The 56354-nt window shown below is 72.0% G+C and carries 55 protein-coding genes, 1 rRNA gene and 1 riboswitch; of the genes, 31 read left to right on the top strand and 25 right to left on the bottom strand.

Annotated elements, in window-relative coordinates:
- The 3 genes from rrf to ACFQ2V_RS13035 form a co-directional block, all read left to right on the top strand.
- Positions 1–76: ribosomal RNA gene (gene rrf, locus ACFQ2V_RS21265) — 5S ribosomal RNA — on the top strand; the annotation flags it as partial.
- A gap of 80 nt (positions 77–156) precedes the next feature.
- On the top strand, positions 157–543 hold the full coding sequence (locus ACFQ2V_RS13030) for a cupin domain-containing protein (RefSeq protein ID WP_386053166.1): 387 nt from the start codon (positions 157–159) through the stop codon (positions 541–543).
- Positions 540–1715 carry an adenosine deaminase gene (locus ACFQ2V_RS13035; protein ID WP_386053167.1) on the top strand — a complete coding sequence of 392 codons (1176 nt, stop codon included), beginning with the start codon at positions 540–542 and terminating at the stop codon, positions 1713–1715. The genes ACFQ2V_RS13030 and ACFQ2V_RS13035 overlap by 4 nt, the downstream gene beginning before the upstream one ends.
- Before the next feature lie 79 nt (positions 1716–1794).
- Here ACFQ2V_RS13035 and ACFQ2V_RS13040 read toward each other — a convergent pair whose 3' ends face one another.
- From ACFQ2V_RS13040 to deoC, 5 genes are all read right to left on the bottom strand, one after another.
- Positions 1795–2490, bottom strand: coding sequence for an aspartate/glutamate racemase family protein (locus ACFQ2V_RS13040; RefSeq protein WP_386053168.1), 696 nt, complete (start codon positions 2488–2490; stop codon positions 1795–1797).
- Positions 2487–3125 (bottom strand): uridine kinase family protein, encoded by a 639-nt coding sequence (locus ACFQ2V_RS13045; RefSeq protein WP_386053170.1) that lies wholly within the window; start codon positions 3123–3125, stop codon positions 2487–2489. The genes ACFQ2V_RS13040 and ACFQ2V_RS13045 overlap by 4 nt, the downstream gene beginning before the upstream one ends.
- A 34-nt stretch (positions 3126–3159) precedes the next feature.
- Positions 3160–4047, bottom strand: coding sequence for an aldehyde dehydrogenase family protein (locus ACFQ2V_RS13050; protein WP_386053172.1), 888 nt, complete (start codon positions 4045–4047; stop codon positions 3160–3162).
- Positions 4044–5516, bottom strand: coding sequence for an aldehyde dehydrogenase family protein (locus tag ACFQ2V_RS13055; protein WP_386053173.1), 1473 nt, complete (start codon positions 5514–5516; stop codon positions 4044–4046). Before ACFQ2V_RS13055 ends, ACFQ2V_RS13050 begins: the two co-directional genes overlap by 4 nt.
- A gap of 63 nt (positions 5517–5579) precedes the next feature.
- Positions 5580–6566: a deoxyribose-phosphate aldolase gene (gene deoC, locus ACFQ2V_RS13060; protein WP_449343046.1), complete on the bottom strand. Its 987-nt coding sequence runs from the start codon at positions 6564–6566 to the stop codon at positions 5580–5582.
- A 55-nt stretch (positions 6567–6621) separates the two neighbouring features.
- Between deoC and ACFQ2V_RS13065 the strand changes: the two genes are divergently transcribed.
- Positions 6622–7263 (top strand): PH domain-containing protein, encoded by a 642-nt coding sequence (locus ACFQ2V_RS13065; protein ID WP_386053175.1) that lies wholly within the window; start codon positions 6622–6624, stop codon positions 7261–7263.
- A 27-nt stretch (positions 7264–7290) separates the two neighbouring features.
- Here ACFQ2V_RS13065 and ACFQ2V_RS13070 read toward each other — a convergent pair whose 3' ends face one another.
- A complete protein-coding gene (locus tag ACFQ2V_RS13070) occupies positions 7291–8976 on the bottom strand; it encodes a phospho-sugar mutase (RefSeq protein WP_386053176.1) in 1686 nt (561 codons plus the stop codon).
- On the bottom strand, positions 8976–9809 hold the full coding sequence (locus ACFQ2V_RS13075; protein WP_386053178.1) for a purine-nucleoside phosphorylase: 834 nt from the start codon (positions 9807–9809) through the stop codon (positions 8976–8978). Before ACFQ2V_RS13075 ends, ACFQ2V_RS13070 begins: the two co-directional genes overlap by 1 nt.
- 91 nt (positions 9810–9900) lie before the next feature.
- Between ACFQ2V_RS13075 and ACFQ2V_RS13080 the strand changes: the two genes are divergently transcribed.
- On the top strand, positions 9901–11313 hold the full coding sequence (locus ACFQ2V_RS13080) for an NAD(P)H-quinone dehydrogenase (RefSeq protein ID WP_386053179.1): 1413 nt from the start codon (positions 9901–9903) through the stop codon (positions 11311–11313).
- A gap of 58 nt (positions 11314–11371) precedes the next feature.
- Here the strand turns inward: ACFQ2V_RS13080 and ACFQ2V_RS13085 are convergent, their stop codons facing one another.
- Positions 11372–11593: a hypothetical protein gene (locus ACFQ2V_RS13085; RefSeq protein ID WP_386053180.1), complete on the bottom strand. Its 222-nt coding sequence runs from the start codon at positions 11591–11593 to the stop codon at positions 11372–11374.
- Between the two features lie 115 nt (positions 11594–11708).
- Here ACFQ2V_RS13085 and ACFQ2V_RS13090 point away from each other — a divergent pair, with 115 nt between their 5' ends.
- On the top strand, positions 11709–12239 hold the full coding sequence (locus ACFQ2V_RS13090) for an antitoxin (RefSeq protein ID WP_386053182.1): 531 nt from the start codon (positions 11709–11711) through the stop codon (positions 12237–12239).
- Positions 12240–12322: 83 nt separating this feature from the next.
- Here ACFQ2V_RS13090 and ACFQ2V_RS13095 read toward each other — a convergent pair whose 3' ends face one another.
- On the bottom strand, positions 12323–14110 hold the full coding sequence (locus tag ACFQ2V_RS13095) for an acetyl/propionyl/methylcrotonyl-CoA carboxylase subunit alpha (protein ID WP_386053183.1): 1788 nt from the start codon (positions 14108–14110) through the stop codon (positions 12323–12325).
- Positions 14111–14228: 118 nt separating this feature from the next.
- On the opposite strand from ACFQ2V_RS13095, the gene ACFQ2V_RS13100 reads away from it, so the two are divergent.
- The 4 genes from ACFQ2V_RS13100 to ACFQ2V_RS13115 are packed head-to-tail and all read left to right on the top strand — an operon-like array spanning position 14229 to position 17167.
- Entirely contained in the window at positions 14229–15071 is an 843-nt protein-coding gene (locus ACFQ2V_RS13100; RefSeq protein ID WP_386053185.1) for an aldo/keto reductase, read from the top strand.
- Between the two features lie 44 nt (positions 15072–15115).
- Complete coding sequence (locus tag ACFQ2V_RS13105; RefSeq protein WP_386053186.1) at positions 15116–15634, top strand: DUF3806 domain-containing protein; 519 nt, start codon at positions 15116–15118, stop codon at positions 15632–15634.
- A gap of 22 nt (positions 15635–15656) precedes the next feature.
- Positions 15657–16517, top strand: a complete 861-nt coding sequence (gene kynA / locus ACFQ2V_RS13110) for a tryptophan 2,3-dioxygenase (RefSeq protein ID WP_386053187.1) — start codon at positions 15657–15659, stop codon at positions 16515–16517.
- Positions 16518–16519: 2 nt separating this feature from the next.
- Complete coding sequence (locus ACFQ2V_RS13115; protein ID WP_386053188.1) at positions 16520–17167, top strand: class I SAM-dependent methyltransferase; 648 nt, start codon at positions 16520–16522, stop codon at positions 17165–17167.
- Positions 17168–17275: 108 nt separating this feature from the next.
- Here ACFQ2V_RS13115 and ACFQ2V_RS13120 read toward each other — a convergent pair whose 3' ends face one another.
- From ACFQ2V_RS13120 to ACFQ2V_RS13130, 3 genes are read right to left on the bottom strand one after another with little or no spacing between them, the layout of a single operon-like run.
- Positions 17276–17731 carry a SufE family protein gene (locus ACFQ2V_RS13120; protein WP_386053190.1) on the bottom strand — a complete coding sequence of 152 codons (456 nt, stop codon included), beginning with the start codon at positions 17729–17731 and terminating at the stop codon, positions 17276–17278.
- A 4-nt stretch (positions 17732–17735) separates the two neighbouring features.
- Positions 17736–18614 (bottom strand): sulfurtransferase, encoded by an 879-nt coding sequence (locus ACFQ2V_RS13125; protein WP_386053191.1) that lies wholly within the window; start codon positions 18612–18614, stop codon positions 17736–17738.
- A gap of 12 nt (positions 18615–18626) precedes the next feature.
- A complete protein-coding gene (locus ACFQ2V_RS13130) occupies positions 18627–19010 on the bottom strand; it encodes a MerR family transcriptional regulator (protein WP_386053193.1) in 384 nt (127 codons plus the stop codon).
- An 86-nt stretch (positions 19011–19096) separates the two neighbouring features.
- Between ACFQ2V_RS13130 and ACFQ2V_RS13135 the strand changes: the two genes are divergently transcribed.
- From ACFQ2V_RS13135 to ACFQ2V_RS13145, 3 genes are read left to right on the top strand one after another with little or no spacing between them, the layout of a single operon-like run.
- A complete protein-coding gene (locus ACFQ2V_RS13135; RefSeq protein WP_386053194.1) occupies positions 19097–20275 on the top strand; it encodes an acyl-CoA dehydrogenase family protein in 1179 nt (392 codons plus the stop codon).
- A complete protein-coding gene (locus tag ACFQ2V_RS13140; RefSeq protein ID WP_386053196.1) occupies positions 20272–21819 on the top strand; it encodes an acyl-CoA carboxylase subunit beta in 1548 nt (515 codons plus the stop codon). The genes ACFQ2V_RS13135 and ACFQ2V_RS13140 overlap by 4 nt, the downstream gene beginning before the upstream one ends.
- Positions 21773–23080, top strand: coding sequence for a hypothetical protein (locus tag ACFQ2V_RS13145; protein ID WP_386053198.1), 1308 nt, complete (start codon positions 21773–21775; stop codon positions 23078–23080). The genes ACFQ2V_RS13140 and ACFQ2V_RS13145 overlap by 47 nt, the downstream gene beginning before the upstream one ends.
- Here the strand turns inward: ACFQ2V_RS13145 and ACFQ2V_RS13150 are convergent.
- The 6 genes from ACFQ2V_RS13150 to ACFQ2V_RS13175 all read right to left on the bottom strand — a co-directional run bounded on the left by ACFQ2V_RS13150 (position 23071) and on the right by ACFQ2V_RS13175 (position 29976).
- Positions 23071–23751, bottom strand: coding sequence for a Maf family protein (locus ACFQ2V_RS13150; protein WP_386053199.1), 681 nt, complete (start codon positions 23749–23751; stop codon positions 23071–23073). The two genes, ACFQ2V_RS13145 and ACFQ2V_RS13150, sit on opposite strands and share 10 nt — an antisense overlap.
- Positions 23752–23850: 99 nt before the next feature.
- Positions 23851–25545, bottom strand: a complete 1695-nt coding sequence (locus ACFQ2V_RS13155; RefSeq protein ID WP_386053200.1) for a DUF885 domain-containing protein — start codon at positions 25543–25545, stop codon at positions 23851–23853.
- Between the two features lie 69 nt (positions 25546–25614).
- Positions 25615–27339, bottom strand: a complete 1725-nt coding sequence (locus ACFQ2V_RS13160; RefSeq protein WP_386053201.1) for a protein kinase domain-containing protein — start codon at positions 27337–27339, stop codon at positions 25615–25617.
- A 106-nt stretch (positions 27340–27445) separates the two neighbouring features.
- A complete protein-coding gene (locus ACFQ2V_RS13165) occupies positions 27446–27970 on the bottom strand; it encodes a hypothetical protein (RefSeq protein WP_386053202.1) in 525 nt (174 codons plus the stop codon).
- A gap of 114 nt (positions 27971–28084) precedes the next feature.
- The gene (locus ACFQ2V_RS13170; RefSeq protein ID WP_386053203.1) at positions 28085–28327 is read right to left on the bottom strand and encodes an acyl-CoA carboxylase subunit epsilon; all 243 of its coding nucleotides are present in this window, start codon (positions 28325–28327) and stop codon (positions 28085–28087) included.
- On the bottom strand, positions 28324–29976 hold the full coding sequence (locus ACFQ2V_RS13175; RefSeq protein ID WP_386053204.1) for an acyl-CoA carboxylase subunit beta: 1653 nt from the start codon (positions 29974–29976) through the stop codon (positions 28324–28326). The genes ACFQ2V_RS13170 and ACFQ2V_RS13175 overlap by 4 nt, the downstream gene beginning before the upstream one ends.
- A gap of 24 nt (positions 29977–30000) precedes the next feature.
- Between ACFQ2V_RS13175 and ACFQ2V_RS13180 the strand changes: the two genes are divergently transcribed.
- From ACFQ2V_RS13180 to purE, 8 genes are all read left to right on the top strand, one after another.
- Positions 30001–30909 (top strand): biotin--[acetyl-CoA-carboxylase] ligase, encoded by a 909-nt coding sequence (locus ACFQ2V_RS13180; protein WP_386053205.1) that lies wholly within the window; start codon positions 30001–30003, stop codon positions 30907–30909.
- Between the two features lie 7 nt (positions 30910–30916).
- Positions 30917–32074: an adenylate/guanylate cyclase domain-containing protein gene (locus ACFQ2V_RS13185; RefSeq protein ID WP_386053206.1), complete on the top strand. Its 1158-nt coding sequence runs from the start codon at positions 30917–30919 to the stop codon at positions 32072–32074.
- 19 nt (positions 32075–32093) lie between these two features.
- Entirely contained in the window at positions 32094–32939 is an 846-nt protein-coding gene (locus ACFQ2V_RS13190; protein WP_386053207.1) for an enoyl-CoA hydratase/isomerase family protein, read from the top strand.
- A gap of 210 nt (positions 32940–33149) precedes the next feature.
- Complete coding sequence (locus tag ACFQ2V_RS13195; RefSeq protein ID WP_045192804.1) at positions 33150–33827, top strand: response regulator transcription factor; 678 nt, start codon at positions 33150–33152, stop codon at positions 33825–33827.
- 2 nt (positions 33828–33829) lie between these two features.
- Complete coding sequence (locus tag ACFQ2V_RS13200) at positions 33830–34858, top strand: sensor histidine kinase (RefSeq protein ID WP_386053210.1); 1029 nt, start codon at positions 33830–33832, stop codon at positions 34856–34858.
- Between the two features lie 102 nt (positions 34859–34960).
- Positions 34961–35608, top strand: a complete 648-nt coding sequence (locus tag ACFQ2V_RS13205) for a GtrA family protein (protein WP_386053211.1) — start codon at positions 34961–34963, stop codon at positions 35606–35608.
- Between the two features lie 21 nt (positions 35609–35629).
- A complete protein-coding gene (locus ACFQ2V_RS13210) occupies positions 35630–36835 on the top strand; it encodes a 5-(carboxyamino)imidazole ribonucleotide synthase (protein ID WP_386053213.1) in 1206 nt (401 codons plus the stop codon).
- Complete coding sequence (gene purE, locus ACFQ2V_RS13215) at positions 36832–37392, top strand: 5-(carboxyamino)imidazole ribonucleotide mutase (RefSeq protein WP_386053214.1); 561 nt, start codon at positions 36832–36834, stop codon at positions 37390–37392. The genes ACFQ2V_RS13210 and purE overlap by 4 nt, the downstream gene beginning before the upstream one ends.
- Before the next feature lie 27 nt (positions 37393–37419).
- Here the strand turns inward: purE and ACFQ2V_RS13220 are convergent, their stop codons facing one another.
- Positions 37420–38103: an alpha/beta fold hydrolase gene (locus tag ACFQ2V_RS13220; protein WP_386053216.1), complete on the bottom strand. Its 684-nt coding sequence runs from the start codon at positions 38101–38103 to the stop codon at positions 37420–37422.
- A gap of 15 nt (positions 38104–38118) precedes the next feature.
- Entirely contained in the window at positions 38119–38583 is a 465-nt protein-coding gene (locus ACFQ2V_RS13225) for a CoA-binding protein (protein WP_386053218.1), read from the bottom strand.
- Between the two features lie 75 nt (positions 38584–38658).
- On the opposite strand from ACFQ2V_RS13225, the gene ACFQ2V_RS13230 reads away from it, so the two are divergent.
- Positions 38659–39678: an LLM class F420-dependent oxidoreductase gene (locus ACFQ2V_RS13230; RefSeq protein ID WP_386053219.1), complete on the top strand. Its 1020-nt coding sequence runs from the start codon at positions 38659–38661 to the stop codon at positions 39676–39678.
- A gap of 56 nt (positions 39679–39734) precedes the next feature.
- Here ACFQ2V_RS13230 and ACFQ2V_RS13235 read toward each other — a convergent pair whose 3' ends face one another.
- The 3 genes from ACFQ2V_RS13235 to ACFQ2V_RS13245 are packed head-to-tail and all read right to left on the bottom strand — an operon-like array spanning position 39735 to position 42327.
- The gene (locus ACFQ2V_RS13235) at positions 39735–40526 is read right to left on the bottom strand and encodes an SDR family oxidoreductase (RefSeq protein ID WP_386053221.1); all 792 of its coding nucleotides are present in this window, start codon (positions 40524–40526) and stop codon (positions 39735–39737) included.
- Positions 40523–41302, bottom strand: coding sequence for an acylneuraminate cytidylyltransferase family protein (locus tag ACFQ2V_RS13240; RefSeq protein ID WP_386053223.1), 780 nt, complete (start codon positions 41300–41302; stop codon positions 40523–40525). Before ACFQ2V_RS13240 ends, ACFQ2V_RS13235 begins: the two co-directional genes overlap by 4 nt.
- The gene (locus ACFQ2V_RS13245; protein WP_386053225.1) at positions 41299–42327 is read right to left on the bottom strand and encodes a Gfo/Idh/MocA family oxidoreductase; all 1029 of its coding nucleotides are present in this window, start codon (positions 42325–42327) and stop codon (positions 41299–41301) included. Before ACFQ2V_RS13245 ends, ACFQ2V_RS13240 begins: the two co-directional genes overlap by 4 nt.
- A gap of 44 nt (positions 42328–42371) precedes the next feature.
- Here ACFQ2V_RS13245 and ACFQ2V_RS13250 point away from each other — a divergent pair, with 44 nt between their 5' ends.
- From ACFQ2V_RS13250 to ACFQ2V_RS13290, 9 genes are all read left to right on the top strand, one after another.
- Positions 42372–43787, top strand: a complete 1416-nt coding sequence (locus tag ACFQ2V_RS13250; protein ID WP_386053226.1) for a lipopolysaccharide biosynthesis protein — start codon at positions 42372–42374, stop codon at positions 43785–43787.
- A gap of 57 nt (positions 43788–43844) precedes the next feature.
- A complete protein-coding gene (locus tag ACFQ2V_RS13255; RefSeq protein WP_386053228.1) occupies positions 43845–45287 on the top strand; it encodes a hypothetical protein in 1443 nt (480 codons plus the stop codon).
- The gene (locus ACFQ2V_RS13260; protein WP_386053229.1) at positions 45284–45946 is read left to right on the top strand and encodes a NeuD/PglB/VioB family sugar acetyltransferase; all 663 of its coding nucleotides are present in this window, start codon (positions 45284–45286) and stop codon (positions 45944–45946) included. The genes ACFQ2V_RS13255 and ACFQ2V_RS13260 overlap by 4 nt, the downstream gene beginning before the upstream one ends.
- The gene (locus ACFQ2V_RS13265; protein ID WP_386053230.1) at positions 45943–47001 is read left to right on the top strand and encodes an N-acetylneuraminate synthase family protein; all 1059 of its coding nucleotides are present in this window, start codon (positions 45943–45945) and stop codon (positions 46999–47001) included. Before ACFQ2V_RS13260 ends, ACFQ2V_RS13265 begins: the two co-directional genes overlap by 4 nt.
- Positions 47002–47012: 11 nt before the next feature.
- Positions 47013–48215, top strand: a complete 1203-nt coding sequence (gene neuC / locus ACFQ2V_RS13270; RefSeq protein ID WP_386053231.1) for a UDP-N-acetylglucosamine 2-epimerase — start codon at positions 47013–47015, stop codon at positions 48213–48215.
- Positions 48212–49267: a nucleotidyltransferase family protein gene (locus ACFQ2V_RS13275; RefSeq protein ID WP_386053232.1), complete on the top strand. Its 1056-nt coding sequence runs from the start codon at positions 48212–48214 to the stop codon at positions 49265–49267. Before neuC ends, ACFQ2V_RS13275 begins: the two co-directional genes overlap by 4 nt.
- A gap of 100 nt (positions 49268–49367) precedes the next feature.
- Positions 49368–50456 carry an SDR family NAD(P)-dependent oxidoreductase gene (locus ACFQ2V_RS13280; protein WP_386053233.1) on the top strand — a complete coding sequence of 363 codons (1089 nt, stop codon included), beginning with the start codon at positions 49368–49370 and terminating at the stop codon, positions 50454–50456.
- A complete protein-coding gene (locus ACFQ2V_RS13285; RefSeq protein WP_386053234.1) occupies positions 50453–51625 on the top strand; it encodes a DegT/DnrJ/EryC1/StrS family aminotransferase in 1173 nt (390 codons plus the stop codon). The genes ACFQ2V_RS13280 and ACFQ2V_RS13285 overlap by 4 nt, the downstream gene beginning before the upstream one ends.
- Positions 51626–51667: 42 nt before the next feature.
- Positions 51668–53554, top strand: coding sequence for a Na+/H+ antiporter (locus ACFQ2V_RS13290; protein WP_386053235.1), 1887 nt, complete (start codon positions 51668–51670; stop codon positions 53552–53554).
- A 19-nt stretch (positions 53555–53573) separates the two neighbouring features.
- On the opposite strand, the gene ACFQ2V_RS13295 is transcribed toward ACFQ2V_RS13290, so the two are convergent.
- Both ACFQ2V_RS13295 and ACFQ2V_RS13300 read right to left on the bottom strand, forming a co-directional pair.
- On the bottom strand, positions 53574–54617 hold the full coding sequence (locus ACFQ2V_RS13295) for a S66 family peptidase (protein ID WP_386053236.1): 1044 nt from the start codon (positions 54615–54617) through the stop codon (positions 53574–53576).
- 53 nt (positions 54618–54670) lie between these two features.
- Positions 54671–55987, bottom strand: a complete 1317-nt coding sequence (locus ACFQ2V_RS13300; protein WP_386053237.1) for a bifunctional o-acetylhomoserine/o-acetylserine sulfhydrylase — start codon at positions 55985–55987, stop codon at positions 54671–54673.
- Between the two features lie 88 nt (positions 55988–56075).
- Positions 56076–56195, bottom strand: a riboswitch (SAM riboswitch).
- Positions 56196–56354 lie beyond the last annotated feature (159 nt).

Consider the following 56354-nt stretch of genomic DNA (forward strand, 5'->3'; position numbering starts at 1 on the left):
GAACCCGGAAGCTAAGCCCTTCAGCGCCGATGGTACTGCACTGGTGACGGTGTGGGAGAGTAGGACGCAGCCGGACAATCATTCAGACAACCCCGCCGGGTAACCGGCGGGGTTGTCGCATTTCCCGGGGTTTTCCGCGTCCACTAGGGTTGCCTCGTGCCTGAACTCATCCCCTCCCCGACGCGTATCCCCGTTCCCGGCGGCAAGGTCATCGACGAGCACGTCGGTGCCGTCAACACTCCCGCCGCCGGCCTTCAGTCCTCTGTCTCCGTCGCCCGCATGGTGGCCCCGGCCGGCTGGTCCGAGCCCTTCCAGACGCCCGAGTTCGACGAGATCACGCTCGTGCTCGCCGGCACGGTGCTCGTCGACCACGACGGCGGCACCATCGAGGTCGGCGCCGGCCAGTCGGTGCTGACCCGGGGCGGCGAGCGCATCCGCTACTCGTGCGGCCCCGAGGGTGCCGAGTACGTCGCGGTGTGCCTGCCGGCCTTCAGCCCCGACACCGTCCACCGCGACGAGGAGTCGGCAGGGGACGCGCAGTGACCAACGGTGTGCACGACGGCATCGACGAGCTGGTACGCGCTCCCAAGGTCCTGCTGCACGACCACCTCGACGGTGGCCTGCGTCCCCAGACGGTGCTCGAGCTGGCGCAGGACTGCGGCTACGACGGCCTGCCGGAGACCACGGGGCCCGCTCTCGGCACCTGGTTCCGTGAGAGCGCCGACTCTGGTTCGCTGCCGCGCTACCTCGAGACGTTCGACCACACCCTCGCCGTCATGCAGACCCGTGAGGGCTTGTTCCGGGTGGCGAGCGAGTGCGCCCAGGACCTCGCCGCCGACGGCGTCGTCTATGCGGAGAGCCGCTACGCGCCCGAGCAGCACCTCGCCCGGGGCCTGACCCTCGAGGGCGTGGTGGAGGCCGTGAACGCCGGTCTGCGCGACGGTGAGGCCAAGGCCGCCGAGGCGGGTCACCCGATCCGGGTCACGGCGCTGCTCACGGCCATGCGGCATGCCGCCAAGTCGACCGAGATCGCAGAGCTCGCGATCCGCTACCGCGACGAGGGCGTGTCCGGCTTCGACATCGCGGGCGCCGAGGCCGGCTACCCGCCCACTCGTCACCTCGACGCCTTCGAGTACCTCCAGCGCGAGAACTTCCACTTCACCATCCACGCCGGGGAGGCCTTCGGGCTGCCCTCCATCTGGCAGGCCATCCAGTGGTGCGGGGCCGACCGTCTCGGTCACGGCGTGCGCATCGTCGACGACATCACCATCGACGGCTCGCCCTTCGCCGAGTGGGTCGAGGGCAACAAGGACGACCCCGGGGCGCTGACCGCGCTCGAGCTCGACCGCGTACGCCTGGGGCGGCTGGCGGCATACGTGCGCGACAAGCGCATCCCCCTCGAGATGTGCCCCAGCAGCAACCTGCAGACCTCGGCGGCGCCCTCCATCGCCCTGCACCCGATCACGCTGCTGCGCCGGCTGCGCTTCCGCGTCACGCTCAACACCGACAACCGGCTCATGAGTGGCACGACGATGAGCCGTGAGGCCGCGCTGCTGCGCGACGAGGCGGGGTGGACGCTCGAGGACCTGCGCTGGCTGACGATCAACGCGATGAAGTCGGCCTTCATCCCGTTCGACGAGCGGCTGGCGCTCATCGACGGGGTCATCAAGCCCGGCTACGCGGAGCTCGGCTACGAGGTGCCGCCGATCGGCTGACCAGCCACCGGAGTCGGGGGAGGCGCGTCGTGCCCATGGGTGGGCGCGTCCCCTCGGGACCGGGCGTCGTGGGCGGACGTCAGTCGGCCGCGAGGGCGGCCGAGACCGCCGCCTCGACGTGCAGACGGGTCGTCGGGAAGACCGGCACCGCGGAGTCCGACTGGTCGACGAGGAGCTCGATCTCGGTGCAGCCGAGGATGATGCCCTCGGCGCCGGCGGCCACGAGCTTGCCGATGACCTGGCGGTAGGCCTGGCGCGACTCCTCGCTGACGATCCCGAGGCACAGCTCCTCGTAGATGACGCGGTGCACGAGAGCCCGGTCGTCTGCCTGGGGCACGAGGACGGTGAGCCCGTGGCCGGCGAGCCGCTCGCGCAGGAACGGCTGCTCCATGGTGTACGCGGTCGCGAGGAGGCCCACGCGCGACAGCCCCTCGGTGCGCACCGCGGCGGCGGTGACGTCACCGATGTGGAGCAGGGGGATCGACACGGCACGCTCGACGGCGTCGGCCACCTTGTGCATCGTGTTGGTGCAGATGAGCAGCAGCTCGGCACCACCCGCCTCGAGCCCCGCGGCAGCAGTCGCCAGCAGCTCGCCGGCCTCGTCCCAGCGGCCCTCGGCCTGCAGCCGCTCGACCTCGGCGAAGTCGACCGAGTGCAACAGCAACCGGGCGGAGGCCAGTCCACCGACGCGTTCGCGCACGAGCTCGTTCGCCAGACGGTAGTACTCGGCGCTCGACTCCCAGCTCATGCCGCCGAGCATGCCGACGAGCCTCATCGGCCCGCACCCGTCCCGAGGAGGGCGGCGAGCTCGGCCTCGGCCTCCCGCGGGTGGACGCAGCGCGCGCCGTCGGAGCGTGCCTGCGCGACCACGGAGGGCTCGTCGCGCCACAGGGTGAGGCCGCGACGCACGAGGATGTGCGGTGGCTTGCGCCGCTCGGAGAGGTCTCGCACGAAGCGCCGCACGGCCGTCAGCGTGCGGTTCTGGCGCACGCAGAGAGCGTCGGCGAGCAGTCCCTCGGCCTCCAACGGCGCCACGAGGCGCCCGGCGAAGAGACCCTCGGCCAGGACGTGGTCGTGCGGGCGGGCGGTGACCGTGTGGCGTCCGGTCACCGCCGAGGCGCCGATGTCGTACACCGGCACCTCGACGGTCCCGTCGTCGACGAGCGAGCGCAGGGCCGCGACGGCTGCCGCGGCGTCCCACGAGTCGGGGTGGTCCCAGTCTGCGATGCCGAGCGGGGAGCGGGGCAGCGCGGGGTCGCTCCCGTCGCGGTAGAAGTCGTCCAGACGCACCACCGGCCAGCCGTGGGCGGCGTTGAGCCGCGCCGAGAGACGGCTCTTGCCAGACCCGCTCGGACCGGTCAGGAGGATGACGCGTCGCCGGTCGCCGGACTCGTCGTCGACCGGGGGCACCTGTCGTCCTCCCTGCTCGCTCCGCATCCGCGGCTCAGAGACCCTTGGGGTGCCAGACGGTCTTCGTCTCGACGAACGCGCGGATGCGCCCGAGACCGGGGTCGGCGTTCCAGTCGGGCTCGACCGGCCGACCGTCGACCACGGTCGGCCGGTAGACGCGCTTGAGGTTGCCGGCGGCCTCGGCCTCGAGCGCGGCCCAGTCGACACCCTCGGCCCCGGCGACGCCGGTCAGGTCGATCGCGTTGACGTCGCGGTGTGCGGCCAGCCAGGACGCGACCTCGGCCGTGCGGGCGGTGATGATGTTGACGACCCCGCCGGGAACGTCGGACGTGGCGAGCACCTCGCCGAGCGTGACGGCCGGGAGCGGGCGGTCGGCGGACGTCACGACGACCGCCGTGTTGCCCGACGCGATGACCGGCGCGATGACCGACACGAGGCCGAGCAGTGAGGAGCCTTGCGGCGCAAGTACACCCACGACGCCGGTCGGCTCGGGCGCGGACACGTTGAAGAAGGGGCCGGCGACCGGGTTGAGGCTGCCGAGCACCTGGGCGATCTTGTCGGTCCACCCGGCATACCAGACGACCCGGTCGATCGCAGCGTCGACGGCGGCGCCGGCGGCGCGCGTCGAGAGCCCTTCGCCGGCGGCGACCTCCTCGAGGAACTGGGCGCGTCGGCCCTCGAGGACCTCCGCCACGCGGTAGAGCACCTGGCCGCGGTTGTAGGGCGTCGCGCCGGACCAGCCCGCCAGCGCCGAGCGCGCCGCCACGACGGCGTCGCGGACGTCCTTGCGCGAGCCCATCGAGGCGTTGGCGAGGAACTCGCCCGTGGCAGAGACGATCTCGTAGGAGCGGCCCGACTCGCTGCGCGGGAACTTGCCGCCGATGTAGAGCTTGTAGGTCTTGCGCACGTCGAGGCGGCTCATCGGGCGGCTCCCGTCAGGGTCGCAGGGGCGGTGGTGACATAGGCCTCGAGGCCGTGGCGGCCTCCTTCGCGGCCGTAGCCCGACTCCTTGTAGCCGCCGAACGGCGACGTCGGGTCGAAGCGGTTGAAGGTGTTGGCCCAGACGACACCGGCCTTGAGCTGGTCGGCCATCCAGAGGATGCGCGAGCCCTTCTCGGTCCAGACGCCGGCCGAGAGGCCGTATGCCGTGTTGTTGGCCTTGGCGACCGCCTCCTGGGGCGTGCGGAACGTCAGCACCGACAGGACGGGACCGAAGATCTCCTCGGTGGCGACGCGGTGCGTCTGCGAGACGCCCGTGAGCACGGTCGGCGGGAACCAGAATCCCTTTGCGGGCAAAGAGCATTCGGGGCTCCAGCGCTCAGCGCCCTCGGCGACGCCGGCCTCCACGAGCGCGGTGATGCGGTCGAGCTGGGCCTTGCTGTTGATGGCGCCGAGGTCGCTGTTCTTGTCCATCGGGTCGCCGACGCGGAGCGTGCCGAGGCGACGCTTGAGCTTCGCGATGACCTGGTCGTGGACGTTCTCCTGCACGAGCAGGCGCGAGCCGGCGCAGCACACCTGACCCTGGTTGAAGAAGATGCCGTTGACGATGCCCTCGACGGCCTGGTCGACGGGGGCGTCGTCGAAGACGATGTTGGCGGCCTTGCCGCCGAGCTCGAGGGTCGCCTTCTTCGACGTGCCCGCGATCGAGCGCGCGATCATCTTGCCCACCTCGGTCGAGCCGGTGAAGGCGACCTTGTCGACGTCGGGGTGCTCGACGAGCGCCTGACCGGTGCGGCCGTCACCCGTGATGATGTTGACGACACCCGCGGGCAGGTCGGCCTGCTGGCACACCTCGGCGAAGAGCAGCGCCGAGAGCGGCGTCGTCTCGGCGGGCTTGAGCACCACCGTGTTTCCCGTCGCGAGGGCCGGCGCGATCTTCCACGCGAGCATGAGCAGCGGGAAGTTCCAGGGGATGACCTGCCCGACGACGCCGTGCGGGCGAGGGGTCTCGGCCCCGGAGGCGGACAGGCCGGCATACTCGAGCTTGTCGGCCCAGCCGGCGTGGTAGAAGAAGTGCGCGGCGGCGATCGGCACGTCGACGTCGCGGGTCTCCTTGATGGGCTTGCCGTTGTCGAGGGTCTCGAGGACGGCGAACTCGCGGGCACGCTCCTGCAGGATGCGGGCGATGCGGAAGAGGTACTTGCCGCGCTCGGCGCCGGACATCCTGCCCCACACGCCCTCGTAGGCACGACGGGCGGCGGCGACGGCCTTGTCGACGTCCTTCGGACCGGCCTGGCTGACCTCGGCCAGCACCGTCTCGTCGGCCGGGTTGATCGTCGCGAAGGTGGCCTTGGGGCGGGTGAAGGCGCCGTCGATGAAGAGTCCGTAGGACTTCTCGATCGTGACGATGGCGCGCGACTCGGGCGCCGGGGCGTACTCGAACGTGGGCATCAGGGTGTCTTTCGTGAGCTCAGTCTGTGCAGTCAAGGGCGGTCAGCGTGACGTCGTGGACCATCAGTCGATCGTCACGTAGTCGGCACCCGAGTAGGCGCCGGTCGCGAGCTTCTGACGCTGGAGGATGAGGTCGTTGAGCAGGCTCGAGGCACCGAACCGGAACCACTGCGGGGTCATCCAGTCGTCGCCGGCGATCTCGCTGACCATGACGAGGTACTTGATGGCGTCCTTGGTGGTCTTGATGCCACCGGCGGGCTTGACGCCGACCTGGACGCCCGTGAGCTCGCGCCAGTCACGGACGGCCTCGAGCATGATGAGCGTGACGGGCAGGGTCGCGGCCGGCTGCACCTTGCCGGTGGACGTCTTGATGAAGTCGCCACCCGCGAGCATCGAGAGGTAGGAGGCCCGGCGCACGTTGTCGTAGGTGACGAGCTCGCCGGTCTCCATGATCACCTTGAGGTGCGCGTCGCCGCAGGCCTGCTTGACCTCGGCGATCTGGTTGAAGACGGTGAGGTAGTCACCGGAGAGGAACGCGCCGCGGTCGATCACCATGTCGATCTCGTCGGCGCCGGCATCGACGGCGTCACGCGTGTCGGCGAGCTTGACGGGCAGGCTGGCGCGTCCCGACGGGAACGCCGTCGCGACCGCTGCGACGTGGATGCCGCTGTCGCCGAGGGCCGCCTTCGCCGTCGCGACCATGTCGCCGTAGACGCAGATGGCGGCCGGACGCGGCGTCGTGGGGTCGAGGGCGTCGGGCACGAGCGCCTTCGCGCACAGCGACCGGACCTTGCCGACGGTGTCGGCGCCCTCGAGCGTGGTCAGGTCGATCATCCCGATCGCGGTGTCGATGGCCCAGGCCTTGCTGGTGGTCTTGACCGACCGGGTGCCGAGGGACGCCGCGCGGCCCTCGCAGCCGACCTGGTCGACGCCGGGCAGGCCGTGGAGCCACGAGGTGAGGGCATGGTTCGTCAGGCGCGACACCCCGAGGACGTCACGCGCCTGCGCGGTGAGTTCCTGCGCGGAGCGCGTCGTGGTGCTAACAGTCACCACGGGAGTCTATCCACCATTCGAGACGGGCCGTGACGCGTGAGAGAGTGCCACCGTGAGTCCCGATCCGCAGCACTCCGGGCCCCCGCGGCCGACGCCGGGCACCGGCAGCCCCGAGGCCCGAACCCTCCGGCCGGGCTCGTCCGTCGCTGTCGGTGTGGTCGCGGCCCTGGCCGCTCTCGCACTGCTCGTGCCCGCCCTGCTGACGCCGCCGCGCAGCTGGTCGCTCATCTCGGCCATCGTGCTGGTGCTGGTGCTCGTGTGGCTCTTCGTCGTGCGTCCGTGCGTCGTCATCCACGCCGACGGCGTGCGCATCGTGAACCCCATGCGCACGGCCGAGCTCACGTGGCCGGTGATCACCGAGGTGCGGTCGCGCTGGGCGCTCGAGCTCGTCGCCGGGGGCACCCGCTACACGGCATGGGGCGTACCAGCCGACCCGGGCCGTCCCCGGTACGGCCGCGGCCTGCTGACCGTCGGGGCGAACCAGGTGCGCGGACGCGGCACGTCCGAGCTGCCGACGAAGTCCAAGGTCCAGGCCCAGGTCGTCGCTGCGGAGGTCGAGGAGCGCATCGCGGCCGACCGCCGGCGCAAGGACGGCCGCACCCCCCGCATCGCGACCCGCGCGTGGGACCCCGTCCCGGTCGGGCTCCTGCTGGCCGCGATCGCCTTCTTCGTCATCGCGACGTTCATCGCCTGAACCCCCGGCGCCGGTCTCGCGGCGGCGTCAGAGCGACGTCAGCCGCTCCATGTCGGCTCGTACGGATGCCAGCCGGGTCTCGGCGACGGCCCTTGACTCGCCCAGGCCAGCGGCATCGGCCACCGGCTCGATGACCTCGAGGTAGACCTTGACCTTCGGCTCGGTACCGCTGGGGCGCACGATGATGCGGGACCGGTCGGCCAGGTGGAAACGCAGGCCCTCGGTCGGCGGCAGGCCGCCGTCGCCACGGGCGAGGTCGTCGGTGCGGGCCACCTCGATGCCGGCCACCGCGGCCGGCGGTTCGTCGCGCAATCGGCCCAGGAGGGTCTCGGTCTGGGCGAGGTCGGAGACCCGCACCGAGAAGGAGTCGGTGGCGTGCACGCCGTGCTCGACGGCGAGGTCGTCGAGCAGGTCGGTGAGGGTGCGACCCTCGGCCTTGAGGGTCGCGGCGAGCTCGGCCAGCAGCAGTGCCGCGCTGATGCCGTCCTTGTCGCGCACGAGGCTGGGCGCGACGCAGTAGCCGAGGGCCTCCTCGTAGCCGAACCGCAGCCGGCGCACGCGCGAGATCCACTTGAAGCCCGTGAGGGTCTCCTCGTGCGCGAGCTTGGCGCCCCTGGCGATCGAGGCGAGCAGCCGCGAGGAGACGATGGAGTTGGCGAAGACGTCACGGCGTGACACCCCGCGGCGCACCACGTGGGCGCCGAGCAGCGCCCCGACCTCGTCGCCCCGCAGCATGCGCCAGTCGCCGAGCGCCGGGTCGAGCACCGCGGCGGCGCACCGGTCGGCGTCGGGGTCGCTCGCGATGACGAGGTCGCAGCCGACGGCACGAGCCCGCGAGAGGGCCAGGTCGATGGCGCCCTTCTCCTCGGGGTTGGGAAAGGCGACGGTCGGGAAGTCGGGGTCGGGCACGGCCTGCTCGTCGACGGCGACGGGTGCTGCGAAACCTGCCTTGACGAAGGCGGCGTGCACGGTGCCGTGGCCGACGCCGTGCAGGCTCGTGTGGACGACGCTGAGGTCGCGCGGCGAGTCGGGGTCGACCACCGTGGCGACGGCGTCGATGTAGTCCTCGAGCAGGTTGTCGCCGAGCGTCTCCCAGCCCTCGGCCACGCGGGGGACCTCGGCGACCCGTTCGACGCGGCCGATGTGGGCCGCGATGTCTGCGTCGGCCGGCGGGACGATCTGGCTGCCGTCGCCGAGGTACACCTTGTAGCCGTTGTCCTGTGGTGGGTTGTGGCTCGCGGTGACCATGACGCCCGCATCGGCGCCGAGGTGGCGGATGGCGAAGGCGAGGACGGGCGTCGGCAGCGGCTGCGGCAGTAGCAGCGCGCGCCCACCGGCCGCGACGACGACGGCCGCGGTGTCGCGGGCGAAGACGTCGGAGTTGTAGCGCGCGTCGTAGCCGATGACGACCGTCGGGTGTTCGCCCGCCGCCCCGTCGCTCTTGAGGTATGCCGTCAGGCCGGCCGCTGCACGGATGACCACGCTGCGGTTCATCCGTTTCGGGCCCGCCCCGAGCGCTCCGCGCAGCCCTGCCGTGCCGAACTCGAGCAGGCCGGACATGCGGTCGGTGAGGTCGGCCACGGCCGCGCCGTCGCCGTCGGTGGCGCGCGTCAGGAGGGTGTCGAGCTCGGCCCGGGTCGTCGGGTCGGGGTCGTCGTCGCGCCAGGCCCGCGCGGCGGCATACACGGTCTCGGTGGTGCCCACGGTGGTCATCACAGGCGCCCCACGACGGCCGCGAGCAGGCGCCCGCACCGTTCGGCGGCGAGCTGGCCGGCCTCGAGCACCTCGTCGTGGCTCAGCGGAGAGTCGGAGATGCCGGCCGCGAGGTTCGTGACGAGCGAGATGCCCAGGACGTCGAGCCCGCTCTGGCGGGCGGCGATGGCCTCGAGCGTCGTCGACATGCCGACGAGGTCACCGCCGATGACCTTGGCCATCTGCACCTCGGCAGGTGTCTCGTAGTGCGGCCCGCGGAACTGGACGTAGACGCCCTCGTCGAGGTCGGGGTCGACCTCCCGCGCGATGTCGCGCAGCCGGGGCGTGTAGACGTCGGTGAGGTCGACGAAGTTCGCGCCCTCGATGGGGGAGTGGGCCGTGAGGTTGATGTGGTCGCGGATGAGCACCGGGGTGCCCGGCGCCCACGCGGGGTTGAGGCCGCCGCAACCGTTGGTGAGCACGATGGTCGAGCAGCCGGCGGCCTTCGCCGTGCGCACACCGTGGACGACCGACCGGACGCCGCGACCCTCGTAGAAGTGGGTGCGGGTGCCGAAGACGAGGGCCCGGCGGCCGGTGTCTCCGATCGCCACCGAGCGCATGCTGCCCGAGTGGCCGAGCACGGCGGCCTTGTGGAAGCCGGGCACGTCGGCGTTCTCGACCGTGGCGACCGTCTCGCCGATGAGGTCGGCCGTCTGGCCCCACCCCGAACCGAGCACGAGAGCCACGTCGTGGCTCTCGACGCCCGTGCGCTCGGCGATCACGGCGGCCGCGTCGGCGGCGACCTCGAACGGGTCGGTGGAGGGGTCGTTGAGGTCACGGGGGGAGCTGTTCACGATGTGGACTCTAGCGAGGTCGTCCGCGGCGGCGCACCGGTCCCGCCCGCGGTGCGGAGCCCGGCTTCCGGGCTGTACGGGGGATGGTTGGATGGAGCCCGTGATCACGCGCGAGACATCCGTTGTCATCATCGGGGGTGGCCCGGGCGGCTACGAGGCGGCACTCGTCGCCGCGCAGCTCGGTGCCCGGGTCACGATCGTCGAGCGTGACGGGCTGGGCGGCGCCGCCGTGCTCACGGACTGCGTCCCGAGCAAGGCACTCATCGCCACGGCCGACTACATGTCCGACTTCCAGACCGCCTCGCAGCTCGGCGTGCGGCTCCAGGACGACGACGGCGACGAGGTCTCGGACGCCGTCGCCCAGGCCCGGACCGTCAACGGCCGCATCCTCGAGCTCGCGGCCGCCCAGAGCGCCGACATCCAGGGCAGTCTCGAGCAGGTCGGCGTCACCGTGCTGCGCGGCACGGCCCGCGTCGCCGGGCGTGAGCAGGTCGTCGCCGAGCTCGCCGACGGGACGACGCAGGAGCTGCCCGCGAACGTCGTGCTCGTCGCCACCGGCGCGGCGCCCCGCATCATGGACACGATGCGTCCCGACGGTGAGCGCATCCTCACCTGGCAGCAGATCTACTCGCTCGAGGAGCTGCCGGAGCGGATCATCGTCATCGGGTCCGGCGTCACCGGCGCCGAGCTCGCCCAGGCCTACCTCGGCCTCGGCTCCCAGGTCGTGCTGGTCTCCTCGCGCGACCGCGTGCTGCCCGGTGAGGACGCCGACGCCGCCACCGTCATCGAGGACGTCTTCCGCAAGCGTGGCATGGAGGTCCTCAACAAGTCGCGGGCGGCTTCCGTGGAGCGCACAGCCGACGGTGTGCTGGTCACGCTCGTCGACGGCCGCACCGTCGAGGGCAGCCACGCCCTGCTCGCCGTCGGCTCGGTGCCGAACACGGCCGGCATGGGGCTCGAGGAGGCCGGCGTCGAGCTCAGCCCTTCGGGCCACATCCAGGTCGACCGCGTCTCGCGCACGAGCGTCGGCGGGATCTACGCGGCGGGCGACTGCACGGGGGTCCTGCCCCTCGCCTCCGTCGCCGCCATGCAGGGCCGCATCGCCATGTGGCACGCCCTGGGCGACGCCGTCGCGCCGCTCAACGTGCACGGCGTCGCCGCGAACATCTTCACCGAGCCCGAGATCGCCACCGTGGGCATCGGCCAGGGCGCCGCCGACGAGTCACCCGACGTCGAGTCGGTCATGCTGCCGCTGGCCCGCAACCCGAGGGCCAAGATGCAGGGCATCTCCGACGGGTTCGTCAAGCTCTTCTGCCGCAAGGGTTACGGCACGGTGCTCGGTGGGGTCGTCGTCGCGCCGAAGGCGTCCGAGCTCGTCTTCCCGGTCGCGCTCGCCGTGCAGAACCGGCTGAGCGTCGACCAGGTGTCGAGCACCATCACCGTCTACCCGTCGCTCTCCGGATCGATCGCCGAGGCGGCGCGGCAGCTGCACCAGTCCGACTGAGCCGCAACGGAACAGGGGGCCCGGCCTGTTCGGCCAGAAGGTCGCAGCGGCTGCTCGGTCAGGGCGTGTCGTCGGGGCGCTGCGGGCCGTCCTGCTTCTCGCGCTCGAGCTGGGCCTGACGGTCCTCCTCGGCCCAGCGCTCCTTGCGCCTGCGCGACACGGCCTCGCGCAGCTTCTTCTGGAGCGGGTAGACGACCGCCGCCACGACGATGAGGATGATCAGGTTCGTCACCGAGAAGGCCGGCGGGTTCGAGGTCGCGGTGGCCAGGGTCGCAAGCACATGAGCAGTGTGCCAGAGGCGTAACGTCGAGCCCGTGCCGGCGTCGTCGGCACGTCAGGGGAGCACGCCGTGCCCGTCGGCAGCGCCCTGACCGGTCTGACCGTGGAGGCACGCAGTGAGCGACTGGATCGACAAGGCCAAGGACTTCATCAAGGGCCATCCCGAGCAGGCCGAGCAGGGGCTCGAGAAGGCCGAGGAGCTCATCAACGAGCGCACCGGCGGCAAGTACGCCGACCAGGTCGACAAGGGGGCCGACGCCGTACGCGGGCAGCTGGGTCTGCCGGACGACGACGCCAGTACGCCGCCCCCGACCCCTCCGACGCCCGGGCCGCCGCCCACGCCGGGGCCCGCCCCGACGCCCGAGCCGGGCCCCGCTCCGACGCCCGAGCCCAGCCCGACTCCCGAGCCCGGACCGACGCCCGAGCCGACGCCTGGGCCCGCACCAGCTCCCGGGCCGGTGCCGCCGGTCAACCCGAACGACCCCTCTCCCGTCGACCCGCGGCTCCCCGGCAGCCCCGGTCCGTCGGAGATCCCGCCCGGCGGCAACCCGGCCGGTGAGCAGGACCTGCCGGGTTCTCCCGACCCGAGCGGCACCGGGAACCGGGGCGGTGGCGACATCACCCCGGGAGACCCGCCCAGGGGCTGAGCACGTCGCGGACGTGACGAGGGCCGCCCCACCACGACGGTGGGGCGGCCCTCGACGCGTACGGACCTGCGTGGCCGGTTGGCTCAGCCCTCGACGTCCTTGATCTCGGCGAGGACGGCGCCGGAGGTGACGGTCTCGCCGACCTTGGCGGTGAGGCCGGTGAGGACGCCGTCCTTGTGGGCGGTGATGGGCTGCTCCATCTTCATGGCCTCGAGCACGATGACGAGGTCGCCGGCCGCGACGGTCGAGCCCTCCTCGACGGCGATCTTGACGATGGTGCCCTGCATGGGGGCGGTGAGGGAGTCGCCGGAGGCGGCGCCGCCGGACCTGCCGCCACCGGAGCGCTTGGGAGCCTTCTTCTTCGCGGCGGAGCCGCCACCGCCGCCGAGCGACAGGCCGCCGGGCAGCGAGACCTCGAGCCGTTTGCCACCGACCTCGACGACGACGGTCTGGCGCTCCTCGGGCTCGGCCCCGTCAGCGCTGCCACCGGGCCCGCCGGCATACGGCTGAACGGTGTTGTCCCACTCGGTCTCGATCCAGCGGGTGTGGATCGTGAACGGGGTGCCGTCGGCCGGGGCGAAGGCGGGGTCGGCGACGACGGCGCGGTGGAACGGCACGACGGTCGGCATGCCGTCGATGGTCAGCTCGGCCAGGGCGCGGCGGGAGCGTTCGATGGCCTGCTCGCGGGTGCGGCCCGTGACGATGAGCTTGGCGATCATCGAGTCGAACGCGCCGGCGACGGTGTCGCCCTCGACGATGCCGGCGTCCCAGCGCACACCGGGGCCGTGCGGCACGACCATGGTGGTCACGGTGCCCGGGGCGGGGAGGAAGCCGCGGCCGGCGTCCTCGCCGTTGATGCGGAACTCGATGGAGTGGGCGTGCGGCTCGGGGTCGCCGTAGTCGAGGCTCTCGCCGTTCGCGATGCGGAACTGCTCGCGCACGAGGTCGATGCCGGTGACCTCCTCGGTCACGGGGTGCTCGACCTGCAGGCGGGTGTTGACCTCGAGGAAGCTGATGTCGCCCTGGGGGCCGACGAGGAACTCGCAGGTGCCGGCGCCGACGTAGCCGGCCTCCTTGAGGATGGCCTTGGACGCGCGGAGCAGCTCGGCGTGCTGCTCGTCGGTGAGGAACGGCGCGGGGGCCTCCTCGACGAGCTTCTGGTTGCGCCGCTGCAGGGAGCAGTCGCGAGTCGAGACGACGACGACGTTGCCGTGCTGGTCGGCCAGGCACTGGGTCTCGACGTGCCGCGGGCGATCGAGGAAGCGCTCGACGAAGCACTCGCCGCGGCCGAACGCCGTGACGGCCTCGCGCACGGCCGACTCGTACAGGTCGGGGATCTCCTCCATCGTGCGGGCGACCTTGAGGCCGCGTCCGCCGCCGCCGTAGGCCGCCTTGATCGCCACCGGGAGGCCGTGCTCCTCGGCGAAGGCGACGACCTCGTCGGCGCCGCCGACGGGGTCCTTCGTGCCGGGCACGAGCGGTGCTCCGGCCTTGGTGGCGATGTGGCGGGCCTTGACCTTGTCGCCGAGGGAGTCGATCGCCTCGGGGCCGGGGCCGATCCAGATGAGGCCGGCGTCGAGGACGGCCTGGGCGAACCCGGCGTTCTCGGCGAGGAAGCCGTACCCGGGGTGCACGGCGTCGGCGCCGGACTGCTTGGCTACCTCGAGGAGCTTGTCGACAAGCAGGTAGCTCTCTCCGGGGGTCGAACCACCGAGGGCGTACGCCTCGTCGGCCACCTTGACGTGCAGGGCATCCCGGTCGGGGTCCGCGTAGACCGCCACCGAGGCGATGCCGCTGTCCGCGCACGCCCGCGCGATGCGGACCGCGATCTCACCACGATTTGCGATCAGAACCTTGCTGATGGATGCCATGGCTCGGACTCTATCGGGCTGACGTCACGTCAATTCCGCCTCCAAAGGCGTATTCCCGGCCGTCTCGGAGTGAGGTCCGGCACATCACCGCCGGCACTCTCGACCTAGCGTGGAAGCCATGACCACACACGTATCGGTCCCCGCTGTCAGCCTCGGCCACGCCTCCACCCCGGATCTGGCCATCCCGCAGGTCGGCTTCGGCGTCTGGGAGGTTCCGGACGCCGACGTCGACGCCGCCGTCGGCCGCGCCCTCGACGTCGGCTACCGCCACATCGACACGGCCCGCATCTACGGCAACGAGGAGGGCGTCGGCCGCGTCCTCGCCCGCGACGACGTCGACCGCGACGACGTCTTCGTCACGACGAAGGTCTGGAACGACGACCACCGCAACGTGCCGGCGGCCTTCGACGCCTCGATGGGTCGCCTCGGCATCGACGTCCTCGACCTCTACCTCATCCACTGGCCGGCGCCGCAGCAGGACTCGTACGTCGACGCCTGGCGGGCCATGCTCGAGCTGCAGGAGCACGGCCGGGTCCGTTCGGTCGGTGTCTGCAACTTCCAGCCGGCCCACCTGCAGCGCCTCCTCGACGAGACCGGTGTGCTGCCGTCCGTCAACCAGATCGAGCTCTCCCCGTACCTCCAGCAGGAGGAGCTGCGCGCGTTCCACGCGGAGCACGGGATCGTGACCGAGGCCTGGAGCCCGCTCGCGGCCCGCGCCGGGCTGCTCGAGGACCCGGTCGTCACCGGACTCGCCACCAAGCACGGCGTCACGCCGGGGCAGGTCGCGCTGCGGTGGCACCTGGAGATCGGCAACGTCGTGCTCACCCGGTCCGTCACGCCGGAGCGCATCGACGCGAACCTCGACCTGTTCGGCTTCGCGCTGGACGACGACGACCTTGCCGCCATCCGTGGCCTCGACCGGGGCACGAGGACCGGTCCCGACCCTGACACCTTCGGCTGAGCAGGCCGGGTCCGAGGTCGCTGCCAGACACTAGATTGGCTCGCATGGGACTGTTCTCGCGGAAGGACAAGAGCGACCTCGAGTCGTCCTCGGACCCGGCCCCCGCCGCCGACTCCGACGAGCTCGGCGACCCCGGCGCGTCGGACTTCACCGGGCGCCCGGTCACGGAGCCGCTGGGTGACGCCGAGCGCAGCCGCATCGACGCCGCGCTCGCCCACGCGGCCCAGGCGGGCGTCGACGTCGACGACCTGGGCTCGATCAGCGCCCACTACGACGACGCCTACCGCCGGTGGGCCGCGAGCGCGGGGACCGACGGCGACGGTTCCGACGTCATCGTCGACACCTTCGCCACGGCCATCGGCGAGCACCTCGCGCGCCACAGCGCCCGCGAGTGGGCGGTCGTCACCGACGTCTTCGGCACCGACCTCGGCCTCGTCGCAGCGCGCGCCGACACGGTCGTCGTCCCCCACAACCTCGTCGGCGCCCGGTGGATGCGCGGCGAGACCGGGTGGATCCCGGGCGTCGTCTCGCACCTGGTGAGGATCCGTCCGCGGGCCAGCTGAGGTGCCTCCTAGGATCTCTGGCATGGCCACGGACGAACGGCGCGTCAAGCGCGAGCTCGAAGAGGGCATCGAACGCGACTTCACGCGCAAGATGTCGTACGGCGACTACCTGCGGCTCGACACGCTGCTCAGCTCGCAGCAGCCCCTCAGCGACCCGCCGCAGCACGACGAGCTCCTCTTCATCATCCAGCACCAGACGTCGGAGCTCTGGCTCAAGCTCTTGATCCACGAGCTGCGTTCTGCCCGAAAGCTGCTCGGCGAAGACGAGCTGGCGCCGGCCCTCAAGCGGCTGGCCCGGGTCAAGCACATCCAGCACACCCTCACCGACCAGTGGTCGGTGCTCGCGACCCTGACGCCCAGCGAGTACGCCGAGATCCGCCCGTTCCTCGCGACGAGCTCGGGCTTCCAGTCGGCTCAGTACCGCGAGGTCGAGTTCCTCCTCGGCAACAAGAACGCCGACATGGTCGCCGTCTTCTCGCACGACGAGACCGCCCGCGCCGAGCTCGATGCGCTGCTTCACGAGCCGAGCCTCTACGACGAGTTCCTCGCCTACCTGTCCAGGCGCGGGTACGCCGTGCCCTCCCACCTGCTCGACCGTGACTGGACCCAGCCCTACCGTCTCGACCAGGGCCTCGTCGACGTCTTCGCCGCGGTGTACTCCGAGCCGCACGAGCACTGGGGCGTCTACGAGACGTGTGAGGAGCTGGTCGACCTCGAGGACAACTTCCAGCAGTGGCGGTTCCGTCACCTGCAGGTGGTGCAGCGCACCATCGGGCAGAAGACCGGCACGGGTGGGTCGAGCGGCGTCGACTTCCTGCGCCGGGCCCTCGACCTGACGTTCTTCCCCGAGCTCTACGAGGTGCGGACCAGGGTCGGAGGCTGACCGTGGCGCGGGACTGGGACGAGCGAGCGGATGTGCTTGCGGCGCAAGCGATCTCGCAGGGCGTTCCCACAGCGTGGTTCGACCGGTTGTATGCCGAGGGGTCCTCGGGAGTCGTCGGCATGCCGTGGGACCGGACCGACCCGTCGCCGGTCCTGAGGCAGTGGGCGGAGTCACAGGGGCTCGAAGGACGCGGGCGACGTGGCGTCGTGGTCGGTTGCGGTCTCGGAGCCGATGCCGAGTACCTCGCAGCCCTCGGCTTCGACACGGTGGCCTTCGACGTCGCGCCGACGGCGGTCCGGGTGGCGCAGGACCGGCACCCGGGCAGCGCCGTCGACTACCGCGTGGCCGATCTGCTCGACCTGCCGGAGGAGTGGCTCGGCGCCTTCGACCTCGTCATCGAGGTCTACACCGTCCAGGCGCTGCCCGACCCACCGCGGTCCGATGCGGTGCGCGGCGTGCGCAGTCTCGTCGCGCCGGGCGGCACGCTGTTCGCGGTCGCCTTCCGGTCGGACGGCGAGTCCGACGCCACGACGGGTCCGCCGTTCGCGCTGAGCCGTGGTCGCATGCAGTCGTTCGAGGGTGACGGCCTCGAGGCGGTCGAGGTGACTGCCGTCGAGGACGAGCGGTGGCGAGCCGTGTTCCGCCGGTGAACCGTGGGGCACCTCATCCGGTGGTGCCACGTCGAGGCGCGCCGGGAACGGCGGCCAGCACACGGTGCTCGCCACAGCCACGTCGCTGGGTCGGGGCGGGTCAGGTGGTCAGGCCGCGGTCTTGGCGCGGACCTGGCGCTTGATGCGGCCGAGCATGGCGACCATGCCGCGCATGCGCAGCGGCGAGACCGCCTCGGCAAGACCGAAACGCATCGGCGCGTCGTCGGGAACGGCGAGAACCTCCGCGGCGCTGAGTCCGTCGAGACCCTCGTGCAGGATGCCGGCGAACCCGCGGGTCGTCGGCGCCTCGGCCGGTGCGTCGAAGAAGATGTTGACCACCCGGTCGTCCAGCGACGCGCCGTCCGCCACCTCGACCGTCAGGAACAGGGGCGACTGGCACTCGTCGACGCGCTCGAGCTGGTCGAGGTGACCGGCATACCGCTCGGGCAGGCCGGGCAGCTCGTCGCTGAACTCGAGCAGCAGCTGCAGCTTGAGCTCGTTGCTCGCCGACCGGAAGTCATCGGCGATCTCGGCCAACGACGCGGGCAGGGGCGTGTCGCTCATGGCGTCACCTCTCGATCGGGACGCGCACGGAGTTGCCCCACTCGGTCCACGAGCCGTCGTAGTTGCGCACCGTCTCGAAGCCGAGCAGCTGGGTGAGCACGAACCACGTGTGCGAGGACCGCTCGCCGATGCGGCAGTACGCGACGACGTCGTCGGTGGGGGCAAGGCCCTGCTCGGTCAGGTAGATCGCCTCGAGGTCCTCGCGCGACTTGAACGAACCGTCCTCGTTCGCCGCGCGGGCCCAGGGCACCGACTTCGCGCCGGGGATGTGGCCGCCGCGCATCGCGCCTTCCTGGGGGTAGTCGGGCATGTGGAGCAGCTCGCCGGAGAACTCGCCGGGGGAGCGGACGTCGACGAGGGGCTTGCCGATGTGGGCCAGGACCTCGTCCTTGAACGCGCGGATCGGGGCGTCGTCGCGCTCGGCCACGGGGTAGTCGACTGCCGTGGGCGTCGGAACCTCGCGGGTCAGCTCGCGGCCCTCGGCGATCCACTTCGCGCGGCCGCCGTCGAGGAGCCGGACGTCTGGGTGCCCGAAGAGGCTGAACACCCACAGGGCGTACGCCGCCCACCAGTTGCTCTTGTCGCCGTAGAGCACGATCGTCGTGTCACGCGAGATGCCACGCTTGCCCATCACCTCGGCGAACCGGGCGCCGTCGACGTAGTCGCGGGTGACGGGGTCGTTGAGGTCGACGTGCCAGTCGATCTTGATCGCGCCGGGGATGTGGCCGGTGTCGTAGAGCAGCACGTCCTCGTCGGACTCGAGCACCACGATGCCGTCGGGACCCCCGACGGCGCCGGCGGCGACCTGCTCGGCGAGCCAGTCGGTGGTGACGAGACGCTCGGGGTGGGCGTACGCGGAGATCTTCGTGTCGTCAGCGCTCATGTGCTCATCGTGTCACGCGAGCTTGTCGAGGTCCTCACGGCATCGGCGCTCGAACTCGCCGAGCTCGGCGATGGCGTCCTGGATGTCGCGCAGCCGCTGCTCGAGGTCGGCGCGCCGCTCGTCGATCTGGCCGAGGACGTACTCGAGCTGGGTGCGGCGGCCGCGCGGTGCGTCGAACAGGTCGATGATCGTGCGGATCTCCTCGAGTGGGAAACCGAGGCGCTTGCCGCGCAGGATGAGGCTGAGGCGCGTGCGGTCACGGCGGTGGTAGACGCGCTGCGTGCCCCGCCTCTCGGGGGAGATGAGACCGAGGTCCTCGTAGTGCCGGACCGTGCGATGGGTGACGCCGAACTCGTCAGCCACCTGGGCGATGGTCCACGTCGGCGCACTTGTCATGGCGTCGATCATGCTTTACGTTTACGTCAACGTCAAGCACGCGTCACGAGCGCGTGACGGCCGCGAACCCCTTCAGGAGAACAGCGATGTTCGAGCTCAGCCAGGACCATGAGGACTTCCGCAAGGTCGTCCGCGACTTCGCCGAGAAGGAGGTCGCCCCCCACATCGCCAAGTGGGACGCCGCCGCACACTTCCCGGCAGACCTCGTGCCGAAGATGGGTGAGCTGGGACTCTTCGGGCTCGTCGTACCGGAGGAGTACGGCGGCGCAGGCGACGCGGGCGACTTCACCAGCCTCTGCGTCGCGATCGAGGAGCTCGGACGCGTCGACCAGTCGATCGGCATCACGCTGTCCGCCGGCGTCGGCCTCGGTATCAACCCGATCCTGACCTACGGCAACGAGGAGCAGAAGCAGCGCTTCCTGCCCGACCTCGTCTCGGGGCGCGCTCTCGCCGGCTTCGGCCTCACCGAGCCCGAGGCCGGTTCCGACGCCGCCGCGACGCGCACCCGCGCCACGCGCGAGGGTGACGAGTGGGTGATCAACGGGGCCAAGGCCTTCATCACGAACTCCGGCACCGACATCACGTCCGTCGTCACCGTCACCGCGCGCACCGGCACCAACGACGACGGATCGCCGCAGATCTCGGCCATCATGGTCCCCGCCGGCACGCCCGGCTTCGTCGTCGAGCAGGCCTACCACAAGCTCGGCTGGCACGTCTCCGACACCCACGGCCTCACGTTCGAGGGCTGCCGGGTCCCGGCCGAGAACCTCCTGGGCGCCGAGGGGGAGGGCTTCAAGCAGTTCCTCAAGACCCTCGACGACGGCCGCATCGCCATCTCGGCGCTCGCCGTGGGCTGCGCGCAGGCGTGCCTCGAGCTCGCCACCGACTACGCGAAGACCCGCACCGCGTTCGGCAGGCCGATCGGCGTCAACCAGGGCGTCTCCTTCCAGCTCGCCGACCTCGCCGTCATGGTCGAGGGCGCCCGGCTGCTGACCTACAAGGCCGCCTGGCTCAAGGACGAGCTGCACGCCGGCAAGCGCTCGGTCAAGGAGGTCAAGCAGGCTGCGGCCATCGCCAAGCTCTACTCGACCGAGGCGGCGGTCACCGCGACCCGCATCGCCACCCAGGTCTTCGGCGGCAACGGCTTCATGGAGGAGTTCCCCGTGGCCCGCTTCTACCGCGACGCCAAGATCCTCGAGATCGGCGAGGGGACCTCCGAGGTCCAGCGGATGCTCATCGCCCGCGGCCTGGGGCTGCCCGCATGAGCGACTCCGACCCGAGGGTCGCCGACGTCCGCGCCCGCCTCTCGAAGGCGTACGCCGCGTCCGCGACCGCGCCCGAGAAGGCCCAGGCGAAGCTCGACGCGCAGGGCAAGATCTACGTCCGCGACCGCATCGCGCTGCTCTTCGACGAGGGCTCCTTCGTCGAGGACGGCCGCTACGCCAACGCCCTCCAGCCCGGCCTGCCCGCCGACGGCGTCGTGACCGGCCGCGGCACCGTCGACGGCCGACCGGCGATCGTCATCGCCAACGACCCGACCGTCAAGGCCGGGTCGTGGGGGTCGCGCACCGTCGAGAAGATCGTCCGCGCCACCGAGATGGCGCTGCGCGAGGAGCTGCCGGTCTTCTGGTTCGTCGACTCCGCGGGCGCCCGCATCACCGACCAGGTGGAGATGTTCCCCGGCCGTCGCGGCGCCGGGCGGATCTTCCACAACCAGGTCGCGCTCTCGGGCAAGGTGCCGCAGATCTGCTGCCTCTTCGGGCCCAGCGCTGCGGGCGGCGCCTACATCCCCAGCTTCTGCGACCTCATCATCATGGTCGAGGGCAACGCCTCGATGTACCTCGGCAGCCCGCGCATGGCAGAGATGGTCGTCGGCGAGAAGGTCTCCCTCGAGGAGATGGGCGGCGCGCGCATGCACTGCACCGTCTCGGGCGTCGGTGACCTGCTCGCCCACGACGACGTCGAGGCCATCGAGCTCGCCAAGCTCTACTTCTCCTACGTGCCCGGCACGTGGCGTGACCACCCCCCGACGTATGCCGCGGAGGAGCCGGCGTCGCCGCTGACCCGCGACACGGTGCCCGAGCGCGAGTCGGTGCCCTTCGACATCCACGACGTCATCGACGGTCTCGTCGACGACGACTCCTTCTTCGAGCTCAAGCCGCTATGGGCGGGTGAGCTCGTCATCGGCTTCGGACGGCTCGACGGCCAGTCGATCGGCATCGTCGCCAACAACTCGATGGTCAAGGGTGGGGTGCTCTTCACCGACAGCGCCGACAAGGCCGCCCGGTTCATCTGGCTCTGCGACGCCTTCAACATCCCGCTCGTCTACCTCGCCGACGTACCCGGCTTCATGATCGGCTCGGAGGTCGAACGCGGCGGCATCATCCGCCACGGCGCCAAGATGGTCAGCGCCGTCTCGTCGGCGACGGTGCCGCAGTTCTGCGTCGTCGTGCGCAAGGCGTACGGCGCCGGGCTCTACGCGATGGGCGGCCCCGGCTTCGGACCCGACGCCACGATCGCGCTGCCGACGGCCCGCATCGCCGTGATGGGGCCCGAAGCCGCCGTCAACGCGGTCTACGCGAACAAGATCGCCGAGATCGCCGACGCCGACGAGCAGGCCCGGTTCGTCGCGGACCGCCGGCGCGAGTACGAGGAGGACGTCGACATCGAGCGGCTGGCCGCCGATCTCGTGCTCGACTCCATCATCGAGGCGGATGAGCTGCGCTCGGACCTCGTGCGTCGACTGGCCTATGCTTCCCGGCGTGACCGTCACTTCAGCGAGCGCCGCCGCGCCGTCCCGCCGGTCTGAGCCGCGCCTCGGTCACAGGTTCGAGCACCCCGATCGCCAGACTGAGCTGAGGCAGCCGTTCTGGCGGCGCTTCCCGGTCTGGTTCCCGTTCGCCGTCTTCGGTGTCTCGCGCCTGTTCGTGTGGGTCGCCGCGACGTACCTCTCCAGGTACCAGATCCCGCTGCCCATCGGCACGGCGAACATCCGCATCTTCTACCCGACACCGGCCGACCCCGGCTACAACGCCGTGATGAGCGGCTGGGACGGTCAGTGGTACCGCGTCATCGCCGAGCAGGGCTACCCCGCGGTGCTGCCGCGCGTCGGCTGGGGCGGCATCGACATGAACCCGTGGGCCTTCTTCCCGGTGTTCCCGATGACCGTCGGGCTCCTCATGAAGGTCACCGGCCTGCCGTTCGCCCTCCTCGCGCCGACGCTCTCGACGGTCATCGGGTTCGTCGCGATGTACATGCTCTTCAAGCTCGTCGACCAGGTGGTGGGCCGCTGGGAGGCCATCGTCGCCGTCGTCGCGACGAGCTTCTTCATCGCCTCACCGGCCTTCTCGGCGTCCTACACCGAGTCGACCGCCCTGCTCGGGGTGGTCACCGTGCTGTGGCTGCTGCGCCGTCGACACTACTGGTGGGTGGCAGCCACGCTGCTCGCACTGTCCCTCAGCCGCAACGTCGTCATCGCGATGGTGCCGGTCATCCTGGCCCACGCCGTGGTGCGGTGGCGTCAGGGCGACGAGGGCACCCACCCGAAACGCTTCCGGGTGGCGATGGGCGTCCTGGCGGCATACGCGGGCGCGTTGACCTGGCTGTGGCCGACGATCGTCACGATCGCGACGGACACCCCGAACGCGTACAACGACACGATGCTCGCCTGGAACATCGAGACGAAGATCAAGCTCTACCTGTGGTGGAACCTGCTCTACGACTACTGGGGCGTGCTCGGCCAGGTCGGCGGCGTCGTGGGCGTGGCCGCCTTCGCGTGGTTCATGCTGTCGAGGCACTCGTGGCGGTGGGGTCCGGAGATCTGGGGCTGGGCCGGTGCCTACCCCGCCTACATCATCCTGGTCACGAGCACGACGCCGAGCCGCGTGCGCTACGCGCTCCTCGCGTTCCCGATGACGCTCGTCATCGCGTGGTTCCTCAAGCTGCGGTGGTGGCGGCGCTACCGCTACTGGGTGCTCGCGCTCATCGTCGTCGCGGGCGCGGCCCAGATGTGGTGGTGGACCGAGCACTACCTCGTCATCGAGAACCTCACCGACGACCTCTACCCCTGAGTCCCGCCGGTGTCGGCGGTGCAGCCACCGACGACGTCGAACCACCCGATGCCGGCGTCGCCCAGCAGCTCGCGCAGCAGCGGCAGCGAGAGACCGACGACGTTGTGGTGGTCACCTTCCACGGAGGTGACGAAGGCGCCCCCGAGCCCGTCGATCGTGAACGCGCCGGCGACGGTGAGCGGCTCACCCGTCGCGACGTAGGCGTCGACCTCCTCGTCGGAGAGCTTCGCGAAGTGGACCGTCGTCGAGGCGGTTGCGCCGAGGGTGGCGCCGCCGGGCCCCCGGTCGTCGACGAGCCAGTGGCCCGTGTGCAGCACCCCGGAGCGTCCGCGCATGCGATGCCACCGGCTGACCGCCTCGGCTGCGTCGGCCGGCTTGCCGTGCACCTCACCGTCGAGCTCGAGCACCGAGTCGCAGCCGATCACCACCGCGCCGGCGTCGAGGCCGGACGCGACCGCCTCGGCCTTCGCCCGCGCCAGCAGCAGCGCGATGTCGGCCGGCTCGAGCGGGCCGTAGCGCTCGGTGGCCTCCGCCACGGCCAGGTCCTCGTCGACGTCGCTGATGACGACGGTCGGTTCGATGCCGGCTGCGCGCAGGGTCGTGAGGCGCGCGGGCGAGGCGGAGGCGAGGACGAGGCGGACCGCGGGTGCGTCGGGGAGGGGGGTCGGCATGTCGTCATCGTAGGCGCCGGCCAGGACCCGGGGCGCGACACGTCGACGGGCCCGACCGCGTGGTCGGGGGCCGTCGGTGTCGCGACGAGGGTGCGCCGTTCAGACCTCCTGCAGCACCGCAGCGCGCAGCGTGTCGAGACCGACGCCGCCGATGTCGAGCGCCCGGCGGTGGAAGGCCTTGAGGTCGAACGCGTCGCCCTCGCGCTCGCGCACCTCGTCGCGCAGCTGCAGCCACAGGCGCTCGCCGATCTTGTAGCTCGGGGCCTGCCCCGGCCACCCGAGGTAGCGGTTCAGCTCGAACCGGAGGATCTTCTCGTCCATGAAGCCGTAGCGGGTCAGGTAGGTCCACGCCTTGTCGTAGTCCCACGCCCCGCCCCCGACCTCGTCCGGCGCGGCGAAACCGCAGTGCACACCGATGTCGATGACGACGCGGGCGGCCCGAAGTGACTGTCCTGCAAGCCAGCCCATGCGGTTGCCCGGGTCGTCCATGTAGCCGAGCTCAGCCATCAGGCGCTCGGCGTAGAGGGCCCAACCCTCGCCGTGGCCGGACGTCCAGGCCTCCAGCCGACGCCACTTGTTGAGCAGCGCCGAACGGTAGACGGTCTGGGCGACCTGGAGGTGGTGACCCGGGACGCCCTCGTGGTAGACGGTCGTCAGCTCGTTCCAGGTGCGGAACTCGGTGTTGCCCTTGGGCACCGACCACCACATCCGGCCCGGCCGGCTGAAGTCGTCGCTCGGACCGGTGTAGTAGATGCCGCCCGTCTGGGTGGGGGCGATCATGCACTCGATGGTCTCGACGGGGCCGGGGATGTCGAAGTGGACGTCCTTGAGGTTCTCGATGACCTCGTCGGCGCGCTCCTGCATCCAGGCCTTGAGCGCGTCGGTGCCGTGGAGCTGGTACTTCTCGTCGGCGTCGAGGATCTCCACTCCGCGCTGCACGCTGGCCCCGGGCTCGAGCCCCTCGGCGATCTGGGTCATCTGCGCGTCGAGGCTCGCCACCTCCTGCTGGCCCCAGCGGTAGGTCTCCTCGAGGTCGACGGCGGCGCCGAGGAAGTAGCGCGACTCGAGTCGGTAGCGGTCGATGCCGCAGGCATCGGCCTCGGGCGCGTGCGGCAGCAGCTCCCGCTCCAGCCAGTCGGCCATCTCCCCGTATGCCGCCGCTGCCGCCGCCGCGGCGTCGGCCAGCCGGTCCTTGACCTCACCGTCGAGCGGCGCGTCCCCGACCGAGGCGTCGGCGACGACCTTCGTGAAGTAGCCGTCGTCGGCGACGAGGTCGCGCGACTGCTCGGCGCACGCCTCGACCTGGCGGCGAGGGGACACCTGGCCGCGCTCACGCGCCACGAGGAGCGACTCCTTGTAACCCTCGAGGGCGGCCGGGATCTTGGCCATGCGTGCGCCGAACGTGCGCCAGTGCTCCTCGGTGTCCTGCGGCATGAGGTCGAAGACGTCGCGCACCGCCTGCAGCGGCGACGCGAGGACGTTGAGCGACATCTCGTCGAGGCCGGCGGCATACCTGTCCTCGGAGAGCTGGAGGCGCTCGGTCATGGCGTCGATGGTGACGCGGTCGACGTCGTCGGCCGCCGTCGCGCCGGCGAGCTCGGCGAGGGTGCTCCGGCGCAGCTGCGACGCGGCTGCGTTGCCGGCGGGAGAGAGGTCGTCGAGGTCCTCCTCGGCGCCCGGCACTCCGAGGAAGGTTGCGTTGATGGGGCTGAGGGCGACGGCGGCGTCGAAATAGGTCTCCGCGATGCGGTCCACGTCGGTCCGGGGTCGCGCTGTCTGGGTGTTGGCAGTCACCCGGCGAACGTATTCGAGCGCGGCGGCGCGTGCCAGTGCATTGACGGAGGGCCGCCCGGCGGTCGGGCGTCAGTCGTTCTGGTTGCCGTTGTCGCCGGTCTTGCCCTTGTCGGCCGCCTTGTCGCCTGCAGCCGAGACGACGAGCACGACGACGCCGTCGGCGGTCGGCTGGCCAGCGCTGGGCCACGTGCCGACGACCGTCTCGTTGCCGTCGCCCGGGACGGTCACCCGGGTCACCCGGACGTCCTCCTTCGCGAGGCGCGACATGACCTTCTTCGCGTCGGTGCCGACGAGGTCGCCGGGCACGACGAACGAGGTGTTGCTGTCGGCGGGCGCGTGACCGCGGCTGACCACGAGGGCGACGGTCTGCCCCTTGGTCATCGGCTGGCCTTCCGCGGGGAAGGTCCCGAGGACGGTGTCCTCGGGCTGTGCCGAGCGCACCAGCACCCAGCGCACGTTGACGCCGGACTTGATGAGGGCGTCGACGGCGGCACCCCGCTGGGCGCCGACCACCCCGCTCGGAACGGTGGTGCCGTCGCTGGGCCCGGGGACCGTGCTCGTCGGCGACGGGGTCGCCGCGGCGCTGCTGGCCGAGGCCTTCGGACGAGGGGTCGTCGTTGCGGCGGTGTCGGCGTCGCTGCCCGACCCCGAGAGAAGGACGAAGCCGAGCGTCGCCACGAGGGCGACGACGACGGCGACGAGCACCCAGACGACGAGGCCCGGACCGCCGCGTCGGCTGCCGTCGTGGCGCGACCGACGCGACGCCGTCGCGGCGTCCGCGGACGGCTGCCCGGGCGGGTGCAGCACTCCGGTGGGGGCGGGGTCGCCCGGAGCGACGGCCTGCGTGGCGGTCGCGCCCGTTGCCGCGGAGACGCCGAGCGCCGGCATCCTCGCGGTGTTCGCACCCGCAGCGAGGACGGAGGTCGCCTCACCGGCCGGCAGCGCGCGGGTCGCGGCGTCCGCGCTCACCTCTCGACGGGCGAGGGCCATCGCCATGGCTTCGGCGTCGGCGTAGCGCTCGGACGGCACCTTCGCGGTTGCGCGGACGACGACGTCGTCGAGGTTCGCCGGCAGGTCGTGGACCCTCGAGCTCGGCAGCGGGACCGGCTCGTCGAGGTGGCGCATCGCGATCGCGACCGGGGTGTCGCCCTCGAAGGGCACCGACCCGGTGAGCATCTGGAACAGGAGGATGCCGAGCGAGTAGATGTCGGTGGCCGGGGTCGTGGCCTGGCCCCGCGCCTGCTCCGGGGAGACGTAGGCGGCGGTGCCCATGACCGTGCCGGTGTCGGTGAGGGAGGCCTGCCCGAGCGCCTGGGCGATGCCGAAGTCGGTGACCTTCACCGTGCCGTCGGGGCGGACGATGACGTTGCCGGGCTTGATGTCGCGGTGGACCACGCCGGCGCGGTGCGCGGCGCCGAGCGCCGAGCAGACCTGCTCGGCGATGCGGACGGCGTCGCTCGGGGTGAGGCGCCCGACCTGGCGCAGCAGGCGGGAGAGGTCGGAGCCGTCGACGTGCTCCATGACGATGAAGTGCGACGAGCCGTCGACGCCGTAGTCGTAGACCTGGGCGATGTTCGGGTGCGACAGCGCGGCCGCCGTGGTGGCCTCGCGGCGGAACCTCTCGACGGACTCCGGATAGTGCGCCACGGCGGGCGCGAGCACCTTCACTGCCACGACGCGGCCGAGCCGGCCGTCGGTAGCGAGGTGGACCTCTCCCATGCCGCCGACGGCGATGCGCTCGCGCAAGGTGTAGCGCTCGGCCAGACGGACGGCTGCGGAGGAGTCGACGGACATGGGCAAACAGCCTAAGGGCGGAGGCCTCCGATCACCCAACCGAGCGCCGTGGCGCTCCGCGGCCGCCACCCGTGCGTGGCGGCCGCGGAGACCCGTCAGGACACCGTCAGGACACGAGGGCGTACTTGAAGTAGCGGTCCGCGGTGGACTTCACGGGGGCAGTCACCGTGGAGCGGTAGACCACGACGGTGCTGCACGGGGCGACGATGCGCTTCTTCGTGACGACGAAGCGCTTGGCCGCCTTGTACTGCTGGAGCCGCTTCGTCTCGCCCCTGGGCACGTTGAGGGTGTACGCGAAGGACTGGGTGCCGCTGTAGCCGGCCCCGACGGTGATGCCCAGTGACGTGCTGGCCTTGGCGAAGACGACGCCGGCCTCGGCCGAGACCGTGGCGGTCATCGAGGCCTGCACGTTCCAGGTGCGTCCCTTGGTCAGGGTCACGGAGCCGGGCCCCTTGACGTAGGAGCTGCTGAGGCTGGTGCGCTTCCAGACGGTCGAGACCGAGCTGAACGAGTAGTACACGTTGCCGACCTCGCTGCAGGCAGCGCTGGCCGGTGTCGCGGCGACGACGGCGGTCGCGCCGCTGAGGGCGAGTCCGAGGGCGGCGGCGGACGAGACGAAGCGACGCTTCATGGGAATCTCCCGGGGGTTCGAGGGTGGGTGCTCGAAACCTAGGGACGGCCTGGATCGGCCGGATGAGCGTGGGTACTCAGCTCCGGTGCCGCGGCGGGTGGGCCCCGCCGGCTGTCAACGCGGCAGGGCGCTGGCGCGCCACCCGCCGTGGGCCCGGGAGGGGCCGACGAGGCGCCACGACGGGTCCGACCAGGCCGACCGGCCGTGCTCGGCGGGCGGCTCGCCGCCGTCGCCGAGCGCGGACAGCACCGCGACCAGCGCCGCGAGCTCCTCGGGGGTCGCGGCGCCCGCCACCCGGATGGTGGCGCCGGGCGCGGCGGCCGACGGGTCGTCTCCCACAGTCGTCTCGGTGCTCACAGCGGGATGTTCCCGTGCTTCTTGGGCGGCAGGGTCTCGCGCTTGTTCTGCAGCGCGCGCAGGGCCCGGGTGACGTTCATCCGGGTGTTCGAGGGGGTGATGACGGTGTCGATGTAGCCGCGCTCGGCCGCGATGTACGGGTTGGCGAGGGTCTCCTCGTAGTGCGCGACGAGCTCGGCGCGGCGGGCCTCGACGTCGCCGCCCTCGGCGGCGGTGGCCGCGAGCTCCTTGCGGTAGAGGATGTTGACGGCGCCCTGGGCGCCCATGACGGCGATCTGGCCGGTGGGCCACGCGAGGTTGATGTCGGCGCCGAGGTGCTTGGAGCCCATGACGTCGTAGGCGCCGCCGTAGGCCTTGCGGGTGATCACGGTGATCTTGGGGACAGTGGCCTCGGCGTACGCGTAGATGAGCTTGGCGCCGCGGCGGATGATGCCGTCCCACTCCTGGCTGGTGCCGGGCAGGAAGCCGGGCACGTCGACGAAGGTGAGCACCGGCACGTTGAAGCAGTCGCAGGTGCGCACGAACCGGGCGGCCTTCTCGGAGGCGTCGATGTCGAGACAGCCGGCGAACTGCAGCGGCTGGTTCGCGACGATGCCCACGGACATCCCGTCGATGCGGGCGAAGCCGGTGAGGATGTTCGGCGCGAAGAGCGGCTGCACCTCCAGGAAGTCAGGGCCGTCCTCGCCCCCGTCGACGACGTGCTCGATGACCTGCTTCATGTCGTAGGGCACGTTCGGTGAGTCTGGGATGCACGTGTCGAGCCAGCGGTCGTCGTCGGTGACGGCCAGGACGGACTCGGGGTCGCCGTCGACGGGGTAGGCCGGAGGCTGGTCCATGTTGTTGCTCGGCAGGTAGGACAGCAGCGCCTTGACGTAGTCGATGGCGTCCTGCTCGTCGGTGCCCATGTAGTGGGCGACACCGGACTTGCTGTTGTGGGTCAGGGCGCCGCCGAGCTCCTCGAAGCCGACGTCCTCGCCGGTGACGGTCTTGATGACGTCGGGGCCGGTGATGAACATGTGCGAGGTCTTGTCGACCATGACGGTGAAGTCGGTGATGGCCGGGGAGTAGACCGCGCCGCCGGCGCACGGACCCATGACGAGGCTGATCTGCGGGACGACGCCGGAGGCGAGCACGTTGCGGCGGAAGATCTCGCCGTAGAGGCCGAGGGAGACGACGCCCTCCTGGATGCGGGCGCCGCCGGAGTCGTTGAGGCCGATGACGGGGCATCCGATCTTCATGGCGAAGTCCATGACCTTGACGATCTTCTCGCCGAAGACCTCGCCGAGGGAGCCGCCGAAGACGGTGAAGTCCTGCGCGAAGACGGCGACCTGGCGGCCGTCCACGAGGCCGTAGCCGGTGACGACGCCGTCGCCGTAGGGGCGGTTCTTCTCCTGGCCGAAGTTGTTGCTGCGGTGCCGGGCGTACTTGTCCATCTCGATGAACGTGCCCTCGTCGAGCAGCATCGCGATGCGTTCCCGGGCGGTCTTCTTGCCACGGGCGTGCTGCTTCTCGACGGCACGGTCGGAGCCGGCGTGCGCCACCTCGGCGACCCGGCGCTTGAGGTCGGCGAGCTTGCCCGCGGTGGTGGTCAGGTCGGGTGCGTCTGACGTGCTGGTGGGCTGCTCTGCCACGGCGTGTTCGCTTGCCATGCTGGGCAGCCTAGCCTTGGAAACGTGCGCGATTCGCTCGACTCGGACTCCGTCAGTGCGGCCTTGGTCACGTCCGGCCGCCCGTGGCGCGGTATCGAGTTCCACCCTTCCCTGGGCTCCACCAACACGCGGCTGCGCGAGCTGCTGACCGCTCGGCCCCCCTTGGGAGCGACCGCGCAGGCCGGGGCGGGCGCCGGCACGCCGGGTCCCGGCGACGGCGCGCTCTGGTGGGTGGTGGCCACCGACCACCAGACCGGTGGACGAGGTCGGCTGGGACGCGCCTGGACGGTGCCCGACCGTGCCTCGCTCGCTGTCAGCGTCGCCGTCCCGGTCGCCGACCCGGCCCAGGCCGGGTGGCTGCCGCTGCTCGCCGGTCTCGCCCTGGCCCGAGCCGTGGGCCGGGTGTCCACGAGCGCCGGGCGGGAGATCTCGCCGCGGCTCAAGTGGCCCAACGACGTGCTGGTCGCCGAGGACGGTGACCGCAAGCTCAGCGGCATCCTCTGCGAGCTCGTGACCGTCGGCAGCGCCCCGGTCGTGGTCGTCGGAACCGGTGTCAACGTCGACCAGACCCGCGACGAGCTGCCGGTCGACACGGCGACCTCTCTCGCCCTCGCGGGAGTGCAGGTGCGCCGCGAGGAGCTGCTCGTCACCTACCTCGACCACCTCGTCGCGGTGCTCGCCGAGGCCGGCATCGCCCGGCTCCCCGGGCTCGCAGGGGCCGACCCGGCAGCGGTGCGGACGGCATACCGGGACAGGTGCTCGACGATCGGGATGGCGGTGCGGGTGCACCTGCCGACGGGCGACGCGGCCGTGGGCACCGCCGTGGGAGTCGACGACGACGGGGCGCTCGTCGTGCGCACTGAGGGCGGCACGCGCACGTTCGCCGCCGGAGACGTCGTCCACGTCCGACCCGCTGGTGACGGGCTGGCATGATCGGGCCATGACCGAGCCGGGCACCGAACCGGGTTCCGAACCGGGCGCCGAACCGGGCACCGGGCCCTCGGGGCGGGTGAGCGAGGACTTCACCGAGCAGCTGCTCGGCCGCCCCCTCGAGCTGCGCCGCCGCGACGTCAGCCGTGGCGCCGAGGTCTCGCTGCTCTCGGCCCGCAAGTTCTGGCACGCGCTCGGCTTCCCCGTGGTCGACACCGACGACGAGCTCTTCACCGCGGCCGACCAGCGGGCGCTGGCCGCGGTCGCCGGCATCGTGCGCGACGGGCTGCTCGACGAGCAGGTGGCGCTCGCGATGACGCGGGCGTTCGCGCGGTCGGCCGACCGACTGGCCGGCTGGCAGTCGCAGCTCATCGCCGAGGCGGTCGAGGAGCACATGTCGGCCGCGCTCGCGGAGGAGGGCGACGACGACGAGCACGAGACGCGGTCGGTGCCCAGCGTCGAGACCGCCACCGAGACGGCGCGGCGTCTGGCCGAGCTCACCGACCGGCTCGAGCCGCTCCTCGTCTACGCGTGGCGCCGGCACCTGTCGGCCACCGTGGCGCGCATGCTCGCCGACGCCGACCCCGAGTCCTACGGCATGACGAAGATGCGCTCGGTGGGGTTCGCCGACCTCGTCAGCTTCACCGCCCTGGTGCGGCGGCTGTCGGAGCGCGACCTCGCCCGGCTCGTCTCGCGGTTCGAGGCGCTGTCGGCCGACGTCATCACCGCCCACGGCGGCAGGCTGATCAAGACCGTGGGTGACGAGGTGCTCTTCACGACGGTGGGCGCCGCACCGGCGGCCGCGATCGCCCTCGACCTCGTCGACACGATGACGCAGGACGACGTGCTGCCCGCGGTGCGCTGCGGCATGGCGCGCGGTCCGATCATCTCGAGGCTGGGTGACGTCTTCGGCACCACCGTCAACCGCGCCTCCCGCCTGACCGCAGTCGCACAGGCGGGCACCGTCCTCGTCGACGCGACGATGGCCCGCGAGCTGGCCAGCCTCTCCGGCTTCGAGCTGACCGGCCAGCGACGGCGCATCCTGCGCGGCGTCGGGCCGGTCACGCCGTCGCTGCTGCGCCGCGCCGCGACCACCGGCCGGCGCCAGGCCCCGAGCCCCACCGTCCCCGACCCCAGCCAGCGAGCCGGGTCACGCAGCGACGCGTGACCCCGAAGGAGACCGACGTATGCCGTCAACGCCGTCAGCAGCCGACACCCCACGCCCTGACGGGGCCGGCGACGCCGCCCTGGTGCGCGTGGAGCGCTTCGAGGAGCCGGAGCTCGCCCACGTCGCAGAGATCGTGCTCGACCGGCCGGAGGCCATGAACGCCGTCTCGACCGCCATGGCCAGGGCCATCGCGGCCGCGACCGCGCAGGTCGCAGCCGACGAGTCGGTGCGCTGCGTCGTGCTGACCTCGAGCCACGCCAAGGCCTTCTGCGTCGGCGCGGACCTCAAGGAGCGCAACTCCTTCACGGACGCCGACCTCATGACGCAGCGGCCCGTGGCCCGGGCGGCATACGGCGGGGTGCTCGACCTGCCGGTGCCCGCGATCGCGGCCGTCGACGGTTTCGCCCTCGGGGGCGGCTTCGAGCTGGCCCTCTCGTGCGACCTCGTCGTGGCCGGTGACGCCGCACTCGTCGGGCTGCCCGAGGTCAGCGTCGGCGTCATCCCCGGCGGCGGCGGCACGCAGCTGCTGGTGCGCCGCGTCGGCTGGTCGCGTGCGGCCCGCGCCATCTTCACGGCCGCGCGGCTGCCGGCTCGCGAGGCCCTCGAGCTCGGCGCGGTCGACGAGGTCGTGCCCGCCGGCACGGCCCGTGAGCGCGCGCTCGAGATCGCCCGGACCATCGCCGCGAACTCGCCCGTCGGCCTCCGCAACGCCAAGCGCGCCATGCGCCTCGGCGCCGACGTCGACCTCGCGTCGGGACTCGAGATCGAGGACGGCTGCTGGCGGGCGACCGCCTTCTCCGGCGACCGGCGCGAGGGCGTGGCCGCCTTCGCCGAGAAGCGGCGACCCGTCTGGCCGGGACGCTGAGCCGCACGAGCGCGCCCGTGCCGCGGCCCCGGGTCGAGTCCTCGTCCTCAGTCCTCGTCCTCAGTCCGTGCGCCCGTCCGTGTCCCTGTCCGTCTCCTGTTCGTCCGCTTGTCCGTGTCGCGGGCGCCTCGGGGTGCAAAACGGGCCTTTGTCGATAGGCTCACGTCGGTCGGCGTGCCCCCACGCCGGCAGATCGTTGAGGACGGTGACATGACCCGAGTGCTCCTGGCTGAGGACGACCCAGCCATCTCCGAGCCGCTGGCGCGCGCGCTGCGGCGCGAGGGCTACGACGTCGACGTGCGCGAGGACGGGGCGGCCGCCCTCGACGGAGCCAAGGAGAACCCCGACCTCGTGCTGCTCGACCTCGGGCTGCCGAGGATCGACGGCCTCGAGGTGTGCCGGCGCATACGCGCCGAAGGCCGCACCATCCCGGTCCTCATCCTCACCGCGCGCGCAGACGAGGTCGACACGGTCGTCGGGCTCGACGCCGGCGCCGACGACTACGTCACCAAGCCGTTCCGCCTCGCCGAGCTGCTCGCCCGCGTGCGGGCCCTGCTGCGTCGCACACCGACCGAGGTCGTGGCCTCCGGCGAGCTGGTGCGCATCGACTCCGACGGCCGGCGCGCCTGGTTCAAGGGCGAGGAGCTGCAGCTGACGGCCAAGGAGTTCGACCTGCTGCGCGTGCTCGTGCGCGAGCAGGGCAAGGTCGTCTCGCGCGAGCAGCTCATGCGCGAGATCTGGGACACCGCATGGTTCGGGTCCACGAAGACCCTCGACATGCACATCTCGGTGCTGCGCCGGAAGCTCGGCGACGACGCGACCTCACCGCAGTACATCGCCACGGTCCGCGGCGTCGGCTTCCGTTTCGAGCGACCTCAGGCCGACTGACCGTGAGGCGCATGCTCGACCGGATGGCGCTCGTCGTGGCGGCGGTCTGCGCCGGCGCCTGCGTGCTGCTCGCCACGGCCGTCATCGCCTTCGTCGTCGCGAGCCGTCGCGACGTCGTCACCGACTGGCTCGCCGCCGACCCGTCCGCGGGTGTCGCCCGTTTCGGGGCGGTGATGCTGGTCGTCGGCGCGCTCGCCGGCGTGACGGCATACCTCGTGACGCTCGGCACCCGCGCCCGTGTCGAGCGCTCGTCCCGGGAGCTCGTCGAGCTCGCCACGCGTTTCGCGGCCGGCGAGGCCCGCCTCACCCCCGTGCACTCCGAGATCGACGAGATCGAGCACGTCTCCGGTGTCATGACCCGACGCGCCCACGACATGACGAAGTCCCTCGCCGCCGAGCGCGACTTCGCCGCCGACGCCTCCCACCAGCTGCGCACGCCGCTCACCGCACTGCTCATGCGGCTCGAGGAGATCTCCGAGACCGACGACGCCGACGTGGTCAAGGAGGAGGCCAACATCGCCATCGCGCAGGTCGAGCGCCTCACCCGCGTCGTCGACGACCTGCTCGGCCGCACCCGCGGCTCCGGCGGACCGTCCCCGGCGGTCTCGCTCGACTCGGTCATCGCCGCCCTGCAGCGCGAGTGGCAGCCCGCCTTCGAGCAGGCGCGGCGCTCCGTGCGCGTGCGCGGGGAGCGGGGTCTCTTCGTGCGCTCGACGCCCGTCGCGCTCTCGCAGGTGCTCTCGACGCTGCTCGAGAACTCGCTCGTCCACGGGCGCGGCACGGTCGACGTGCACGCGCGTCGTTCCGGGCCGTCGGTCATCATCGAGGTCAGCGACCAGGGCGACGGCGTGCCCGCCGCGATGGCGCCGCACATCTTCGAGCGCTCGGTCAGCAGCGGCGCCGGGGGGAGCACGGGCCTGGGGCTCGCCCTCGCCCGCGACCTCGCCGAGTCCAACGGCGGTCGCCTCGACCTCGTCCAGGCGCAGCCGGCCCGTTTCGCGCTCTTCCTCTCCGAGGCGGAGACCGACTGACCGTCCGGTCGACGGCCGGTCGGCGCAGGGGTCGAGGGCGTGCTGTGGCGGGTCCGGTCGAAGCCGCCGGGAACGCCCGGTGCTGCGGGGTAGGGTGCCCGCGTGAGGCGCCTGCATGAGTTCCTGTTCGTGCGCCACCGCCACAACTGGGTCCTGCTGCTCCGGTTCGGCGTCGTGGGCGCCTCCGGCGTGCTCGTCAACCTGCTCACACTGATCGTCGTCAAGAAGCTCGGCCCGGGCTTCGACCAGGCGATCGTCGGACTGCCCGCGAGCGACTTCAACGTGCGCTGGTACCACGTCTACTCGACCGTCGCGTTCGTCGTCGCCAACCTCTGGAACTTCCAGCTCAACCGCACCTGGACCTTCCGCACGGCCGCGCACGCCCGCTGGTGGCACGAGTACTGGCCGTTCCTCGCCGTCGGGCTGCTCGGCCAGGTCGTCGGCCTGCTCCTGCTCACGATGCTGATGCACCTCAACTCGCCACTGCACCTGCCCACCTCGGTCTTCGACGACTCGACCGGTTTCCGCACCCGCCTCTACTGGGCGCAGCTCATCGTCATCGCCGTCGTCACGCCGATCTCCTTCGTGCTCAACAAGCTCTGGACCTTCGCCGCCGTGCGCAGCCACCACCCGGATCTCGCCGACCCGAGCCACGCCGAGGCGGTGCTCCATGACGAGGGGGCGGACGCCGAGCTCGGCGCCGGACAGGCAGCCGGCTCCGCGACGGGCCGCCCCGACCGGAGCCTCTGAGGCCCAGTACGCTTGGGCGACGTGAGCAAGCCGAAGCGCGCCCCCGGAGGATTTCCCGTCGTCGGCGTCGTCGGCGGTGGCCAGCTGGCCCGCATGATGCAGGGCCCGGCCGTCGAGCTCGGCATCCAGCTCTCGGTGCTCGCCGAGAGCGACACGGCCGCGGCAGCGCTCGTGGTGCCGAGCTCGCCCGTGGGCGAGCACACCGACCTCGACACGGTGCGCGCCTTCGCCGAGCACTGCGACGTCGTCACCTTCGACCACGAGCACGTGCCGCCGGAGGTGCTCGAGGCGCTCGAGGCCGAGGGCATCGCCATCCATCCCACACGCGCAGCGCTGCGCTTCGCCCAGGACAAGCTGGCCATGCGCGAGCGACTCACCGACCTCGGCATCGCGTGCCCTCGCTGGGCGCGTGCCACGACCGCCGACGAGGTCACCGCCTTCGGTGACGAGGTGGGCTGGCCGATCATCGCCAAGACCCCGCGCGGCGGCTACGACGGCAAGGGGGTGGCCGTCGCGCGCTCGGCCGACGACGTCGCCCAGTGGCTCGCCCGTGTCGGGGAGCCGGGGCCGCTCGCGGACGGACTGCTCCTCGAGGAGAAGGTCGACTTCGTCCGCGAGCTCGCCGTCCTCGTGGCGCGCAGCCCGTCAGGCCAGGCCGCGGCCTGGCCGGTCGTCGAGACGGTCCAGACCGACGGCATCTGCACCGAGGTCCTCGCGCCTGCCCCCACGCTCGACCCCGACCTCGCCTCGGTCGCCACGGAGGCCGCCCTGCGCATCGCCGGTGAGCTCGGCGTCACCGGCGTGCTCGCCGTGGAGATGTTCGAGGTGCGTCCCGGGACGGGCGGGAGGGCGGCATACGTCGTCAACGAGCTCGCGATGCGGCCGCACAACAGCGGTCACTGGACCATGGACGGCGCCGTCACGGGTCAGTTCGAGCAGCACCTGCGTGCGGTCCTCGACCTGCCGCTCGGCGACCCCCGGGCCCGTTCGCCGTGGACCGTCATGGCCAACGTGCTCGGCGGCGACCTGCCCGAGCACGAGGAGCTCTACTCCGCCTACCGCCACATCATGGCCCGCGACCCCGGAGCCAAGGTCCACGTCTACGGCAAGGGGGTGCGCCCCGGCCGCAAGATCGGTCACGTCAACGTCAGCTCGGGCGACCTCGACGACGCACGTGACCGCGCCGGGCACGCCGCCGACTACCTCCGAGGAGTGATCACCGAATGAGCGCGACCGCAGCGACCCCGCCCTCCAACGAGGGCGCCGCGCCCGTCGTCGGCATCGTCATGGGCAGCGACAGCGACTGGCCCGTCATGCGCGAGGCCGCCCGGGCGCTCGAGGAGTTCGGCATCCCCTACGAGGCCGACGTCGTCTCGGCGCACCGGATGCCAGACGAGATGATCGCCTACGGCCAGGGCGCTGCCGCCCGGGGCCTGCGCGTCGTCATCGCCGGGGCCGGGGGAGCTGCGCACCTGCCCGGCATGCTGGCCTCGGTGACGCCGCTGCCCGTCGTGGGCGTGCCGGTGCCCCTGAAGTACCTCGACGGGATGGACTCGCTCCTGTCGATCGTCCAGATGCCCGGGGGTGTCCCCGTCGCCACCGTGTCGATCGGTGGGGCGAGGAACGCGGGGCTGCTCGCGGCGAGGATCGTCGGGACGGGCAGCGACGAGCTCGCGGACGACGTGCGCGAGCGGATGGTGGCCTTCCAGGCCGACCTGCGCGACCAGGCGCACGCCAAGGGCGCGTCGCTGCGCGAGCACGTCTCGCGGGGGCTCGGCGACTGACCGTCGCGGGTGGCCCGGCGCTCGGGGTCAGCGGGGTTCGTCGAGGAACTCGCGTGCGGCGGCCGTGAACGCGTCGGGCTCGTGGGCGTGCACGAGGTGCCCGGCGTCGATGCGCTGGAGCCTGCCGTCCACGACGGAGTCGGCCATCTCCTGCACGTGTGCCGCCGGTATCGGGCTGGACGGCCCTCCCCAGACGACGAGCGTCGGCGCGCAGATCCTCGCCACGCGCTCCGGCCACCGCGGGTCGGGTGCGTCGATCTGCGCGCGCACCTGGGTCACCGCCTCCCAGTCGAAGGCGAGCTCACCCTCGGGCGGCGTCGGCTGGCGCGGATCGCGCGGGTGGGGGACCGGCACGTCCTCGAGGACGAGCCGGCGCACGAGCCCGGGACGGCGGCCCGCGAGGAGCACGGCGACGAGCCCACCGAGCGAGTGGGCGACGAGGTCGACGGGCCGGCCGGCGGGGTCGGCGGCGACGAGCCGTTCGACCGTTGCGACCAGGTCGTCGGCGAGCTCGTCGAGAGCGTAGCTCCCGGGCCACGGGCTCGACCCGTGCCCGCGCAGGTCGACCGCGACGACGAGGCGGTCGGCAGCGAGCGCACCGGCGACGGCGGCCCAGTCGGCGCCCGTCTCACCGGTCGCGTGGACGAGCACGACCGTCGGCGCGTCTCCGGGGCGGCCCCACCGGCGCTCGTGGAGCAGCAGGGCGGCCACGCGTACGTCCGTGGCTCAGTCGGTCACGGCGGATGCGCCGTCGCCGGGCCGGATGCGGGGGTACTCGATCTTCGGGCACGTGTCCATGACGACGGCGAGCCCCGCCTCCTCCGCGCGAGCGGCAGCTGCCTCGTCGATGACCCCGAGCTGGAGCCACACCGCCTCGATGCCGAGCCGCGCACTCTCGGCGATCGCCTCGTCGACGACCGCGCCCACGCGCTGGCTGTTGACGAAGCAGTCGACGACCTTGACGACCGTGCCGTCGGGGATGTCGGCGAGCGACTTGTAGCCCTGTGCACCGTGCACCGTCGCGGCGCTCGGGTGCACCGGGACGAGCCGGATGCCGAGCTCGCGCTGGAGCCACAGCGAGACCCGGTACGCCGTGCGGTCGGGGTTGTCGCCGAGCCCGACGACAGCCCAGGTTGCCGGCGTGTGCAGCAGGTCACGGATGACGTCGGCGTCGTTGTGGTGCGGGCTCATGGCTTCCATCCTCACACGCACGACCTCAGCGATCGCGCCCAGAGGCCACCCAGCCGGGCGTGGTTGGATGGCTGGATGCGATTTGGAATGTTCGTCCCGCAGGGTTGGCGCATGGATCTCGTCGGCATCGAGCCGGCGCAGCAGTGGGAGGCCATGGTCAATCTCGCCAAGCACGCCGACGACGGCGACGTCTTCGAGTCCATCTGGGTCTACGACCACTTCCACACCGTGCCGCAGCCCTCTGACGAGGCGACGCACGAGGCGTGGACGCTCATGGCCGGCTTCGCCGCCGCCACGAGCCGGGTCAGGCTCGGCCAGATGTGCACGTGCATGGCCTACCGCAACCCTGCCTACCTGGCGAAGGTCGCCGCGACCGTCGACGTCATCTCGGGCGGCCGCACCGAGATGGGCATCGGCGCCGGCTGGTACGAGCACGAGTGGCGGGCCTACGGCTACGGCTTCCCCAAGGCCGGTGACCGTCTCGGCATGCTCCGTGAGGGTGTGCAGGTCTTCCGCGACATGTGGACCAAGGGCTCGGCCACGCTCGACGGCACGTACTACCAGGTGGACGGCGCACTCTGCGCGCCGCGGCCCCTGCAGGGCACGAGCCACCCGGGCAGCGCCGACAACGGCATCCCGATGTGGATCGCCGGAGGCGGCGAGAAGGTCACGCTGAAGATCGTGGCGCAGTACGCCGACTACGCGAACATCGACGGCACGCCCCACGGGTTCGACCACAAGAGCAAGATCCTCGAGGGTCACTGCAAGGACGTCGGACGCGACTTCGACTCGATCGTGCGCTCGGCCAACTACAACGTCGTCATCGGCGAGACCGAGGCCGACGTGGAGGACCGCCTCGCCTTCAACGGTGAGCTGCTCCGCCGCGGTGGCGTGCCCGAGAACAAGGTCGCCGAGCACGTCGAGAACCTGCGCAAGCAGCCCGCGGTCGGAACGCCCGAGCAGATCGTCGAGGTGTTCAAGGACATGAAGGCCCGCGGCATGACGTACGCGATCACCTACTTCGGCGAGGCGGCGTACGACCGCTCGGGCATCGAGCTCTTCGAGGAGGAGGTCGCGCCCGAGCTCAAGGGCTGACGCTCGGTTCGATGTATCTGCGCGTCACCGGGGACGCGCAGATACATCGAACGGGGTCACCAGGCGGTCCAGCCGCCGTCGACGGCGACGACCTGCCCCGTGACGTACGCCGACGCGTCGGAGGCGAGCCAGGTGACGACGCCCCGGAAGTCGTCCTCGGTGCCCATCCGACCGAGCGGCGTGAGCCGTTCGTAGCGCTCCACGAACGCATCGTCCTGTCCGCGCGCGATGCCGCCCGGGGCGAACGCGTTGACCCGCACCTCGGGCGCGAGCACCGTCGAGAGGTAGCGGGTCAGCTGGGCGAGCCCGCCCTTGCTCGCCGCGTATGCCGCCGGGTTGCCCATGCGCGTGCCCTCGTAGAGGTTCAGGTTCGGCCCGACGAGGCCGTAGATGCTCGACACGTTGACGACGCTGCCGTGGCCGGTCGCGCGCAGCAGCGGAGCGAGCCGCCGGGTGAGCGAGAAGGGCGCCGTGAGGTTGAGGGCGAGCGCCGTCGCGAAGGCCTCGTCGGTCTGCTCGTCGAACGGGACGGCATACCCGGGCACGCCGGAGGTGCCCGTGAAAGCCGCGTTGTTGACGAGCACGTCGCACGCGCCGAGGTCGGTGACGACGTCGACGACGTACGACAGGCCGTGTGGCTCAAGGAGGTTCGCGCCGAGGGCAACGTGGCCGGAGCCGTGCAGCGCGCTCGCCACCTCGGCGCACGCGGTCTCGTCGAGGTCGACGACGACGACGCGTGCACCCGCCGCCGCCAGCGCGTCGGCCAGGACCCGCCCGAGGGGACCTGCCCCACCGGTGACGACCGCCGTGCGGGTCGAGAGGTCCGTGAGGTGGGTGGTCGGCCTCATCGGACGGCTCCCTCGGTGGTCGTGGCGACGTCGAGCCAGGGCAGCGTGATGAGCCGGGCCCCGATGAGGGCCTCGATGAGGCGGAACTCGTACTCGTCGTCGATCGAGAAGGCCTGGGCCTCGGGGATCTCGAGCCCGGCGTGGGTGCCCTCGTCGAACCACGAGCCCTCGAGGCGGCGCACGAAGTCGGCGCGCCAGAGGTAGAAGTTGCCGTTGATGCGCAGGAACCGGTCGACGTCCTGGCGTCGGGTGACACCGGTGCCGGCGTCGAAGTAGCGGTGCAGGGCGCCGCCTGCTCGGGACGTGTCGGGCCGCACGCCCACCCAGACCGGGTTGAACGTCGGTTCGGAGACGCTGATGACGCCGTCGAGGGCCGCCGTCGTGGCGAGCCGGCGGGCCGCCTCGGCGAGCTGCTCGGGCACCCGGGCCGGGCTGGTCGGGTCGAGGAGCAGCACGGCGTCGTACGCGGCGCCCTCGTCGCGCTCGGCCCACTCGAGGGCGTGCCGCACCACCGGAGCCATCGGGGTGTCGTCGGCCGCGAGCTCGGCCGGGCGCAGGAACGGCGCCTCGCCGCCGTGCTCCCGCACGATGCCGGCGATCTCGGCGGAGTCGGTGGTGACGATGCAGCGGGTCACCTCGGGCGTCAGGGCAGCCGCGCGCACGCTGTGCACGACGAGCGGCAGGCCCCACATGGGCAGGATGTTCTTGCCGGGCAGGCCCTTGGAGCCTCCGCGTGCCGGGATCACGGCCAGGATGCGTGGAGGGGAGTCGGTCACGTGGGCTCCTCGGGAGGGCGCGGTCGGTCGCCGTCGGCCAGGCCGGTGGTGCGTGCCTCGTCGCACAGGCGGACCGCCGCGACGCCGTCGGCAAGGGTTGCGGGGGCGCCGCGCGCGATGCGCTGGTCGGCCGGCGCCGTCGGCAGCAGGTCGAGGGCGGCCCGAGCCTGGGTGCCCATGACGATGTCCCGGTCGAGGTCGAGGTCGAACACCTGGTCGGTGGTGTCCCCCTCGGGGGTGGTGTGCCGCACCGTTGCCCTGACGATGTCCCACTCGAGGCGGCCCCCGGGGGACTGGACGACGACCCCGCGGCTCGTCGGGCGCGTCGTGTAGTCGAGGCGTGCCGTGACGGTGAACGACCGGTCGGTCGACCAGAGCAGGGTCGCGGCCTGGTCGGACTCGATCTCGAGGGGGCCGCTCGTCTCGACGGCCGCCCCGAGGAGGGTCGGCGCGCCGAAGAGGACGCCGGCGTAGTCGATCTCGTGGACGAGGTCGCGGAGGACACCGCCCTCGTCGACGCGCGCCGAGTAGGACTCGCGGTAGTCGCGGTCGGGCCGCCAGTCGGGCAGCCACGACTGCGACCACACGTGGGCGGAGCCGGGTGGGGTGAGGTGGCGCACGAGCCGGTGGAGGTGGCGGAACCCCTCGTGGGCGCGCAGCGGTGCGGCCACCCAGACGAGCGTGTGCCGCAGGTGCGCCGTCAGCGCGGCGGCGTCGGCAGCCGTGGGCGCGACCGGCTTCTCGAGCAGGACCTTCTCGGCGCCGCCGTCGAGGGCCTCGAGCGCGTCGGCGACGTGGCGTGACGTGTCGGTGGCGACGACGACGAGGGCGGCGCCGCGCACGGCATCCGGTCCGCTCGTGTCGTCGAGGAGGCGCGCCCCCGTCGCCTCGTCGACGGCGTCGGCAGCGGCCGGGCCCCGGTCGCGGACGGGCCAGAGCGCGACGTCGGCACCGACCTGGCGGAAGACACGCGCGTGTCGCTGCCCGATCGAGCCGGACCCGCGCACGACGACGCTCGCGCTCACGACGCGCTCACCCGGCCCTCCTTCGCCCTAGTAGGTTTCCCATCGTGGCAGATCATCCCGACTCTCCCGCGCCTGCCGCGTCGCCGGCGGGGGCGCAGGCATCCGCGTCGCTCGGTGCCCATTCGGTGATCTACCTGCTCGGCACGGCCCTCCAGGGCCTGGGCGTGCTGCTGGTGCTGCCGTTCGCCACCCGCCTGCTGGGCGAGGTCGAGTACGGCAAGGTCGCCACCGCGCTCGTGGTCGTCCAGATGATCGGCACCGTGGCGGCTGCCGGACTGCCCCAGGTGATCCTGCGCGAGTACCACCGCGGCGACGACGGGCCGACGGCCGGCCGGGCGCTGGCCGGCACCATGGTGGGTCTCGCCGTGGCCCTCGGTGTCCTCGGGGTCGTGCTCGGGGTCGTGCTCTCAGCCGCCGGTCGCGTCGACCTCGGCCAGTGGTGCCTCGTCGTGGCCGCGAGCGCCGCCCTGACGACGGTGGTGGCCGGCCAGTCGCTCTCGCGGGCCCGGCTGCGCCCGCTGCACTTCCTGCTCCTCGCGATCGCCTCGACCGTGGTGGCGCACCTCTCGGGTCTGCTCGCAGCGCAGGGCGACCGGTCGTCGCGAACGTACCTCACGGCATACGCCACGGCGCTGGTCGTCGCGGCGGTGCTCGCGGTGGTCGTCGGGCGACCGCTGCCGCCGACGGCTGCGCGCGACCGGGTGCGGGCCGGCGTGCTGCTGGCCGCCCCGTTGCTGCCGCAGGCGGTGGCGATGCTGGGCCTGCTCATGGGCGACGTGCTGCTCGCGAACCGGCTGCTCGGCAACGGCGCCGCCGGGAACTACCAGGTGGCGCTGCAGCTCGGGAACATCCCGTTCGTCCTGGCGGTCGCGCTCTTCAACGGCTGGAGCCCGCTCGTGCTCTCGCACCCGCCGGAGCGCCGCTGGGAGTGGACCCGCCGCACCGGCACCGCCCTGCTCGCGGTCGTCGTCGTCGGCGCAGGGCTCGTGGGCGCCACCGGCATCTGGCTCGCCCACGTCGTCGCGGGCGCCGAGTTCGACGTCGGCGGCATCGGGGCGACCGTCGCGGTCCTGAGCCTCGTGGCCGTGCTCTACATGCTCTACCAGGGGTCGGCGCTCGCGGTCCTCGACAGCGAGCACACCGCGCGGCTCGCCCTGGCAGCGCTCACCGGTCTGGCGGTCATGGTCGTCGTCGCCGTGGCACTGCCGTCAGACTCGGGGATCGTCGGCATCGCGGTGGCCAAGGTCGCGGGCTACGTCGTGCTGGCGGCCATCACCATCGTCGCGTCGTGGCGCACCTTCCACTGGCCGGTGGAAGCGTGGCTCGCTGTCGGGGTGGCGCTCGTGGCGACCTTCTTCTCGACCTTCGGTGGCGTGTTCTTCGGCACCGGGGTCGCCGTGATGCTGCTGATCGGTGGGGCGATCATCGCGCCGAGGGTCCTGCACACGCTGCGTCGATAGGATGGACCGCTCGCCCGCCGCAGACCCGACCGAACGACACGCAGGAGACACGTTTTCGTGGTGACACCACTCGTCCACATGGGGTTGGGCTACGACGACCTGCTGGTGCCGGCCCTCGTGCACGCCGGCTTCGAGACGAAGGACCTCGTCCTCGTCGTGCGAACCGACGCCAACCTCGCGTGGGTGCGCCGTCACGCGCCTCGCGCGACGACGGTCAGGCTCCCGTATGCCGCCGCGCGCAAGGCCAACGTCGTCAGTGGCCTCGCGCCGCACGCCGCCCTCAAGCGAGCGTGTGCCGGGGTCGGGCTCGACGTGCTGGACCTCCTTGTCTCCGAGCGTGCGCTGCGCCGCAACCGGGTCGACACGGCCATGAACTTCCTCAACCTCGCGGCGGAGGAGCTCGAGGCGGCGCTGGAGGGGCGCGGGCCGGTGCTCGCCCTCGTCGAGTTCACCGTCACGTCCGAGCTGCTCACGGCCGGCCTCGTCACGCACCACGGCGGCCTCGCGACCTGGCCACGCGGCATACGGCTCCCGTCCGACCGCTTCGGCCTCATCGGCGCGCCGCGAGGCACGACGCTCTGGCGGCGAGAGGTCGAGGACCCGTCCGCCCTCACGGCGGGTCAGACGTTCATCGACACCTGGCGCGCCGAGCACGGCCGGCCGATGGGCTTCGCCCGCAACCTCAAGGTGGAGACGGGGCAGGAGATCTGGCGGCTCGCGAGCGACCGCATCAAGGAGTTCGCCGTCGACCGCGGCGCCAACCTGCAGCTGCCGCGGCCGAGCGACTACGCCCGGCTGCCGTGGCTCAACCCGGTCAAGGCCCGGCTCAACCTCCGCGAGTACCAGTCGCGCCGATGGGACCCCGTGCCGGAGACGTTCGTCTTCCTGCCGCTCCAGGTCCAGCCCGAGTCGAGTGCCGACGTCATGGGGCAGGAGTGGCGCGACCAGGCCTACACCGCACGCGTCCTCGCCGACGCGCTGGCGCCGCTCGGCATCGGCGTCGCCGTCAAGGAGCACGCCCACTTCATGTGGCGGCGCGACCCCGACTACTGGCCGCAGTTCGACGCCCACCCGAACATCGCCTCGATCGACCCGTTCGCCGACTCGCGAGAGCTGATGAAGCAGGCGGTCTTCACCGTCACCGCGACGGGCACCGTCGGCCTCGAGGCCGGCCTGCTCGGCCTACCGGTCGTCACCGGCGCGGACATGCCGTGGAGCGGCCTCGGCAACGTCGCCCGGCTCGACACTCCCGACGACCTGACCCGCTTCGTCGCCGACCGCGGCTGGGAGTCGCTGCGCACAGACCGTGCCGCCATCGACGAGTGGTTCGTGTACGACTACGTCCGCAACTCGTGGGAAGGGCTCGTGCTCGACCCGCCGCGCGTGCCCGCGGTCCTCGAGCCCGACAACATCCGCAAGGTCGGCGGTGCGCTCGGCGAGGCGGCCGCCTCCTTTGGGGCACCGTGCCGGTGTCGCTGCAGCCGGGAGGGCCTGAGGTGACTGACGACTCGCTCGGCTGGGTGGTGCTCGGGGCCGGGGGCCACGCGCGCTCCGTCGTCGACGTGCTCGAGCGGGCCGGCCACACGGTCGTCGCGGTGAGCGGCGCCGAGACGGGTGGCGACCCCTGGCACGTCGACGTGCTCGCGGACGACCGCGAGGCGTTCGAGCTCGTGGCGGCCCGCAGCCTGAGGGCCGTCGTCGCGATCGGTGCGGGCCACGCCCGCAGCACGCTCGTGCGCGAGCTGCTCGACCGCGGCCTCGCCGCGCCGCCCGTCGTCGCATCGACCGCGACCGTGTCGCCGCGGAGCGTGCTCGGGCCGGGCACCGTCGTGCTCGAGCACGCCCACGTCGGGCCCGCCTCACGCGTCGGCGAGGCCGTCATCGTCAACACCGCCGCGGTCGTCGAGCACGACTGCCGCGTCGGTGCCGGAACCCACGTCGCGCCGGGCGCGGTCCTGCTCGGTGGGGCCTCTGTCGGTGGAGGGGTCCTCGTCGGCAGCGGGGCGCGGGTGCTGCCCCGCGTCACGGTCGGTGCCGGCGCGACGATCGGCGCCGGAGCCGTCGTCACCGCGCACGTGGCCGACGGCCAGACCGTCATCGGCGTCCCCGCCGTCACCCGAGGCGTAGGCCGTGCCTCCCGAACCGGAGGCACCTCGTGATCGATCCCCTGAACGCCGTCCACCCCGTCAGCATCGGCGCCGCGTCGGTGCCCGCTCCCGACGACGTCTACGTCATCGCCGAGGCCGGGGTGAACCACAACGGCGACGTCGGGCTGGCCCACCGGCTCGTCGACAGCGCCGCCGCCTCGGGGGCGGACGCCGTGAAGTTCCAGACGTTCTCGCCCGACAAGCTCGTCTCGTCCGCGGCGGCCACGACGCCCTACCAGCGAGACCGCGGCGGCAGCTCCGACCAGCGCAGCCTCCTCGAGGCGCTGACGCTGCCCAAGGAGGCCTGGGTCGAGCTGCGAGACCACGCGTCCGAGGCCGGCACGACGTTCCTCTCGACGCCGTTCGACCTCGACAGCGCCGAGATGCTCGTCGACCTCGGCCTGCCGGCGCTCAAGGTCAGCTCGGGAGAGCTGACGAACCTGCCCTACCTGCGCGAGATGTCGCGGCTCGGGGTCGTGCTGCTCGTCTCGACCGGCATGGGCACCGAGGAGGAGGTCGAGGCGGCGGTCGAGGCGTGCGCCGAGGCCCCCGGCCTCGTCCTCTTCCACTGCGTCTCCGCCTACCCGGCGCCCGTCGAGGAGTGCAACCTGCGGGTCATCCCGCGACTCACCGAGCTGCACGGCATACCCGTGGGGTGGTCGGACCACACGCCTGGCCTCACCACTGCGCTGGGTGCGGTGGCGCTCGGCGCCCCCATCCTCGAGAAGCACTTCACCAGCGACCGCACGCTGCCGGGGCCCGACCACCTCGCCAGCCTCGAGCCCGACGCCCTCACCGAGTACGTGTCCGCGACGAAGCAGCTGGCCCGCGCCCTCGGCGACGGGGTGAAGGTGCGTATGCCGTCCGAGGACGAGAACGCCCTCCTCGTGCGTCGCTCGTGGCACGCGGCGCGGGAGCTGCCGGCGGGCACCCACCTGACCGGCGACGACCTGCAGCTGCTACGGCCGGAGGGCGGCGTCAGCCCCGCCGTCGACATCCGGGGCCGGGTGCTCTCGCGCGCAGTCGAGGCCGGCGCGCCCGTCACCGACGCCGACCTCGCGCGCTGAGGCGCGTGCCGATGACCGCCGCCCCGCTCGCCGTCGCCGTCTTCGTCGGCACCCGCGCCGACCTCGGCCCGCTGTCGCCGGTGCTCGAGGTGCTCCAGGCCGCCGACGACGTGGCCCTCCGGGTGCTGACGGGCGTGATGTATGCCGTCGACGACCTCGTCGCGGCCCTGCCCGCGAGCGCCTCCGCCCACGAGTGGCGTGAGGCCGTCGTGCCGCTCGCCGACCCGATGGAAGAGGTCACCGCCGCAGCCCAGCTCGAGCAGGGGGCGCTCATCGCGCGTGCCACCGGGCTGGCCCTGAGCGAGCAGCGCGTCGACGTGCTCGTGGTGCTCGGCGACCGCTGGGAGCTGCTCTACGTCGTGCCCCCGGCCGTCCTGCTCGGCGTGCCGGTCGTGCACCTGCACGGCGGAGAGGTCACCGAGGGCGCCGTCGACGAGCGAGTGCGCCACGCCGTGACGAAGCTCGCCGACCAGCACTGCGTCGCGTCCGAGGACGCCGGCGCCCGCCTGCGGCAGCTGGGTGAGCCCGCCGACCGCATCCACGTCACGGGCGCGCCGGGGCTCGACCGCCTTGCCGGAGCCGTGCCGATGCCGGACGCCGAGCTCGCGGCGCTCCTGGGGGTGGAGACGGTCGAGCGGCCGCTCGGCCTCTTCACGTACCACCCGCCCACGGCCCAGGCCGACGCTCCGGTCGGGGAGTGGGCGCGCGAGGCGGCCGAGGCCGCCCTGGCCGTCTGCGGCACGGTCGTCGCGACGCACCCGGGCATGGACGACGGACGTGACGAGGTGCTCGCCACCCTCACCGACCTCGCCGCGCACGAGCCGCGGCTGCGGCTCGTGTCGGCGCTCGGTCGCGACTACCCCCGCGTGCTGGCGACGAGCGACGTCGTGGTCGGCAACTCGAGCTCGGGCGTCATCGAGGCGGCCACCGTGCACGTGCCGGCCGTCGACATCGGCGAGCGCCAGCGCGGCCGGCTGCGCGGCGACAACGTCGTGCACGCCGACGAGGGCAGGGTCGCCGTCGAGGCTGCCGTCCGGAGCGCCCTCAGCCCGGGCCGGCGCGAGCGTGCGGCTGCCACCGCCAACCCCTACGGCACGGGTGAGGCGAGCACGCGCATCCTCGATATCGTTCGGTCAGCGGCCCGGGCGAGCCGGGTCAAGCGGTTCGTGGACCTGCCGGTCCGCACGTTCGACGGAGAGGACGGGCCCGAGTGACGGCGCGAGACCTGCGCGCGGCCTGCGCGCCGACCACGGCGACCCTGCGTGACGCGCTCGAGGTGGTCGACCGCAGCGCGACCCTCGTGTGCCTCCTCGTCGACGACGACATGCGCCTGGCCGGGCTGCTCACCGACGGTGACCTGCGTCGGGCCGTGCTGAAGGGCGACGGCCTCGACGCCCCGGCCCTCGACCACGCGACGCGATCGCCGCACTTCGTAGCGGCCGGGTCGCCGCGGGCCCTCGTGCTCGACCTCATGCAGGCCCTGCGCATCTCGGCCGTGCCCGAGCTCGACGACGACGGCACGCTCGTCAACCTGCACACGCTGTCCGACGTCGTGGGGTCGGCGCCGCTGCCCAACGTCGCCGTGGTCATGGCCGGCGGCCGGGGCACCCGGCTGGGTGACCTGACGAAGGACACCCCGAAACCGCTGATGACCGTGGCCGGTCGCTCGATCCTCGAGTGGATCGTGCTGGGCCTCGTGGGCGACGGCATCCGCGAGGTCTACGTGAGCGTCAACTACCTGGCCGAGCAGATCGAGGAGCACCTCGGCGACGGCTCTCGCCTCGGAGTGGCCGTGCACTACCTGCGCGAGGACCCCGGCCTCCCGCTCGGCACCGCGGGCTCGCTGACGCTCCTGCGTGAGCAGCGGCCCGACCTCGAGCACCCGGTGCTGGTCATGAACGGCGACCTCATGGTCGAGTTCGACGCGGCCGCCCTCCTCGACGCGCACCGGCGCACCGATGCTGCGGTCACGATGGCGACGCGCACCTACCAGCACGAGGTGCCCTTCGGCGTCGTCGAGAGCAGCGGTGGTCGCGTCACCGGGGTGTCGGAGAAGCCGACCCTGAGCTTCGACATCAACGCCGCCGTGTATGCCGTCGAGCCGCGCGCGCTCGCGTGGCTGCCGGCCGGTCGGGCGAGCACGATGCCGGGCTTGGTCGAGACGTGCCTCGAGCGCGACGAGCGCGTCACGGCGTGGCCGATCCAGAGCGAGTGGATCGACGTCGGCACCCCGAAGGACCTTGCCCGCGCGAAGGGGGAGGCGTGAGCGGCGATCGTCCCGACCACGCGCCTCCCGCCAAACCTCGCCATGTCACGTTTGACGTGGCTGACGGCGTACGAGCCCAGATGACGACGAAAAGGTAGCTGTGACAACACTTTCCGCCACCGACACGCTCTCCGGCAGCACGGGCGAGGTGCCCGAGACCGAGCTGACAGCTCGCCCCGTCGAGGGTTCGCTCGCAGGGCGCACCGTCCTCGTGACGGGCTCCGACGGCTTCATCGGGTCCCACGTCGTCGAGCGGCTCGTCGCCGACGGTGCGCGGGTCAAGGCGTTCTGCCTGTACAACTCGAACGGCTCGACCGGCTGGCTCGACGAGTCCGACGCGTTCCGGCAGGCGGTGCGTGACGGGCAGGCGGAGGTCGTGCTCGGCGACATCCGCGACCCCGAGCACGTGATGGCCTCGACCGAGGGCGTCGACGTCGTGCTGCACCTGGCCGCACTCATCGCGATCCCGTTCTCCTACGTCGCTCCCCGCTCCTACGTCGAGACCAACGTGATCGGCACCCTCAACGTCCTCGAGGCCGTACGCCGCCAGGGCACCCCGCGCATGGTCAACACGTCGACGTCCGAGGTCTACGGCACACCGGAGGCGGTCCCGATCACCGAGGCGCACCCGCTGCGCGGCCAGTCCCCGTACTCCGCGACGAAGATCTCCGCCGACAAGATGTGCGAGTCCTACGCCCTGTCGTTCGAGACGCCGGTCACGACGCTGCGCCCGTTCAACACCTTCGGCCCCCGGCAGTCGACCCGCGCAGTCATCCCGACGGTGCTCTCGCAGCTGCTCGCCGGCGCGAGCCAGCTCAAGCTCGGCGACCTCAGCCCGAAGCGCGACTTCACCTTCGTCACCGACACGGCCGACGGGTTCGTGCGGGCCGCCCTCGCCGACGTCGCGCCGGGCACGACGATCCAGCTCGGCACCGGACGCACCGTCTCGGTGGGCGAGGTCGTCGAGCTGTGTCGCAAGGTGACCGGCAGCGACGCCGAGATCGTCACCGAGAGCGCCCGCATCCGTCCCGAGGGCTCCGAGGTGCAGATCCTGCTCTCCGACCCCTCCCGTGCCAACGAGGTGCTCGGGTGGGCTCCGACGGTGTCGCTGGAAGAGGGCCTGTCGGCCACCGCCGAGTGGCTGCGCCCTCGCGTCGACGCCGAGACCGCCGGGCGGTACCACCGGTGAGCGAGGCGCACGCCCCGGGAGCCCGCGGCCCCGAGGGGACGATCCCGCTCGCCGTGCCCAACATCGGCGAGCTGGAGCGCCGCTACGTCACCGAGGCGGTCGAGTCGGGGTTCGTCTCGTCCGTCGGGCCGTTCGTCTCGGAGTTCGAGCGGCGCTTCGCCGAGCGCGTCGGGTCGAAACACGCGATCGCCTGCGCCACCGGCACCGCGGCCATCCACGTCGGGCTGCTGCTGCTCGGTGTCGAGCGCGACGACGACGTGGTCTGCTCCGACTTCACCTTCGTCGGGTCGGTCAACCCGATCGCGTACTGCGGCGCCCGGCCCGTGCTCGTCGACTCCGAGACGACGACGTGGAACCTCGACCCGGCCCTGCTCGCCGCGGAGCTCGACCGGCGCGCGGTCGCGGGGGAGGCTCAGCCGAAGGTCGTCGAGATCGTCCACGTGCTCGGGCAGCCCGCCGACATGGAACCGCTCATGGACGCCTGCGACCGCCACGGCATACCCGTGCTCGAGGACGCCGCCGAGTCGCTCGGCGCCACGTGGTCGACGGGGCGCTACGCCGGCCGTCACACGGGCACGGTGGGCCGCATCGGCTGCTTCTCGTTCAACGGGAACAAGATCGCGACCACCGGCGGCGGCGGCATGGTCGTCACGGACGACGACGACCTCGCCGCCCGCGCCCGCCACCTGACCACCCAGGCGAAGGTGCCCGACGTGGGCTACCTCCACGACGAGGTGGGCTACAACTACCGCCTGACCAACCTGGCGGCCGGCCTCGGCCTCGCCCAGCTGGAGCGGCTCGACGAGTTCGTGGCGGCCAAGCACCGTGTCGCCGCGCGCTACGACGCGGCGTTCGCCGACCTGCCGCTCGTGCTGCCGCCGCGCGTCGACGGGCTCGACGCGACGTACTGGCTCTACTCGGTGCTCGTTCCCGAGGGCGACGGTCGCGGCCGCGACGACTTCCTGGCGCACCTGCAGGCGCGCGGGGTGGGCGCGCGGGCCCTGTGGCGGCCGTTGCATGCGCAGCCGCCGTTCCTGGGTGCGCCCGTGCTCGGTGGGGCCGTCGGCGAAGGCCTGTTCGGTCGTGGCCTGTCGCTTCCGTGCGCGACAGAGCTGACCGACGCCGACCAGGATCGCGTCATCGAGGCCGTGCGCTCGTTCTTCACCTGAGGCGGCCCGTCGCGCTTGCCCGTGGTGGGGCAGGATGTCGTCGTGGAGATCGCCATCGGGCTGCTCGCCATCGCGGCCACCGTCCTCGGCGGAGCCTGGCTCGCCGACCGCCTCGAGCTGCCGGCACCGCTCGTGCTGATCGTCCTCGGCATCGCCGGGTCCTACCTGCCGTTCGTGCCCGAGGTCGCGCTGAGTCCCGACGTCGTGCTGCTCGGCATCCTGCCGCCCCTGCTGTATGCCGCCGCGATCCAGACGTCGCTCGTCGACTTCCGCAACAACCGGGCCGTCATCCTCGGTCTCTCGGTCGGGCTCGTCCTCTTCACCGCCCTCGGTGTTGCGCTGTTCCTCGGAGCGGTGCTCGGCCTGAGTTTCGGTGTCGCCTTCGCGATCGGCGCGGTCGTCGCGCCGCCCGATGCGGTGGCCGCCACCGCGGTCGGTCGCCAGATCGGCCTGCCGCGGCGGCTCGTCACCATCCTGGAGGGCGAGTCGCTCGTCAACGACGCGACCGCCCTGGTCGCGCTCCGCACCGCGCTCGCCGCCGCAGGCGTGGCCTCCGGTGCGGTCGCCGGCGACGTGACCTTCGCCCGGGTCGTGGGCGACTTCCTCTGGGCCTCGCTCGGTGGCGCGGCCATCGGGGTCGTCGTGTCGCTCGTCGTCGTCGTGCTGCGCAAGCGCTTCTCGACCGAGCCGGCCTTCGACACGGTGCTCTCGTTCATGGTGCCGTTCGCGGCCTACGTGCCCGCAGAGGAGGTGCACGCCTCGGGCGTCATCTCCGTCGTCACCGCCGGGCTGATCCTCGGGCACAAGTCGCCGCGCACGCAGTCGGGCGCCTCACGGCTCAGCGAGCGGATCAACTGGGGCTCGATCCAGTTCCTCCTCGAGAACGCCGTGTTCCTGCTCATCGGGCTGCAGGTCTTCTACGTGGTCGAGAACGTCCGCAGCTCGGAGCTCTCGGTGGGCCGGATCACCTTCGCCGCCGTGGGCACCCTCGTCGCAGTACTGCTGCTGCGGCCGCTCTGGGTCTTCCCGTTCCGCTACCTGCGCACCCATGTCATGCGTGCCGAGGCCGAGGCGCCCTGGTCGCACACGGTGGTGCTGTCGTGGGCCGGGATGCGGGGTGTGGTGACGCTGGCGGCCGCGCTGCTGCTGCCCACCGGGACGCAGCATCGTGCCGTGCTCGTCCTCATCGCCGTCGTGGTGACCATCGGCACGCTGCTCGTCCAGGGCACGACGCTGCCGTGGGTCGCCCGTCGCCTGGGGGTGCGCGGACCCGACCCACGCGAGGACGCGCTGCAGGCCGCGACCGTGCTGCAGGCGGCCACGCGGTCGGGGCTCGACGTGCTGGACCGGATGCCGGACGTCGACGAGTCCACGAAGGACATGCTGCGCGAGCGTGCGTCCGACCGGGTCAACCAGCTGTGGGAGCGGCTCGGGCCCCGGGGCCTCGACGGGGTCGAGACCCCCAGCACGCAGTACCGGCGGGCGCGCATGCAGATGCTCACGGCCGAGCGCGAGGAGGTGCTCCGGCTGCGCGACGAGGGGCGTGCCGACGACGTGGTCCTCCGTGTCGTGCTCGGCGCCCTCGACCTCGAGGAGACGATGCTGGACCGGCTCGAGGACCAGGAGAGCCGACTTGCAGAAAGTGAGATGTTGCCCGTGGACACGATCGAAGCACCCTGTGAGCACCTCGAGGAGATCGACGCCTGTGTCGAGCCCCGCACGCCCGAAGGATGCGAGGAGTGCCTGCGCAACGGAACGACCTGGGTGCACCTGCGCCTGTGCCTCGACTGCGGGCACGTCGGTTGCTGCGACTCCTCGGAGTTCAAGCACGCGACCGGGCACTTCCACGAGAGCTCGCACCCGGTCATGCGCTCGATCGAGCCGGGGGAGTCGTGGCGGTGGTGCTTCGTCGACGAGGTCGTCGGCTGAGACCTCTTGTCGCGCGGCCTCAGTCGAGGTGTTGCGTGATGGTGTGCGTGCCCTCGGCGGGGTCGTGCGCGACGGTCGTCGACGCGCCCTGGACGAGGGCGAGGAACGGCGCGACGTGGCCGCATTCGACGTCGGCGACGATCGGGAGACCCAGCATGCCGAGCGCCTCACGCACCGCGTCGTGCTGGGTGAAGCCGTCGGGCTCAGGCGTACTGGTGCGTGACACCAGGATGCCGTTGGCCGTGTCGAACCAGCCTCGCAGCCGCATGGCGTGCAGGGCCCGGCAGATGTCGTAGGACCCCCACTCCGCGATGTCGAGCAGGACGAGCAGACCTTCGGGGGCGTGCTGTGCAGCGAAGGCATTCGTGTCGGCGAAGCGGCCGCCGGCGAGGAAGCTCAGCGTCTCGACGCAGCCTCCGACGAGGCGCCCCTCGAGCGTCACGGACTCGCCCTCGTGGCCGTGGTCGATGCGGGTCCACGTCCCCTGGCCCTCGAGCGTCATCGTCGAGACGGTCGGGTTGCCGGCGTAGTCGTCCCAGCCGCCGGAGCGGAAGCGCCCGGGCGAGTGCTGGTGCAGTGCGTCGCCCTCCGACGCGGCGGCGACGTCCACCCAGTGCAGGATGCCGTCCGGCAGCGTGTACGGCGTGTCCATGAGGTTCTGCCCGTGGATCGTCGCGACGCCCGTGGTGAGAGTGAACGGGGTGAGCCACGTCGAGGTGTCGGAGAAGCCGACGCACCACGTCGGCTCGGCCGCCGCGATCGCCTCGAGGTCGAGCAGGTCGAGCAGGTCGATCCCGGTCTCGCCGCCCCACGGCGGCACGACGGCCCTGATCGACGGGTCGAGGAGCATCGCCGTCAGCTCGGCGGCGCGGCCCTCGCGGGGCCCGCTCACCTGGGTCGGCGCGTGGTTGAACTCGCCGACCACGACCTCGAAGCCGCGGTCGCGGAGGCATTGGACGGCATACGCGAACCGCGCCCACAGGGCATCGCCGACGCCGGAGCTCGGCGACGTGATGCCGACGCGGTCACCGGGGCGCAGGGGAGCGGGGTAGCGGATCGGCATGGCCGACATCGTGCCAGCCGTGCCGATCCGCCACACCTCGGTTGTCGTCCGTTTCAGGCCTTGGCGGCGGTGAACCCCTGCTCGAGGTCAGCGATGATGTCGTCGATGTTCTCGATGCCGACCGACAGGCGCACGAGCCCGGGCGTCACACCGGCTGCCAGGCGGTCCTCCTCGGGGCCCTGCGAGTGCGTCGTCGAGGCCGGGTGGATGACGAGCGAGCGCACGTCGCCGATGTTCGCCACGTGGCTGTGCAGCGTCAGCGCCTCGACGAACCTCTTGCCGGCCTCGAGGCCGCCGACGATCTCGAACGACAGCACGGCGCCGGCCCCGCGAGGCGCGTACTTCTCGGCGGTGGCGCGGGAGGGGCTGTCGGGTAGGGACGCCCACACGACGCGCTCGACCTGCTCGTGTCCCTGGAGGTAGGCCGCCACCTTGTGGGCGTTCTCGAGGTGGCGCTCGATGCGCAGCGACAGCGTCTCGAGACCCTGGGCGATGAGGAACGCGTTGAACGGCGCCGCCGCCGGGCCGAGGTCGCGCAGCAGCTGCACGCGCGCCTTGAGGATGTAGGCGAGGTTGGCGCCGAGGGGGCTGCCGACCCCGAGGTCACGCGCGAAGACGAGACCGTGGTAGCTCTCCTCGGGGGTGTTGTAGTTCGGGAACTTCTCCGGGTCCTCGGCGTAGTCGAACCGCCCTGCGTCGACAATGACGCCCGCGATGGACGTGCCGTGACCACCGAGGTACTTCGTCGCGGAGTGCACGACGACGTCGGCCCCCCACTCGATCGGGCGGATGACGTACGGCGTCGCGATGGTGTTGTCGACGACGAGCGGCACGCCGACCTCGTGGGCGAGGCCCGCCACGGCCTCGATGTCCAGCACCTCGGCCTTCGGGTTGGCGATGGTCTCACCGAAGAAGGCCTTGGTGTTGGGGCGCACGGCCGCTCGCCACGACTCGACCGAGGTCGGGTCCTCGACGAAGCTCACCTGGACGCCGAGCTTCGGAAGGGTGAACTTGAGGAGGTTGACGGTGCCGCCGTAGAGGCTGGGCGACGCGACGATGTGGTCGCCGGCCTCGGCGATGTTGAGCAGTGCGAGGGTCGTGGCGGACTGGCCCGACGCGACGAGGAGCGCGCCCACTCCGCCCTCGAGCGCGGCGATGCGCTGCTCGACGACGTCGGTCGTCGGGTTCATGATGCGCGTGTAGATGTTGCCGAACTCCCTGAGCCCGAACAGGTTTGCCGCGTGGTCGGTGTCGTTGAAGACGTAGCTCGTCGTCTGGTAGATCGGCAGGGCGCGCGCACCCGTGGCGCTGTCGGCGCTCTGGCCGGCATGGATCTGCTTGGTCTCGAAGGACCAGTTCGGATCGGTCATCTGTCGTCCTCTTCATGAGTCGTGTCGATGACCGGCCCGTGAGCGGGGATCGGGCCGGCGCACCGACGGGTCGGTGCGGGAGAGGAGCTCTCCGCGCTTGCCCGAGCGCCGGCTGGCGTCGACGGGCCAGGTCCTCACCCGGGGCACCCCGCCGCGGTGGGAGGGTTGCCGGCCAGCGAGCCGGGGCTTGGCGCTGGCACTCATGACCTGCTTGCGAGTCTACGTATGCGTGTCCGGCAGATGGGAGCGCGTGTCCTCATCGTGGACGGAGCCGTCAGCCTGTTGGTCGAGGTCATCGGGTTGGCGAATGGACTGCTCTGTCGGGCAGTCGAATTGGCTGTCCATGGATAAAGTCAATGCCTTCCGA

The organism is Terrabacter terrigena (assembly GCF_042676085.1).
Classification (GTDB): Bacteria; Actinomycetota; Actinomycetes; order Actinomycetales; family Dermatophilaceae; genus Terrabacter; species Terrabacter terrigena.

Excerpts from the sequence above, each read along its gene's own strand:
- ACFQ2V_RS13040 (WP_386053168.1), bottom strand. The coding sequence starts at position 2,490 with ATGAGGCTCGTCGGCATGCTCGGCGGCATGAGCTGGGAGTCGAGCGCC.
- ACFQ2V_RS13050 (WP_386053172.1), bottom strand. The coding sequence starts at position 4,047 with ATGAGCCGCCTCGACGTGCGCAAGACCTACAAGCTCTACATCGGCGGC.
- ACFQ2V_RS13055 (WP_386053173.1), bottom strand. The coding sequence starts at position 5,516 with ATGCCCACGTTCGAGTACGCCCCGGCGCCCGAGTCGCGCGCCATCGTC.
- ACFQ2V_RS13070 (WP_386053176.1), bottom strand. The coding sequence starts at position 8,976 with ATGACCACCGTGGGCACCACCGAGACCGTGTATGCCGCCGCGCGGGCC.
- ACFQ2V_RS13080 (WP_386053179.1), top strand. The coding sequence starts at position 9,901 with ATGGAGCCCGTGATCACGCGCGAGACATCCGTTGTCATCATCGGGGGT.
- ACFQ2V_RS13095 (WP_386053183.1), bottom strand. The coding sequence starts at position 14,110 with ATGGCATCCATCAGCAAGGTTCTGATCGCAAATCGTGGTGAGATCGCG.
- ACFQ2V_RS13100 (WP_386053185.1), top strand. The coding sequence starts at position 14,229 with ATGACCACACACGTATCGGTCCCCGCTGTCAGCCTCGGCCACGCCTCC.
- ACFQ2V_RS13105 (WP_386053186.1), top strand. The coding sequence starts at position 15,116 with ATGGGACTGTTCTCGCGGAAGGACAAGAGCGACCTCGAGTCGTCCTCG.
- kynA (WP_386053187.1), top strand. The coding sequence starts at position 15,657 with ATGGCCACGGACGAACGGCGCGTCAAGCGCGAGCTCGAAGAGGGCATC.
- ACFQ2V_RS13120 (WP_386053190.1), bottom strand. The coding sequence starts at position 17,731 with ATGAGCGACACGCCCCTGCCCGCGTCGTTGGCCGAGATCGCCGATGAC.
- ACFQ2V_RS13125 (WP_386053191.1), bottom strand. The coding sequence starts at position 18,614 with ATGAGCGCTGACGACACGAAGATCTCCGCGTACGCCCACCCCGAGCGT.
- ACFQ2V_RS13130 (WP_386053193.1), bottom strand. The coding sequence starts at position 19,010 with ATGACAAGTGCGCCGACGTGGACCATCGCCCAGGTGGCTGACGAGTTC.
- ACFQ2V_RS13135 (WP_386053194.1), top strand. The coding sequence starts at position 19,097 with ATGTTCGAGCTCAGCCAGGACCATGAGGACTTCCGCAAGGTCGTCCGC.
- ACFQ2V_RS13140 (WP_386053196.1), top strand. The coding sequence starts at position 20,272 with ATGAGCGACTCCGACCCGAGGGTCGCCGACGTCCGCGCCCGCCTCTCG.
- ACFQ2V_RS13150 (WP_386053199.1), bottom strand. The coding sequence starts at position 23,751 with ATGCCGACCCCCCTCCCCGACGCACCCGCGGTCCGCCTCGTCCTCGCC.
- ACFQ2V_RS13160 (WP_386053201.1), bottom strand. The coding sequence starts at position 27,339 with ATGTCCGTCGACTCCTCCGCAGCCGTCCGTCTGGCCGAGCGCTACACC.
- ACFQ2V_RS13165 (WP_386053202.1), bottom strand. The coding sequence starts at position 27,970 with ATGAAGCGTCGCTTCGTCTCGTCCGCCGCCGCCCTCGGACTCGCCCTC.
- ACFQ2V_RS13175 (WP_386053204.1), bottom strand. The coding sequence starts at position 29,976 with ATGGCAAGCGAACACGCCGTGGCAGAGCAGCCCACCAGCACGTCAGAC.
- ACFQ2V_RS13185 (WP_386053206.1), top strand. The coding sequence starts at position 30,917 with ATGACCGAGCCGGGCACCGAACCGGGTTCCGAACCGGGCGCCGAACCG.
- ACFQ2V_RS13190 (WP_386053207.1), top strand. The coding sequence starts at position 32,094 with ATGCCGTCAACGCCGTCAGCAGCCGACACCCCACGCCCTGACGGGGCC.
- ACFQ2V_RS13195 (WP_045192804.1), top strand. The coding sequence starts at position 33,150 with ATGACCCGAGTGCTCCTGGCTGAGGACGACCCAGCCATCTCCGAGCCG.
- purE (WP_386053214.1), top strand. The coding sequence starts at position 36,832 with ATGAGCGCGACCGCAGCGACCCCGCCCTCCAACGAGGGCGCCGCGCCC.
- ACFQ2V_RS13225 (WP_386053218.1), bottom strand. The coding sequence starts at position 38,583 with ATGAGCCCGCACCACAACGACGCCGACGTCATCCGTGACCTGCTGCAC.
- ACFQ2V_RS13230 (WP_386053219.1), top strand. The coding sequence starts at position 38,659 with ATGCGATTTGGAATGTTCGTCCCGCAGGGTTGGCGCATGGATCTCGTC.
- ACFQ2V_RS13235 (WP_386053221.1), bottom strand. The coding sequence starts at position 40,526 with ATGAGGCCGACCACCCACCTCACGGACCTCTCGACCCGCACGGCGGTC.
- neuC (WP_386053231.1), top strand. The coding sequence starts at position 47,013 with ATGACCGCCGCCCCGCTCGCCGTCGCCGTCTTCGTCGGCACCCGCGCC.
- ACFQ2V_RS13295 (WP_386053236.1), bottom strand. The coding sequence starts at position 54,617 with ATGCCGATCCGCTACCCCGCTCCCCTGCGCCCCGGTGACCGCGTCGGC.
- ACFQ2V_RS13300 (WP_386053237.1), bottom strand. The coding sequence starts at position 55,987 with ATGACCGATCCGAACTGGTCCTTCGAGACCAAGCAGATCCATGCCGGC.